This is a genomic window from Mycobacteroides chelonae (assembly GCF_016767715.1).
GTDB classification, from domain to species: Bacteria; Actinomycetota; Actinomycetes; order Mycobacteriales; family Mycobacteriaceae; genus Mycobacterium; species Mycobacterium gwanakae.
In genome coordinates this window covers 3202595-3260265 of the sequence record NZ_CP050145.1, presented here as the reverse complement: position 1 = coordinate 3260265, position 57671 = coordinate 3202595, and the positions used below count along the sequence as shown (strand labels likewise).

General features: G+C 64.4%; 51 protein-coding genes (1 of these 51 cut by a window edge). 39 read left to right on the top strand and 12 right to left on the bottom strand.

The features are described from left to right. The 6 genes from HBA99_RS16025 to HBA99_RS16000 all read left to right on the top strand — a co-directional run. On the top strand, positions 1–231 hold the final stretch of the coding sequence (locus tag HBA99_RS16025) for a DUF4097 family beta strand repeat-containing protein (RefSeq protein ID WP_057969605.1). The gene continues 522 nt to the left of window position 1, outside the view; the window shows 231 of its 753 coding nt (coding positions 523–753); its start codon lies off the left edge, out of view; the stop codon is at positions 229–231. A gap of 21 nt (positions 232–252) precedes the next feature. Beyond that, positions 253–1428, top strand: a complete 1176-nt coding sequence (gene dxr, locus HBA99_RS16020) for a 1-deoxy-D-xylulose-5-phosphate reductoisomerase (RefSeq protein ID WP_057966791.1) — start codon at positions 253–255, stop codon at positions 1426–1428. Beyond that, positions 1428–2663 (top strand): M50 family metallopeptidase, encoded by a 1236-nt coding sequence (locus HBA99_RS16015; RefSeq protein WP_070923652.1) that lies wholly within the window; start codon positions 1428–1430, stop codon positions 2661–2663. Before dxr ends, HBA99_RS16015 begins: the two co-directional genes overlap by 1 nt. A 20-nt stretch (positions 2664–2683) precedes the next feature. Beyond that, positions 2684–3847: a flavodoxin-dependent (E)-4-hydroxy-3-methylbut-2-enyl-diphosphate synthase gene (gene ispG, locus HBA99_RS16010; RefSeq protein ID WP_057966789.1), complete on the top strand. Its 1164-nt coding sequence runs from the start codon at positions 2684–2686 to the stop codon at positions 3845–3847. 40 nt (positions 3848–3887) lie between these two features. Beyond that, a complete protein-coding gene (locus tag HBA99_RS16005; RefSeq protein ID WP_057966788.1) occupies positions 3888–4760 on the top strand; it encodes a GNAT family N-acetyltransferase in 873 nt (290 codons plus the stop codon). Between the two features lie 74 nt (positions 4761–4834). Next, entirely contained in the window at positions 4835–6652 is a 1818-nt protein-coding gene (locus HBA99_RS16000; protein WP_044103989.1) for a penicillin-binding transpeptidase domain-containing protein, read from the top strand. Here HBA99_RS16000 and HBA99_RS15995 read toward each other — a convergent pair. Beyond that, complete coding sequence (locus HBA99_RS15995; protein ID WP_070923653.1) at positions 6649–7014, bottom strand: VOC family protein; 366 nt, start codon at positions 7012–7014, stop codon at positions 6649–6651. The genes HBA99_RS16000 and HBA99_RS15995 overlap by 4 nt on opposite strands. Positions 7015–7130: 116 nt before the next feature. Between HBA99_RS15995 and HBA99_RS15990 the strand changes: the two genes are divergently transcribed. The 5 genes from HBA99_RS15990 to HBA99_RS15970 all read left to right on the top strand — a co-directional run bounded on the left by HBA99_RS15990 (position 7131) and on the right by HBA99_RS15970 (position 11720). Further along, positions 7131–7871 (top strand): L,D-transpeptidase, encoded by a 741-nt coding sequence (locus HBA99_RS15990; protein WP_044104075.1) that lies wholly within the window; start codon positions 7131–7133, stop codon positions 7869–7871. Positions 7872–7902: 31 nt separating this feature from the next. Continuing rightward, on the top strand, positions 7903–8763 hold the full coding sequence (gene map / locus HBA99_RS15985) for a type I methionyl aminopeptidase (RefSeq protein ID WP_044103988.1): 861 nt from the start codon (positions 7903–7905) through the stop codon (positions 8761–8763). Beyond that, complete coding sequence (locus HBA99_RS15980) at positions 8760–10280, top strand: cobyric acid synthase (RefSeq protein ID WP_070923654.1); 1521 nt, start codon at positions 8760–8762, stop codon at positions 10278–10280. Before map ends, HBA99_RS15980 begins: the two co-directional genes overlap by 4 nt. 83 nt (positions 10281–10363) lie before the next feature. Next, complete coding sequence (locus HBA99_RS15975) at positions 10364–10984, top strand: hypothetical protein (RefSeq protein ID WP_057966784.1); 621 nt, start codon at positions 10364–10366, stop codon at positions 10982–10984. Positions 10985–11093: 109 nt separating this feature from the next. After that, complete coding sequence (locus tag HBA99_RS15970; protein ID WP_078285373.1) at positions 11094–11720, top strand: alpha/beta fold hydrolase; 627 nt, start codon at positions 11094–11096, stop codon at positions 11718–11720. 1 nt (position 11721) lies between these two features. On the opposite strand, the gene HBA99_RS15965 is transcribed toward HBA99_RS15970, so the two are convergent. Continuing rightward, positions 11722–12699, bottom strand: coding sequence for an alpha/beta hydrolase (locus HBA99_RS15965; protein ID WP_057966783.1), 978 nt, complete (start codon positions 12697–12699; stop codon positions 11722–11724). A gap of 107 nt (positions 12700–12806) precedes the next feature. On the opposite strand from HBA99_RS15965, the gene mqo reads away from it, so the two are divergent. The 10 genes from mqo to HBA99_RS15915 all read left to right on the top strand — a co-directional run bounded on the left by mqo (position 12807) and on the right by HBA99_RS15915 (position 23434). Next, a complete protein-coding gene (gene mqo / locus HBA99_RS15960; protein WP_044104074.1) occupies positions 12807–14291 on the top strand; it encodes a malate dehydrogenase (quinone) in 1485 nt (494 codons plus the stop codon). After that, on the top strand, positions 14288–14734 hold the full coding sequence (locus tag HBA99_RS15955) for a GNAT family N-acetyltransferase (RefSeq protein ID WP_081347764.1): 447 nt from the start codon (positions 14288–14290) through the stop codon (positions 14732–14734). The genes mqo and HBA99_RS15955 overlap by 4 nt, the downstream gene beginning before the upstream one ends. Next, entirely contained in the window at positions 14727–16607 is a 1881-nt protein-coding gene (locus HBA99_RS15950) for a VWA domain-containing protein (protein ID WP_070952663.1), read from the top strand. Before HBA99_RS15955 ends, HBA99_RS15950 begins: the two co-directional genes overlap by 8 nt. 17 nt (positions 16608–16624) lie before the next feature. Beyond that, positions 16625–17239 (top strand): cob(I)yrinic acid a,c-diamide adenosyltransferase, encoded by a 615-nt coding sequence (gene cobO / locus HBA99_RS15945; protein WP_030093973.1) that lies wholly within the window; start codon positions 16625–16627, stop codon positions 17237–17239. A 3-nt stretch (positions 17240–17242) separates the two neighbouring features. Further along, positions 17243–18598, top strand: a complete 1356-nt coding sequence (locus HBA99_RS15940) for a cobyrinic acid a,c-diamide synthase CobB (protein WP_109494469.1) — start codon at positions 17243–17245, stop codon at positions 18596–18598. Positions 18599–19438: 840 nt separating this feature from the next. Then, positions 19439–20077 (top strand): MspA family porin, encoded by a 639-nt coding sequence (locus tag HBA99_RS15935; RefSeq protein ID WP_030093970.1) that lies wholly within the window; start codon positions 19439–19441, stop codon positions 20075–20077. Between the two features lie 3 nt (positions 20078–20080). Beyond that, positions 20081–20386: a hypothetical protein gene (locus tag HBA99_RS15930; RefSeq protein WP_081342866.1), complete on the top strand. Its 306-nt coding sequence runs from the start codon at positions 20081–20083 to the stop codon at positions 20384–20386. Beyond that, positions 20383–20676, top strand: coding sequence for a hypothetical protein (locus tag HBA99_RS15925; protein ID WP_081346085.1), 294 nt, complete (start codon positions 20383–20385; stop codon positions 20674–20676). Before HBA99_RS15930 ends, HBA99_RS15925 begins: the two co-directional genes overlap by 4 nt. Positions 20677–20943: 267 nt before the next feature. Next, positions 20944–21228 carry a DUF1490 family protein gene (locus tag HBA99_RS15920; RefSeq protein WP_030093967.1) on the top strand — a complete coding sequence of 95 codons (285 nt, stop codon included), beginning with the start codon at positions 20944–20946 and terminating at the stop codon, positions 21226–21228. Positions 21229–21235: 7 nt separating this feature from the next. Continuing rightward, a complete protein-coding gene (locus HBA99_RS15915; protein WP_081347766.1) occupies positions 21236–23434 on the top strand; it encodes a heavy metal translocating P-type ATPase in 2199 nt (732 codons plus the stop codon). Positions 23435–23475: 41 nt separating this feature from the next. Here the strand turns inward: HBA99_RS15915 and HBA99_RS15910 are convergent, their stop codons facing one another. Genes HBA99_RS15910 through HBA99_RS15900 form a run of 3 tightly spaced genes read right to left on the bottom strand, consistent with a single transcriptional unit; the run spans position 23476 to position 27361 of the window. After that, positions 23476–24108 (bottom strand): TetR/AcrR family transcriptional regulator, encoded by a 633-nt coding sequence (locus tag HBA99_RS15910; protein ID WP_070923657.1) that lies wholly within the window; start codon positions 24106–24108, stop codon positions 23476–23478. Next, complete coding sequence (locus HBA99_RS15905; protein ID WP_109491697.1) at positions 24105–26933, bottom strand: MMPL/RND family transporter; 2829 nt, start codon at positions 26931–26933, stop codon at positions 24105–24107. Before HBA99_RS15905 ends, HBA99_RS15910 begins: the two co-directional genes overlap by 4 nt. Further along, the gene (locus HBA99_RS15900) at positions 26930–27361 is read right to left on the bottom strand and encodes an MmpS family transport accessory protein (protein ID WP_057966777.1); all 432 of its coding nucleotides are present in this window, start codon (positions 27359–27361) and stop codon (positions 26930–26932) included. Before HBA99_RS15900 ends, HBA99_RS15905 begins: the two co-directional genes overlap by 4 nt. Positions 27362–28140: 779 nt before the next feature. Between HBA99_RS15900 and pks2 the strand changes: the two genes are divergently transcribed. The 3 genes from pks2 to HBA99_RS15885 are packed head-to-tail and all read left to right on the top strand — an operon-like array spanning position 28141 to position 36528. Then, positions 28141–34413 (top strand): sulfolipid-1 biosynthesis phthioceranic/hydroxyphthioceranic acid synthase, encoded by a 6273-nt coding sequence (pks2, locus tag HBA99_RS15895; protein WP_070952664.1) that lies wholly within the window; start codon positions 28141–28143, stop codon positions 34411–34413. A 10-nt stretch (positions 34414–34423) separates the two neighbouring features. After that, positions 34424–35839, top strand: a complete 1416-nt coding sequence (locus tag HBA99_RS15890) for a condensation domain-containing protein (RefSeq protein WP_070952665.1) — start codon at positions 34424–34426, stop codon at positions 35837–35839. Positions 35840–35841: 2 nt separating this feature from the next. Then, positions 35842–36528, top strand: a complete 687-nt coding sequence (locus HBA99_RS15885; RefSeq protein WP_030093960.1) for a GAP family protein — start codon at positions 35842–35844, stop codon at positions 36526–36528. Here HBA99_RS15885 and HBA99_RS15880 read toward each other — a convergent pair. The 3 genes from HBA99_RS15880 to HBA99_RS15870 all read right to left on the bottom strand — a co-directional run bounded on the left by HBA99_RS15880 (position 36494) and on the right by HBA99_RS15870 (position 40632). Next, on the bottom strand, positions 36494–37804 hold the full coding sequence (locus tag HBA99_RS15880) for an HNH endonuclease signature motif containing protein (protein ID WP_070952666.1): 1311 nt from the start codon (positions 37802–37804) through the stop codon (positions 36494–36496). The genes HBA99_RS15885 and HBA99_RS15880 overlap by 35 nt on opposite strands. An 87-nt stretch (positions 37805–37891) precedes the next feature. Next, a complete protein-coding gene (locus HBA99_RS15875) occupies positions 37892–38668 on the bottom strand; it encodes an energy-coupling factor transporter transmembrane component T family protein (protein ID WP_070931274.1) in 777 nt (258 codons plus the stop codon). Then, complete coding sequence (locus HBA99_RS15870; RefSeq protein ID WP_070952667.1) at positions 38665–40632, bottom strand: DUF2232 domain-containing protein; 1968 nt, start codon at positions 40630–40632, stop codon at positions 38665–38667. Before HBA99_RS15870 ends, HBA99_RS15875 begins: the two co-directional genes overlap by 4 nt. 76 nt (positions 40633–40708) lie before the next feature. Here HBA99_RS15870 and cobA point away from each other — a divergent pair, with 76 nt between their 5' ends. After that, positions 40709–41908 (top strand): uroporphyrinogen-III C-methyltransferase, encoded by a 1200-nt coding sequence (cobA, locus tag HBA99_RS15865; protein ID WP_030093956.1) that lies wholly within the window; start codon positions 40709–40711, stop codon positions 41906–41908. 37 nt (positions 41909–41945) lie between these two features. Further along, on the top strand, positions 41946–43463 hold the full coding sequence (locus HBA99_RS15860) for an MFS transporter (protein ID WP_030093955.1): 1518 nt from the start codon (positions 41946–41948) through the stop codon (positions 43461–43463). On the opposite strand, the gene HBA99_RS15855 is transcribed toward HBA99_RS15860, so the two are convergent. Continuing rightward, positions 43460–43819, bottom strand: a complete 360-nt coding sequence (locus tag HBA99_RS15855) for a hypothetical protein (RefSeq protein ID WP_057968901.1) — start codon at positions 43817–43819, stop codon at positions 43460–43462. The genes HBA99_RS15860 and HBA99_RS15855 overlap by 4 nt on opposite strands. 117 nt (positions 43820–43936) lie before the next feature. Between HBA99_RS15855 and HBA99_RS15850 the strand changes: the two genes are divergently transcribed. Further along, entirely contained in the window at positions 43937–45679 is a 1743-nt protein-coding gene (locus tag HBA99_RS15850; RefSeq protein ID WP_057968900.1) for a proline--tRNA ligase, read from the top strand. A gap of 11 nt (positions 45680–45690) precedes the next feature. After that, positions 45691–46179, top strand: coding sequence for an SRPBCC family protein (locus HBA99_RS15845; RefSeq protein WP_057968905.1), 489 nt, complete (start codon positions 45691–45693; stop codon positions 46177–46179). On the opposite strand, the gene HBA99_RS15840 is transcribed toward HBA99_RS15845, so the two are convergent. Both HBA99_RS15840 and HBA99_RS15835 read right to left on the bottom strand, forming a co-directional pair. Continuing rightward, complete coding sequence (locus HBA99_RS15840; RefSeq protein ID WP_030093951.1) at positions 46176–46646, bottom strand: ferritin-like domain-containing protein; 471 nt, start codon at positions 46644–46646, stop codon at positions 46176–46178. The two genes, HBA99_RS15845 and HBA99_RS15840, sit on opposite strands and share 4 nt — an antisense overlap. Continuing rightward, positions 46643–47110 carry a hypothetical protein gene (locus HBA99_RS15835; protein WP_057968899.1) on the bottom strand — a complete coding sequence of 156 codons (468 nt, stop codon included), beginning with the start codon at positions 47108–47110 and terminating at the stop codon, positions 46643–46645. Before HBA99_RS15835 ends, HBA99_RS15840 begins: the two co-directional genes overlap by 4 nt. Before the next feature lie 140 nt (positions 47111–47250). Here HBA99_RS15835 and rimP point away from each other — a divergent pair, with 140 nt between their 5' ends. The 10 genes from rimP (at position 47251) to HBA99_RS15785 (ending at position 56906) form a co-directional block, all read left to right on the top strand. Then, entirely contained in the window at positions 47251–47778 is a 528-nt protein-coding gene (gene rimP, locus HBA99_RS15830) for a ribosome maturation factor RimP (RefSeq protein WP_030093949.1), read from the top strand. After that, positions 47775–48770, top strand: coding sequence for a transcription termination factor NusA (nusA, locus tag HBA99_RS15825; RefSeq protein ID WP_030093948.1), 996 nt, complete (start codon positions 47775–47777; stop codon positions 48768–48770). The genes rimP and nusA overlap by 4 nt, the downstream gene beginning before the upstream one ends. Before the next feature lie 79 nt (positions 48771–48849). Beyond that, positions 48850–49263: an RrF2 family transcriptional regulator gene (locus tag HBA99_RS15820; RefSeq protein ID WP_030093947.1), complete on the top strand. Its 414-nt coding sequence runs from the start codon at positions 48850–48852 to the stop codon at positions 49261–49263. Between the two features lie 4 nt (positions 49264–49267). After that, entirely contained in the window at positions 49268–50458 is a 1191-nt protein-coding gene (locus tag HBA99_RS15815) for a globin domain-containing protein (RefSeq protein WP_070952668.1), read from the top strand. Then, positions 50455–50889 carry a hypothetical protein gene (locus HBA99_RS15810; RefSeq protein ID WP_070952669.1) on the top strand — a complete coding sequence of 145 codons (435 nt, stop codon included), beginning with the start codon at positions 50455–50457 and terminating at the stop codon, positions 50887–50889. Before HBA99_RS15815 ends, HBA99_RS15810 begins: the two co-directional genes overlap by 4 nt. A 104-nt stretch (positions 50890–50993) precedes the next feature. Continuing rightward, positions 50994–51173 carry a hypothetical protein gene (locus tag HBA99_RS25130; protein ID WP_420901995.1) on the top strand — a complete coding sequence of 60 codons (180 nt, stop codon included), beginning with the start codon at positions 50994–50996 and terminating at the stop codon, positions 51171–51173. A 195-nt stretch (positions 51174–51368) separates the two neighbouring features. Beyond that, complete coding sequence (gene infB, locus HBA99_RS15800) at positions 51369–54125, top strand: translation initiation factor IF-2 (RefSeq protein WP_030093944.1); 2757 nt, start codon at positions 51369–51371, stop codon at positions 54123–54125. A gap of 1 nt (position 54126) precedes the next feature. Next, entirely contained in the window at positions 54127–54603 is a 477-nt protein-coding gene (gene rbfA / locus HBA99_RS15795; RefSeq protein ID WP_030093943.1) for a 30S ribosome-binding factor RbfA, read from the top strand. Next, on the top strand, positions 54584–55579 hold the full coding sequence (locus HBA99_RS15790) for a DHH family phosphoesterase (protein WP_070917391.1): 996 nt from the start codon (positions 54584–54586) through the stop codon (positions 55577–55579). The genes rbfA and HBA99_RS15790 overlap by 20 nt, the downstream gene beginning before the upstream one ends. Further along, entirely contained in the window at positions 55572–56906 is a 1335-nt protein-coding gene (locus HBA99_RS15785) for an MATE family efflux transporter (RefSeq protein ID WP_070952671.1), read from the top strand. Before HBA99_RS15790 ends, HBA99_RS15785 begins: the two co-directional genes overlap by 8 nt. Here the strand turns inward: HBA99_RS15785 and HBA99_RS15780 are convergent, their stop codons facing one another. Beyond that, a complete protein-coding gene (locus HBA99_RS15780; protein WP_057966153.1) occupies positions 56907–57260 on the bottom strand; it encodes a hypothetical protein in 354 nt (117 codons plus the stop codon). A 121-nt stretch (positions 57261–57381) separates the two neighbouring features. On the opposite strand from HBA99_RS15780, the gene HBA99_RS15775 reads away from it, so the two are divergent. Further along, positions 57382–57603 carry a membrane protein gene (locus tag HBA99_RS15775; RefSeq protein ID WP_030093939.1) on the top strand — a complete coding sequence of 74 codons (222 nt, stop codon included), beginning with the start codon at positions 57382–57384 and terminating at the stop codon, positions 57601–57603. Positions 57604–57671 lie beyond the last annotated feature (68 nt).

Genomic DNA, 57671 nt, shown 5'->3' with positions numbered 1-57671 from the left:
GGATCGGCGGTCGTCGGCGGACTGATCTTCGACACCGCCAGCGGCGATACCTCCATCGGTATCGCGATGGGCACCGCCGCCCGGCTGCAGATCGGCACCGCCAGCGGCGTCGTCACCAATTCGCTGGACTCGGTGGACGGACCGTTGGCGGGGGACGAGGAATTCCTCGTGACGGTGCGTTCGGCCTCCGGTGATGTCGAACTGCACCGTCCGGTGGGAGTCGCGGGCTAGCCCAGGCCGCACAATATGTAGGTGACACGTAGTTCAGAGGTCTGCCGGGTGTTGCTGCTCGGCAGCACCGGATCCATCGGCACCCAGGCACTCGAGGTCATCGCCGCCAACCCCGAGCGCTTCGAGGTCGTCGGCCTGGCTGCGGGCGGCGGCAACGTCGATCTGCTGCGACAGCAGATCGACGACACCGGCGTCACCAACGTCGCGGTAGCCGATAAGCATGCCGCCGAACGCCTTGACCTACCCGTGCTGAGTGGGCCTGGTGCCGTCACCGAGCTGGTGGAGAACACCGAGGCCGACGTGGTGCTCAATGCGCTGGTCGGAGCGCTGGGTCTACGTCCGACGCTGGCCGCGCTAAAGACAGGGGCACGGCTGGCGCTGGCCAACAAGGAGTCTCTGGTGGCCGGTGGGCCGCTGGTCACCAAGGCAGCGGCTCCCGGCCAGATCGTTCCCGTCGACTCCGAGCACTCCGCGCTGGCGCAATGCCTGCGCGGTGGTAGCCGTGGTGAGGTGGCACAGCTGATCTTGACCGCATCCGGCGGCCCGTTCCGGGGCTGGAGCACTCAGCAGCTTGAAGACGTCACGCCGGAGCAGGCCGGAGCGCACCCCACCTGGTCAATGGGGCCGATGAACACCCTCAACTCGGCCTCGCTGGTCAACAAGGGACTGGAACTCATCGAGACCCATCTACTGTTCGACGTGCCGTACCAGCAGATCGGTGTCGTCGTTCACCCGCAGTCGATCGTGCACTCAATGGTGACGTTCACCGACGGGTCGACCCTGGCGCAGGCCAGTCCGCCCGACATGAAACTGCCCATCGCCCTGGCGCTGGGGTGGCCGGACCGGGTACCCGCCGCGGCCATGGCCTGCGATTTCAGCACCGCGTCCACCTGGGAGTTCGAGCCACTGGATGCGAAGGTGTTTCCCGCCGTCGACCTGGCCCGGAGCGCCGGAGAGGCGGGTGGATGCATGACCGCCGTCTACAACGCCGCCAACGAAACCGCGGCCGCTGCCTTCCTGGCCGGACGTATCGGATTCAGGTCGATCGTGCGAACAATTGCCGATGTGCTTGATGCCGCAGGCCAATGGGAGGGAACCTCGGGAGAACCCGCTACCGTTGACGATGTACTCGACGCGCAGCACTGGGCTGACCAGCGGGCTGCGCAATTGATCCTGGCGGAGGAAAATCGAACCTGATGGCTGCGTACGCGATCGGAATTGCGTTGTTCGCGCTGGCGATCTTGGTATCGGTGGCGCTGCACGAGTGTGGGCACATGTGGGTGGCGCAGGCCACCGGCATGAAGGTGCGTCGCTACTTCGTCGGGTTCGGGCCGACATTGTGGTCCACCAAGCGCAAGAGCAACCGCGGTGCCAACGACGTCATTGAGTACGGCTTCAAGGCCGTCCCGCTCGGTGGCTTCTGTGATATCGCGGGTATGACCTCGGTGGAACAGCTCACTCCCGAGGAAGCCGACCGTGCGATGTACAAGCAGAAGGTCTGGAAGCGGGTGGCGGTGCTGTTCGCCGGACCGGCCATGAACTTCCTCATCGGCATCGTGGTCTTCTACGGTGTGGTCCTGTTCTGGGGCCTGCCGGACAACAATGCCCCCACACACCCGGAGATCAAGCAGACGAGCTGCGTGGCGGCGCAAAAGAGTGCCGACCCCACGGACATGGCGACGTGCACCGGGGAAGGGCCGGCGGCGCTCGGGGGCCTGCGCGAGGGTGATCAGGTGCTCGCCGTCGCAGGCAAGCAGCTCAGCACATCCAGCGACATGGTCACCGCGATCCGGGAGCTGCGCGGTCCGCAGGTCTTCGAGATCATCCGCGACGGCAAGCAGCAATCGCTCCTCGTCAACGTCGCCGAGACACAGCGCTGGGATGAGAAGGCAGGCAAGCTCATCTCGGTGGGTGCCGTGGGTGCCTCGCTGGGCACCTACGTGCCGCAGAAGCACTACAACCCATTGACGGCGGTTCCCGCCACCGGAAACCTCATCGGGACCGTTGCCGTCGAAACCGTAAAGGCCATCGGAAAGATCCCCACCAAGGTCGGTGCCCTCTGGGACTCCATCACCGGTAGTGAGCGGGCGATGGACACTCCGATGAGCATCGTTGGTGCGAGCCGCATGGGCGGCGAGACGGTCGAGCACGACATGTGGATCATGTTCTGGATCCTGTTGGCGCAGCTCAACTTTGCGCTCGGTGCCATCAACCTGCTGCCGTTGCTGCCGTTCGACGGAGGACACATCGCGGTGGCCACCTACGAGAAGCTCCGCAATATGGTCCGGTCGGCGCGCGGGCTCGCGGCAGGAGCTCCCGTCAACTACATGAAGTTGATGCCGGCGACATATCTCGTTTTGGTGGTGGTGGTCGGCTACATGCTGCTGACGATCACCGCCGACATCGTCAACCCGATTAGACTTTTTCAGTAGCGATCCAAACGGAGGATCACATGACCAGCCTGGGCATTCCGAGTGCACCGCCGCCGACACTGTCGCCACGGCGCAAGACACGTCAGCTGATGGTCGGAAGCGTGGGAGTGGGAAGCGACTCGCCGGTGTCGGTCCAGTCGATGTGCACCACCAAGACCCACGACGTGAACTCGACCCTGCAGCAGATCGCCGAGCTGACCGCCTCCGGCTGCGACATCGTGCGCGTCGCCTGCCCGCGGCAGGAGGACGCCGATGCGCTCGCCGAGATCGCCCGTAAGAGCAAGATCCCGGTCATCGCCGATATCCACTTCCAGCCCAAGTACATCTTCGCGGCGATCGACGCGGGCTGCGCCGCGGTGCGCGTGAATCCGGGGAACATCAAAGAGTTCGACGGCCGCGTCAAGGAGGTCGCCAAGGCCGCCGGTGACGCCGGGATCCCGATCCGCATCGGCGTGAACGCCGGCTCGCTCGATCCGCGCATTCTGGGCAAGTACGGCAAGGCGACACCGGAGGCACTCGTCGAGTCGGCGCTATGGGAGGCCGGCCTGTTCGAAGAGCACGGCTTCGGAGACATCAAGATCAGCGTGAAGCACAACGACCCGGTGATCATGGTCGCTGCCTACGAACTGCTCGCCTCGCAATGCGATTACCCGCTCCACCTCGGTGTCACCGAGGCCGGCCCGGCATTCCAGGGCACCATCAAGTCGGCCGTCGCCTTCGGTGCGCTGTTGTCCAAGGGCATCGGCGACACCATCCGGGTGTCCCTCTCGGCGCCACCCGCCGAGGAAATCAAGGTGGGCAACCAGATCCTGGAATCGCTCAATCTGCGTCCGCGGAAGCTGGAGATCGTGTCCTGCCCGTCCTGTGGCCGCGCGCAGGTGGACGTCTACACCCTGGCCAACGCAGTTTCCGCCGGGCTTGAGGGTATGGAGGTGCCACTGCGCGTCGCGGTCATGGGATGCGTCGTGAACGGACCGGGTGAGGCTCGCGAGGCCGATCTGGGCGTGGCGTCCGGAAACGGCAAGGGGCAGATTTTCGTGAAGGGCGAGGTCATCAAGACCGTGCCGGAGGCGCTGATCGTCGAGACACTCATCGATGAGGCCATGCGCTTGGCCGAGGAGATGGGCACCGAGATCGGAACCGACGGAACTCCTCCTGGCCAGCCGGTCGTGACCGTAAGCTGAACAAAGCTCGGCGTAACGGGACACACGGGAGCGATTGCCGATGACGACAACACTGCCGGCGCACGGTGCGCCCGGAGCGTCGTCGTCCGATGCCGTTCGCGTCCTCGGACTATCGGATACTGAGGCGGTGCGTGCGGTCCTGGACGCCGACCCGGTGGCCTCCTGCATGCTCGCCGCACGCGTCGAGGCTCGCGGTGCCGATCCCACGGCCATCGGTGGCGAGATCTGGTCCACGGGAGTGTTGACCGATTCCCTGTGCTTCGTCGGGACCACGATCATTCCTCTGGCCGGCGGTCCCGAGGCCACCCGGTTGTTTGCCGAACGCGCCATTGAGCAGCACCGTATCTGCCCCTCCCTGGTCGGCCCGGCCGATGTGGTGCTCGACATGTGGGGCCATCTCGATCCGGTCTGGGGCCCCGCGCGCGAAGTCCGCGCCTGCCAGCCCCTGCTGGCGATGCTCGACGCGCCGACATGTGCCGTCGACTCCGCGGTACGGCAGGTGCGCGCCGAGGAACTCGACCCGTATTTGAACGCTTCGATCCAGATGTTCATCGGCGAGATGGGTGTCGATCCGCGCAACGGTGATGGCGGCCGTGGGTACCGGCGGCGGGTGGCCGGCCTCATCGAGGCGGGCAGGGCGTGGGCACGTTTCGAGGATGGGCGGGTCATTTTCAAAGCGGAGGTCGGATCGCAATCGCGGTGCGTGAGCCAGATCCAGGGCGTATGGGTTGACCCGGAGTTCCGTGGCCGCGGGCTCGGCACTGCTGGGGTGGCCGCCGTGGCGGCAGCGGTCCATCGCAGCAGCCGCATCCCCAGCCTGTACGTGAACAGCTTCAATGAAGTGGCCCGTGCGTCCTATGCCCGGGCAGGATTTACGCGCATCGGCACATTCGCGACGGTTCTCGTTAGCTGATTCTGGCGAGCTAGTGCTCGCTACGCCCGTGCGCCTGCGGGGTTTTGGAGGCTCACGGCCATAACATCGACCCGATGTTCAGACGTGTGTGGTCCCTGCCGTTGTTCGGCACCGCCCTGTTGGTGGCCGGCGCGGTCGCGTGCACCCCGCGCCCCGACGGGCCCGGCCCGGTCGCAGAGAAGTTCTTCGAGGCGCTGGCCAACGGTGACACCGCCTCGGCGGCGAAGATGACCGATGACCCCGATGGCGCGAAAGTGGGTTTGGATCAAGCTTTCTCGGGCTTACAGGCAACCTCATTCAAGGCCGCCGTGAACGGATCGCAATACACTCAGGACACCGGTAGCGCCGACGCGACGTACGTCTGGCAATTGCCCAGAAAGCGCACCTGGACCTATAGCGGACGCTTAGAGATGCTGCGTACCGCGGGCAGTTGGCAGGTCCGCTGGGCACCGAGCGACCTGCATCCCAAACTCGGTGAGCGCCAATCGCTCTCGCTGCGAACCGATCCCGCCAAGCGGGCAACGGTCAACGAGTCGGGCGGTACCACCGTGCTGGCGCCGGCCAACCTGTACAAGATCTCCTTCGACGCGTCGCAGGCCGGTAAATCGCTGATGAGCACCGCCACCGCGCTGGCCGATGCCATCCGGCCCTACGACGACCAGATCAACGCTGCCTCGCTGGCTGAGCAGGCGAGCGCCCAGACCTCGCCGATGAATCTCATCACGCTGCGCAAGGACGATTGGGACAAGGTCTCCATTGCGCTGGAGACGCGGCCAGGGGCATTGCGACCCGGCGTGGTGATGACGCAGATCGCCGATCTGCTGCCCACCGATGATCGCTTCGCACCCGATATCGTCGCGCAGGTCAAGAAGGCAGTGCTCGATGAGCTGGATGGCGAGGCCGGCTGGCGGGTGGTCAGTGTCAACCAGAACGGTGTTGACACCGCGGTGCTCAACGAGGTGAAACCCAATCCGGCTCCGTCGAAGACGATCAGCCTGGATCGTGCCGTGCAGAACGCGGCGCAGAACGCTGTCAACACTCGCGGTCAAAAGGCCATGATGGTGGTGATCAAGCCGTCGACGGGGGACATCCTGGCGGTCGCGCAGAACGCCGCTGCCAACGCCGACGGTCCACTGGCCACCACGGGTCTGTTCCCGCCCGGATCGACATTCAAGATCATCACCGCGGGTGCGGCGCTCGAGCGCGGCATGGCCACTCCGGACACCATGGTGGGCTGCCCGAAGCGAGTCACCATCGGAGACCGCAGCATCCCCAACTACAACGAGTTCGATCTCGGCACGGTGCCCATGTGGCGGGCCTTCGCGAATTCGTGCAACACGACCTTCGCCAAACTGGCCAGTGAGATGCCGTTGGACGGTTTGACCGTCGCCGCTTCGCAATTCGGCATCGGTCCGGATTACGACGTCGCGGGGATCCCCACCATCTCCGGAAACGTGCCGCCCACGGTCAACCTGACTGAACGCACCGAGGACGGTTTCGGGCAGGGCAAGGTGCTGGTCACGCCGTTCGGCATGGCGCTGGCCGCGGCAACCGTCGCCAACGGAAAAACGCCTGTACCGCAGCTGATCTCGGGCCAGACCACCGGAATCACCGGTGAGCGTCCGCCGGTGACGTCCACAATGATCGACGGCCTGCGTGGAATGATGCGCGAGACCGTGCTCAGCGGCACCGCGATGGACCTCAAGGGCGAGGGTTCTGTCTACGGGAAGACCGGTGAGGCCGAGTTCCCGGGCGGTTCACACGCCTGGTTCGCGGGGTATCGCGGCGACATGGCCTTCGCCACGCTGATCGTCGGGGGCGGCGGCTCGGAAGCCGCTGTGCGGGCCACCCGCGTCATGTTCCAGTCGCTGCCGCCGGACTACCTGGCTTAGTCGGCGCTTGGCGCCAGTACGCAGAATTCGTTGCCCTCGGGATCGCCGAGCACGATCCAGCTCGATTCGCCCTGGCCGACGTCAATTCTGGTAGCGCCATGTTCTAGAAATCGATCCACCGCAGCCTGCTGGTCGGCACCGCGAAAGTCCAGGTGCAACCGGTTCTTGGCCACCTTCGGGTCGGGGGTCCCCAGGAAGAACAAGGACGGTGGATGTCGGTCGGGCTGGAACACCTCGACGGCCCCGTCATCGTCGATCGCGTACGGCCACTCCAGCGCGTCGGCCCACCAACGGCCGAGTGTGGCCGCATCATGGCAGTCGATCACAATCGCTTCTAATGTGAGTCCGGCGGACAGCCCCATGAAGCCGATTGTGCTCGCTGTCGCTAACGTTCCGCCGGGCGATTACGAACTACCATGTAGTAAAACAGCATCCAGGGAGGATCGAGAGCTTGCGCAGAGCATTTCGGAGTGTGCTTGTGGTGACCGGGCTCGCCAGCCTCCTGATGAACGTGGCCATCACCACACCAGCGACCCTCGGCCAGGCAACGGCCGCATCCCCTCGCGGGGTGGCATCCGTCTCACCCACGCCGGGTCAGACGGTCGGGGTGGCCATGCCGGTGACGGTTCATTTCGCGGCCCCTGTCGCCGATCGGCCCGCCGCGGAGCGTTCCATCAATTTCTCCGCGTCGAAGGTTCCGTCCGGGACATTCAGCTGGGTGGACGATGCGACGGTTCGTTTCACTCCTCGTGAGTATTGGCCCGCGCATTCGTCGATCACGGTGTCCGTGAACGGCGTGAGCGGTATGAAGTACAAGTTCCAGACCGGCTCGGAGGTGCTGGGCATCGCCAGCATCAGCGCGCACACCTTCACGGTCAAGATCGACGGCACGGTCATGCGTGAGATGCCCGCGTCGATGGGAAAGCCCAAGCACCCCACACCGGTCGGCTCGTTCACCGCCCTGGAAAAGCAGAGTCCGGTGGTCATGGATTCGCGGACCATCGGTATTCCGCTGAATGATCCGGAGGGCTACAAGCTGACCGTGTACTACGCGGTGCGGGTCACCTGGGGTGGCGTCTACGTGCACAGTGCCCCGTGGTCTACGGGAGCGCAGGGCAATTCGAACGTCAGCCACGGCTGCATCAACCTGAGTCCCGACAACGCGGCCTGGTACTACAACACCGTCGGTATCGGCGACCCCATCGTCATCAACGCGTAGCGATCTCGGCAGGCCCCGCTACGCTGCCTTCATGACTGTTCGTGCCGCATTGCGTCCGGGAACGCTGTCTCCCGAGCGCCAGGTTCCCGTGTCGATCGACCGCCCCGAATACGTGGGCAAGTCCGAGGTCGCGGAGGCCATCGGGGAGCCGTACGTTCAGACACCCGAGGTCGTCGAGAAGATGCGCGTCGCCGGCAGGATCGCGGCGCAGGCGCTGGCGCTTGCCGGTGAGGCCGTGGCCCCCGGGGTCACCACCGACGAGCTGGACCGGATCGCCCACGACTACATGGTTTCCCAGGGTGCTTACCCGTCAACGCTGGGGTACAAGGGATTTCCCAAGTCGTGCTGCACGTCGCTCAACGAGATCATCTGCCACGGGATACCGGACTCGACCGTGATCGAGGACGGCGACATCGTCAACATCGACGTCACCGCCTACATCGACGGCGTGCACGGAGACACCAACGCCACATTCCTGGCGGGGAATGTCTCCGAGGAACACCGCCTGCTGGTAGACCGCACCCGGGAGGCAACCATGCGGGCCATCAATGCCGTCAAGCCGGGCCGGGCACTCAGCGTCGTCGGACGGGTGATCGAGGCCTATGCAAAGCGTTTCGGTTACAACGTGGTTCGCTCCTTCACCGGGCACGGTGTGGGCCCCACGTTCCACAACGGGCTCATCGTGCCGCACTACGATGACCCCAATCTGGACATCGTCATCGAGCCGGGCATGACGTTCACCATCGAACCGATGATCAACCTCGGATCGCTGGACTATGAGATCTGGGACGACACCTGGACAGTGGCGACCACCGATAAACAATGGACCGCGCAGTTCGAGCACACCATGGTGGTCACCGACGACGGAGTAGAGATTCTGACACTGCCATGACGGGCGCCGTGTCCGGCGCGCTGCTGGTAGGGGGCGTCAGCTCCGACGCCGGTAAGAGTCTGGTGGTGACCGGCCTGTGTCGGCTACTGGCCCGCAAGGGGATTCGTGTCGCGCCGTTCAAGGCACAAAACATGTCCAACAACTCCGTGGTGACGATGGACGGGGGAGAGATCGGACGCGCGCAGGCATTGCAGGCACGCGCCTGCGGCCTGGAACCTTCGGTCCGATTCAATCCGGTACTGCTCAAGCCCGGTAGTGACCGGACCTCGCAGCTGGTGGTACGCGGGCAGGCGACAGGGAACGTTAGCGCGCGTTCCTATATCGAGCATCGCGAGGAACTGCGGCAGGTGGTGGCCACGGAATTATGTTCGCTGCGTGCGGAATTCGATGTGGTTATCTGTGAGGGTGCCGGCTCGGTCGCCGAAATCAACCTGCGAGCGACCGATATCGCCAACATGGGGCTGGCACAGGCAGCGGGCCTGCCGGTGGTGCTGGTCGGTGATATCGACCGGGGCGGTGTGCTGGCCCACCTGTTCGGATCGGTGGGCGTGCTCGAGCCCGCGGATCAACGACTCGTCGCCGGATACATCGTCAACAAGTTTCGTGGTGACCGCACACTGCTGGATCCGGGACTCGAGCAGCTTGCCGCGCTGACCGGCCGAACCACCTACGGTGTGCTGCCCTACGACGACCAATTATGGCTTGATGCAGAGGATTCGGTCTCTGTGGTGGCATCGGCTCAGGTGGGCCGCCCCGCCACACCCATCGGGAGGGAATGGCTCCGGGTGGCCGCGGTGCGCCTGCCCCGAATCTCCAACTCGACCGATATCGAGGCCATCGCGTGTGAGCCCGGGGTGATCGTGCGGTGGGTTGCTCATCCCGCCGACATCGCCGATGCCGATGTGGTGGTCCTTCCCGGCACCAAGGCCACCGTCGCCGATCTGGCCTGGATGCGGGGCAACGGGATCGCCGACGCGGTTGTCGCACATGCCCGTTCGGGCGGCCCGGTGCTGGGCATTTGTGGCGGGTTCCAGATGCTTGCCACCACGATCGATGATCGCGTCGAGTCGGGTGCCGGCACGGTCAGTGGCTTGGGTCTGCTCGATATCGACATCGCCTTCCAACCGGTTAAGACGCTGCGGCACTGGCAGTCTCCGGGGCTGAGCGGCTATGAGATCCACCACGGAACGGTCACCCGCTCGGCGGTGCTGCCGTGGCTGACCGATCATCACGAGGGCGCTGCCCACGGTGCGGTCCGGGGCACCCATTGGCATGGACTGCTGGACAACGACGATTTCCGGCGCAGATGGCTCACCGAGGCGGCGTCCGCGGCCGGACGCTCGGGATTCACCGTCGCGGCGGACACCAACGTCGCGGACCGCCGTGCGGCTCAGCTGGACAGATTGGCCGATCTCATCGACACCCACATCGACGTCGATGCGCTGGCAGCCGTGTGGCAAGACGCCGGTCGTCCGGGATCGGAGCCGTCATATCCGGTAATCGAGCACAGTCGGTGATTGGGGCGCGGGTCGAATAGCCTGTGCGGGTGCACCGGGGCTTCAGGAACATCACAGCTATCGCAGCATTCACACTGGCGCTAGTGGGCTGCACCCAGACGGTGTCGGGTACCGCCACCTGGCCGGGGGCGCGCATCGCGCAGTCGCTCCTGACGGCCGATGAGCTGCCGCAGGGCGCCAAGTACGACAGGGTTGTCGCCGATCTGGGGCCCGTGACGGTCAACAACCAGCAGGTAATCGGTGCGATGCCCTCGAATCCGCAAGGATGCGCGGACGGCTTGTCGCCCCGTTTGGCCAATGCGGGTAGAGCGGGCCCCGAGAACACCGCGCGATACATCGCGCGGTTCAACGGCGCGAACATCATCGTCAGCCTGTTGCGCGACACCATCGACCTGGCCAACGTGCAAGCGGTGGCGACCCGGTGCGCCAAGTACGAGGTGTTCTTCGACAAGAACTCGCCCGGGACGCCGATGATCACCGATCCGGTGCAAGGCGGACCTGTCGGCGTCCTCGTCTACAAGCAAACAATGATCATGCCCAAGGGCACGACTTCCCGGTACATGGCTTTCGCGAATATCCGGGGCGTGGCGATGGTGGCGACATCCTTCGACCTGCGCGATCCGTCGGTCAAGGCAGTCGCGACCATGCCCCATACCTTCCTGGACATCGTGGCGAAACAGGTCGACAAGATCGAACGCACCTGACGGCTCTGGGTGAAAGTTTCCTGAAAGGGCTGGTTAAAAGCCCAACCGGAACGGTCGCACTCAGGTAGCGTGCGCCCATGCCCAAGGTCTTCGCGCAAGCGGCTCATCTATGAGTCCGCCGCCCGAGCTTCGCCCCCCGCGCCCAGGGCCTCCACCTGCGCGTGACGGTGAATTGCACCAGGTCGTCACGATTGACGGCCGTACGGTGCAGGTCAACGTTTCGGGGCCGGATAAGGGAACCACCGTCGTCATGCTGGCCGCTGCCGGGCATTTCGCGCTCAGTTATCGCTCGGTATGCGAGCGGCTGCACACCGCGGGGCTGCGCACCGCGGTGATCGGCCACGACCCACATCTTCACGCCAAAGCCATCACCGGAGTGCTCGACGACATCGGCGTCAAGGTTGCGCTCCTGGTGGGAGATCGTGCGGGCGGTGAGCTGGCCTGGGATCTGGCTGCCAGCAAACTCGACAGGTTTATTGGTCTCGTGGCGATCGACCGTGGACACCCGCGGGTCGCCGACCGCGCCGGGCTGATCCGGGACAAGCACTGCCCGCCGGTGGAGATCAATACCACCGTCTTGGTCACCTCGGACGCGACCCGTGCCATCGCCCGCGCCAGCCAGCGCTTCGTCTACGGCGACTATCGGATTGTCGAACTGATGGGCCGCCGATCGGCGACTCGTGACCTCACGCCGGAACTGGCGGCCGAGGTGGTCCTGCGCAGCAGCTCCTGGTGAGCTAGCTGCCCGCCTCGTACCAGTCCAGCCAGGAGTTCAACTCCCCGTAGGCCCGTGTGCGTGGTTCCGCGACCGACAAGAACACATCGTGTTTGGCATCGGGGATCGGGATGACCCGTTGATGGTTGCCGATGCATCCCGCCCAGCGCGCGATTTGCTGAACATCCAGCACCGCATCACCGTGCAGTGCCGCCGCCGCGCTGACGTCGCCCGGGAGGCTGCGGTCCGAGCGCAGGATCAGGTTGGGCACCCCGACGTCCAGGCCGCGATGTAGTTCGGCGTGCCCACGCCGGATCGCACTGATCCACCCGAACCGCACCGGAAATCCGCCGACCGGCTTCCATTCCAGGTTGTAGTCGAACTCTCCGTGGAAATCCTTGTGCAGGCTCGCTCCGTATGCGCCTTCGTGCGGAAGCGGAATCGCTTGTTTGGCGCGGAACCTCGAAATCGCCTTGACGGCCGCAGTGGTGCCGCCGCTGCGGAGGAGAGGACGGCCCTGAAGATCCAGCCAGGGGCTGTTGAGGATGAGACCCGAGACATCGCCCAGGCCGGTGGACACCCGTAGACGGTTGAGCCACAGCGAGACGATCAGACCGCCGGCGGAGTGCCCGTACACGAGCAGCGGTGCACCTGCGCTGTGTCCGGTGATGATGTTCACCGCGGCGTTGAGCTCGGCGTCGTAGAGCGATAGGTCGCTGATGTAGTGCGGGGTTTGGTGAGCGCGCCGGGAACGCCCGCATTTACGCAAGTCGAGCGCGAAGAAGCGATAGCCGCGAGCCGAGAAATGTTCGGCAAGCTCGGTGTGGAAGAAGTAGTCGGTATATCCGTGCACCATCAGCACCGCGCGCCCGGTATCCGGCTGAATTTCCGGCCGCACCAGTGTGGCGGTAATTACACCTTCGCCGTCAGGGTCAATGCCCAGTTCAATGGTTTTTCGAAGGTAGCCATCGAGGACATCGGATTCCCATGTCACGGGCATAGCCTAGTTGAAGGAATGACTGAATTACCCGCGCGATAACCTGTGTGTACTCCCCGGTAGTGGCGAAGCGTTGCCACTCCATCAGATTCGAAAAGGACAGTGAACCGGTGTCAAAAGCGCAGGTGGAGCAGACAGACGTTGCCCTGATTGGGTCAGGGATCATGAGCGCGACGCTCAGCGCCTTGCTGCGATTGGTCGAACCGGACCTGTCGATCACCTTGATCGAGCGCCTTGATGCGGCCGCCAGCGAAAGCAGCGACCCGTGGAACAACGCGGGTACCGGGCACTCGGCGCTCTGCGAGCTCAACTACACGCCGCAGAAGGCAGATGGCTCGATCGACATCACCAAGGCCATCACCGTCAACGAGCAGTTCCAGGTGTCGCGCCAGTTCTGGGCCTACGCCGTTGAGAACGGTGTGCTGCCCGACGTCCGCGGATTCCTCAACCCCATCCCGCATGTGAGCTACGTGCACGGAGCCGACAAGGTCGAGTTCCTTCGTAAGCGCCACGATGCGTTGGTCGGCAACCCGCTGTTCGCGAAGATGGAGTTCATCAACGACGACGACGAGTTCGCGCGCCGACTGCCGCTCATGGCCGCCGGACGCGATTTCTCCGATCCGGTGGGATTGAACTGGAGCCAGGACGGCACCGATGTCGACTTCGGTGAGCTGTCAAAGCAGCTGGTGGGCTTCGGAGTCCGTACCGGTACCAACGCGATTTTCGGTGTCGAGGTCCGCAACATCAGCCGTGAGAGCGACGGTGGATGGCTTCTCAAGCTGGTCAACGGTCGTACGGGCGAGAAGCGCAAGCTCAAGGCCAAGTTCGTATTCGTCGGCGCCGGTGGTGGAGCTCTGGGTCTGCTGCAGAAGGCCGGAATCCCCGAAGCCAAGGGCTTCGGCGGGTTCCCGGTGAGTGGTGCCTTCTTGCGCACCAACAACACAGATCTCACCGAGGGACACAAGGCCAAGGTGTACGGCTTCCCGCCGCTCGGTGCCCCGCCGATGTCCGCGCCGCACCTGGACACTCGCGTGATCAACGGCAAGGAATGGCTGCTTTTCGGACCGTTCGCCGGGTGGTCGCCCAAGTTCCTGAAGATGGGCAAGATCACCGATCTGCCCTCGACGGTGAAGCCCAACAACCTGGCGTCGATGATCGGTGTGGGTCTGACGGAGTTCGGTCTGGTGAACTTCCTGCTGAGCCAGTTGCGTCTGACACCGGACGACCGAATCGACATGCTGCGTGAATTCGCGCCCAAGGCACAGCGTTCCGATTGGGAGCTGATCACCGCCGGGCAGCGCGTACAGGTTATTCGGCCGGCCAAGGGCAAGGGTGGTGCGCTCGAATTCGGGACCATGGTGCTCAATTCGGCCGACGGCAGCATCGCCGGCCTGCTCGGAGCGTCGCCGGGTGCCTCCACCGCGGTGCCCGCCATGCTCGACGTCATGCAGCGTTGCTTCCCCGACCGGTTCGCGAACTGGATGCCCAAGCTCAAGGAAATGATTCCGTCGCTCGGCATCAGCCTGTCGGACGAGCCGTCACTGTTCGGTGAGGTATGGGACTGGGGGACACAGGTTCTCGGCCTGGAGCAGTGAGTACGGGGTGGTCCTGGTCCGCTGACCTGGACGCCGCGACACTCTACGGACTGCTGCGGTTGCGTGCCGAAGCATTCATTGTCGGCCAGAACTGCGCCTATCAGGATCTCGATGGTCGTGATCTCGAACCAGAGACCCGGCACTTCTGGATCAAGAACGAGAACGGCGATGTCGTCAGCGGCCTGCGCGTGCTCGCGGATCCTGGCGGATCGGGTTTCTGGATCGGGCGGGTGTGTACGGCGGCGCACGAGCGTGGCCGCGGGCATGCGGCGCACCTGGTGCGTGCGGTACTGACAGAGATCGACGGCGCACGCTGTCGTTTGAATGCGCAGGCACACCTGAAGGACATGTATGGCAAGCTGGGATTCGTGGTCTCCGGTGATGAATTCCTCGAGGACGAGATTGCGCACGTGCCCATGACCTGGATGGCCGGAAATGGCTAGCACCACAGACGTTCCGGGGTATCCACTCAGTGCGATAGTCGGGCACGACCAGTTGCGGCTGGCACTCGTGCTTTCTGCGGTGCGCCCCGATATCGGTGGAGTGCTCATTCGTGGAGAGAAGGGCACTGCCAAGTCGACGGCGGTTCGTGCGTTGACGTCAGTGCTGCGGACGGTCGATGGTGCGCGACTGGTCGAGCTACCGATCGGCGCGACCGAGGATCGGGTGGTCGGATCCCTCGACCTGCAAAAGGTCTTGCGCGATGGCGAACACGCTTTCTCCCCAGGGCTTCTGGCGCGTGCCGACGGCGGCGTGCTCTACGTGGACGAGGTCAACCTGCTGCATGACCATCTCGTTGACGTGATCCTCGATGCGGCGGCGATGGGCCGGGTGCATGTCGAGCGTGATGGCGTATCTCATTCCTACGATGCGCGATTCGTACTGATCGGCACCATGAATCCCGAAGAGGGGGAGCTGCGCCCGCAGCTGCTCGACCGTTTCGGATTCGCGGTCGATGTACATGCCTCACGCGATGTGGCGGTGCGCGCCGAGGTCATCCGCAGGCGCCTTGCGTACGAGGCTGACCCGGCGGGGTTCGTGACGCGCTACGCATCCGAGGAGGCCGAGCTGGCGGCGCGGATTGCCGACGCCCGGCGCCTGCTGCCGCGAGTCGTCCTGCCTGACGCTGAGCTACAGCGTGTCGCGGCGTTGTGCGCGGCCTTCGATGTGGATGGGATGCGTGCCGATCTGGTGGTGGCGCGTGCCGCCGTCGCGCATGCGGCATGGCGTGGTGCCGAGGTGGTCGGCGAGCCCGATATCCGGGTGGCCGCCGAGTTGGCACTGCCTCACAGGCGGCGCCGGGACCCGTTCGACGAACCCGGCCTGGATCCCGAACAGCTCGACCAGGCGATGCGCGATAGCGCGCCGCCGCAGGATCACGGCCCCGGCAACGACGATCCGGATCCCGATCCGGACGGCCCCGGTGGCGGCACGCCGGAACCTTCCGCGAACCCGCCCAAAAACGATGATTCACAGCAGGATTCGTCAGCGGCGCCGGCGCCGCCGCGGCAGAGCCCGGCGCCTTCTGCGACCTTTCGTGCGAAGACATTTCGGGTGCCCGGCGTCGGTATGGGGGCCCCGGGACGACGCTCGGCCGCACGCAACCGCACCGGCAAGGTCATCGCCCCGAGCTCCGATGAGGGATTCGGGGTACACGTAATCGGCACGCTGATGTCCGCGGCTGGCCGGGTGACCGAACCCGGCAGGCTGCCCAAACCGGTGCTGTCCGATCTACAGTGGGCCATCAGGGAAGGCCGCGAAGGCAATCTGGTGATTTTCGTAGTCGATGCGTCCGGGTCGATGGCGGCACGTCAGAAGATGTCGGCGGTCAGTGGTGCCACCTTGTCGCTGCTGCGTGATGCGTATCAGCGACGCGACAAGGTTGCGGTCATCACCTTCCGCGGTCAGCAGGCGGCCACGCTGCTGGCGCCGACGAGCTCGACGCATATCGCGGGGCGCAAGCTGCAGCAGTTCGATACTGGCGGCAAAACACCGCTGGCACAAGGACTTTTGGCGGCTCGGGATTTAGTGGCCCGTGAGCGAGGCCGCGATCCGCATCGCCGCGCGCTCGTGGTGGTGCTCACCGATGGCCGGGCTACCGGCGGGCCGGATCCGTTGGGCCGGACGCGTCGAGCCGCAGGGATGTTGCGCGCCGAGCAGGTTGCGTGTGTGGTGATCGATTGCGAGACCTCTTTCGTGAGAATGGATCTGGCAGTCACACTGGCCCAGCAGCTTGATGCGCCGGTGATGCAGTTGGATCATCTGAACGCCGACCGGCTTGCCGGCGTGGTGCGCGGCGCCACTGCCGCCGCGTGAGATAGCGGAGGGGTTCAATGCCACAGGGACAACCGTTGGTGGTGCCAGAGGACGGGCTCACCACCAAGGCGCGGAGGAACGCACCGATACTGGCTGTGCACACGGGTGCCGGAAAAGGTAAGTCCACAGCCGCTTTTGGTATGGCGTTGCGGGCCTGGCATCACGGTGCCGACGTCGCTGTGTTCCAGTTCGTCAAGAGTGCGAAGTGGCGCGTCGGTGAGGAGTCGGTCTTCGGCGAGCTCGGCAAGCTGCACGACGAGCACGGGATCGGCGGCTCGGTGCAATGGCACAAGATGGGTTCAGGGTGGTCCTGGTCGCGTAAGTCGGGTACCGAGACCGACCACGCCGCCGATGCGGCCGCCGGATGGGCCGAGATCGCGCGGCGGCTGGCCGCGGAGGAACACGGCTTTTACGTGCTCGACGAGTTCACCTACCCGCTCAAGTGGGGGTGGGTGGATGTGGATGAAGTTGTCGAAGTACTTCGTTCCCGCCCCGGCACACAGCATGTGGTCATCACCGGACGCGACGCGCCACAACAGCTTCTGGATGCGGCCGACCTGGTGACCGAGATGACGAAGATCAAGCATCCGATGGACCAGGGCCGTAAGGGCCAACGCGGTATCGAATGGTAGAGCGTGGGGTCCGCTAGCGTTCCCGCGGTCGTGATTGCCGCTCCCGCCTCGGGAAGCGGGAAGACCACGGTGGCCACGGGTTTGATGGGCGCGTTGCGACGGGCCGGGCACGCGGTGGCCCCGTTCAAGGTGGGGCCGGATTACATCGATCCCGGATATCACAGCCTGGCGACCGGTAAGCCGGGCCGCAACCTCGACAGCGTGCTGGTGGGTTCGGAGTTGATCGGCCCGTTGTTCCGCCACGGCGCGCACGGCGCGGATATCGCTGTGGTGGAAGGGGTCATGGGTCTCTTCGATGGGCGTATCACCGATGAAAAGGGCTCTACGGCCGAGGTCGCGGGCCTCCTGAACGCGCCGGTGGTGTTGGTCGTGGATGTGAAGGGGCACAGCCAGAGCCTGGCGGCACTGTTGCACGGATTCGTGGTGTACGCCGCGGAGGCGGGCATCAGGATCGCTGGCGTGATCCTCAACCGGGTTGGTTCGGCACGGCATCGGGCGATCCTCACGGCGGCGGCCGATCGTGCCGGACTATCGGTACTGGGTGCGCTGCCGCGTACCGAGAAGTTGTCGGTTCCTTCGCGCCACCTGGGGCTGGTGACGGCTATCGAACATGGCCAGGCTGCCCTCGACGCGGTGGACGCGATGACCCACTTGGTCGCCGAACATGTGGACCTGCCCGCGATCGTCGCTGCCGCGCGTAGCGACGTGGCGACGGTTGCGTGGGATCCGGTGGACGTTGTCGGCGCCCCGGTGGCCGGCGAGCCGGTGGTCGCGTTGGCGGCGGGTCATGCGTTCACGTTCGGATATGCCGAGCATCGTGAGCTGTTGGCCGCGGCGGGTGCGGTGGTAGCCGAGTTCGACCCGCGCCGTGATGCCCTGCCCGACGAGACCTCAGCTCTGGTGCTCCCGGGAGGATTCCCGGAACAGTTCGCCACCGATCTGTCGTCCAATGAGCCACTGCGTCAACAGGTCCGTGACATGTCCGGACCGATACACGCCGAATGCGCGGGCCTCACCTACCTGTGCAACGACCTCGACGGGGCTCCGATGTGTGGCGTGATCGACGCGCAAGCCCGCTTCACCGACTCACTTACCCTCGGATACCGCGAGGCGGTCTCGATCACCGGCTCCACCCTCTTTGATGAGGGAGAACGGTTGAGCGGGCATGAGTTTCATCGCACCACGGTCGACTACCGCGACGACACCCGACAGCCCGCCTGGGCCTGGGGCGCTGTCGGCGGCATCCGCCGCGAGGGCGTGGTGGCGGGGGAGGGGCGCATTCACGCCTCGTATCTACACACGCATCCGGCGGCGAACGCCAGCGCGGTGGCCCGGTTCGTGTCACGCGCCGCCACCTAGCGGCATAGACCGCAGGCTCTGAGCAGAGGGCGATAGTGGCAAATCCGAATAGTATGCGTGATTCGTGAAGACGTCAGCTGATATGTAGGCCCCGCCACTGGCATCAGTCTCAGGCTTTGAAAGCCCAGATGCGTGCCGATCGAACTCATGTATGCGAAGTAATACGCCCAATCACGAAATCGCTGACACTGTAGAACGAAAACAGCTGTGACAGAGAATATTTAGGGGCTACAAGGCTTAGTACTAGAGCAGCGAAATTTGCCTGGTACCATCGTTGACATGCCGGGCCGCGGGGTATCTAAGTACCAGCTGCGCTCTGCGGTCGTACTGGCAATTTTGTGCTTGTTCTTCGGAAGCGCTTGCCTGTTGCCCAGTGAGAGTTCGCTTTTAGCAAATGCGGCGACCTCGGCCTCGTTGTATGACACTGCCGAGGTTCATCATTGGGAACCCGTGCAGCACGGCATGGCCGTCACCCGTATCCGGCTTGGGTTGATTGTGCAGCCGGTCGGTCTGCCGCTCGCCGTGTGGGTCTTTTCGCTTGGTGCCGCGGCACTGTTGGTTCTGTTGACGTCACGTCGCAGTGCGGTACTTTCACATGCCCCGGATAATGCTGGGTGGCAACGACTTCTGTATCTAGGGATCAGTCGGCGCTGAGTGCTGCCGAGGCGGTGATGACTACCCGTCTTGTGCGAACCGAACCTTCACCAGCCGTGCAACGCGTCTTTTCCGTACGCCTGGGCGGCTCCATTTCCGATGATTGGACTGTTTTCTCGTGGCGACTTCTGCCTCTTTCTATGGAGTTTCGTTGATTGTGAGCTTGCGCGTTGAATGGTGGATCTCATGATTGCGCGCCTTATATGCACAGGCTTCTTCCTGGCCGCGGCGGGGCTAACCGAGGTGGCCACGGCCGTCGCGGAGCCAAAAGATATGGCACCGCAGCTATATTCGAAGACCACGCGCGATGGATGGCATCTTGAGATCCGGCTGGACAACGAACGTGTCAATTCGGTGCCCAACCTGGCCGGGGCCGCCAACTCACGCGAGGCCTTCATTACGCTCTCGGGCACCGCGACCGCGACCGGTGGTGCCAACCCGATTACCGATAGCCTCTTCCTCATTGGCTATCAGCTCGGTTGCCAGTCCGACGTGTCATCCGGATTGCAGATCGGCGGATCTGCTGGCGTGGCGCCGTCAGTGAACGTTGGCGTGCTTCCGCTGCAAACAGTGGGCGTTGGTGGCAGTGCCGGAGTGAGCGGCTTTGTGCAAACGGTGTTGCAACCAGGCGTCATTGTCAATCTGCCGCTGGGCAATATGGTGTTGTCGTCGGGCAATACAGGGGCGTTGGATCTGGACAACGTGCACGTGAAGGCCGATGCCTGCGGAGGGGATGTCACTATTCGGTCCTTTGCCTCACTGCGTGTGTCCACCGGATTCGGTCACACCGAGTTCGCCATCTACGGCGACCCGATCAAGATCTGAACAATGCGATTATTTTGCGCGGCAATGCTCTTGGGCCTCCTGATGTGGCAAGCTCCGGCGACCGAGGCGGTGGCCGAACCTCCGCCGATTAACCCGATGCCCGCTGTTCCGGTGACGGTACCGGGCAGTGCGCCGAACAATCATGCGGCGACCCCGTCGCAGCCGGCGTTTGGATTATTACCCCTCCCCGGGCCAGGCACTCAGGTTTCGGCCGGGTTCGAAGCGGGGCACTCGGCTCGCATCAGTGGTGGGATGACGGGCGGGCGGTTGGAAGACCCGTGGGGGATTAGCGAGGGAACTACTCGGTGATTCGATTACTTTGTGTCGCAGTGATTGTCATGTTCTTTACCGTCGGCCTTGCCGCACCTGCGGCGGCGGAACTGTTACCGCCTAATCCGGCTCCTCATGGTCCGGTGATCGCGCCAGGTCAGTTGCCTGCGTTGAACGTGACGCGTGGGACTCGGTTGCCGTCTTCGATGTCCGGGGCGCATCGGCCGCGGATATCCGGTGGGATGGATGGGACCGGAGTATCCGGTGGTGTCAAGGCGAGTGCTGGATTCGGGGGCGGGAGCCCGGGGAGCTCCGCCGCAGTCCCATGACACGGTGATGGGGCCTGGTCCAGAGGCAGAACCTCCTCGTCGACGATGCGGGACCTGTAGGTCTCGTCGATAACAGTCCGCTGGCTTCGGTGATCATCCCGGCGTGCCAGCCGGCCGCGTGTCTGCCATACTTGGCGATAATGAAAACCGTTATCATCATGACGCAACGGGCCACCTCAAGGGCTGATCGAGAGTAGGTTTCGTTAAGAAGCCACGGTGCGTGATGAAGCGTGACTCAAATACTTTGAGCGAAAGGGCGATTGGCTGATGGTATGGCACGCAGTACTAGCGAAGGCCGCATCGACGGTGGTAACCGGTGCGGTGGGAGTCGCCGCTTACGAGGTTGCGCGCAAGGCCGCCGCCAAGGTTCCCGTCCGTGACGCCAGTGTCACCGTTGCCTCCTGGGGGCTGCGCGGTGTGCGTAAGGCCGAGGAAGGCGCCGAACGTGCACGACTGGCGATCGGTGATGTTGTCGCGGAGGCTCGCGAGCGCATCGGGGAAGAGGCCCCGCCGCCCGTGGTAGGAGAATCCGGTCACGACCACGAGCACTGAGCCGCACATGGTCACTGTCGTATCTGACGCGGCCGGACGTCTGCGTGCCATCGCGACTGAGTTGAGCGGTGATGTGCGGCGCGCGGTGCTGATCGAGGACACGCTGCTGCATGTACAGGGAGTTCGTGCCGTACACGCGTATCCGCGCACGGCCGCGGTGGTGGTGTGGTACTCAAAGGCAAGTGGTTCGGCCGAGGACGTCCTCGACGCGCTGGCACGCGCCCTCGAAGCTCCGGTGCCGGAAACGCTGACCCGAGAACCACATTCGTTCGATGTGCGCAATGCCGACGTGGTGCGCATGGGCGTGGGCGGGGCGGCCCTGGTAGTGCTCGGACTTCGTCGATATCCGCTGCGGCGGCCGCCGCTGCTGGGACCGACCAGTCGCCTGTTGGCAACGGCGGTCACGATTTTCAGCGGATATCCGTTCCTGCGGGGGGCGCTTGCCGCATTGCGCAGCGGCCGATCGGCAGGCACGGATCTGCTGGTTTCCGCGGCCACCGTGGCCAGCCTGGTGCTGCGCGAGAACGTGGTCGCACTGACGGTGTTGTGGCTGCTCAACATTGGCGAGTATCTGCAGGATCTGACGCTCCGGCGCACCCGTCGCGCCATCGCGGATCTGCTGTCGGGCAGTCAGGACACCTCGTGGGTCCGTCTCAGGGATGGCACCGAGGTCCAGGTCTCTACCGATTCACTGGCGGTCGGCGACGAGGTGGTGGTGCACGAGCAGGTGGCCATTCCGGTGGACGGGGACGTCGTGGAGGGTGACGCGATCGTCGACCAGTCGGCCATCACCGGCGAAACCCTGCCAGTCAGCGTCGCCGCCGGGGGGCGCGTGCATGCCGGATCGGTTGTCATGCGCGGTCGCATCGTTGTGCGTGCCGCGGCGGTGGGAGGGCAGACGATCATCGGCCGGATCATCACCCGGGTGGAGCAGGCGCAACGCGATCGGGCCCCGATTCAGACTGTCGGCGAAAACTTCTCGCGGCGATTCGTGCCGGCCTCGTTCCTGCTGTCCCTGGGCACCCTGGTGGTGACCAGGGATGTGCGGCGGGCCATGACGATGCTCTTAGTGGCCTGCCCGTGTGCGGTGGGCCTGTCTACCCCAACCGCGATTAGTGCCGCCATCGGCAACGGGGCACGCAGGGGAATCCTGGTCAAGGGCGGGTCACATCTGGAACTGGCCGGCAGAGTAGACGCGTTCGTGTTCGACAAGACCGGAACGCTCACCATCGGACGTCCGGTGGTGACGAACATCGTTGCCTTCGAACACGGCTGGGAACCCGAGCAGGTGCTCGCGTACGCGGCAAGCTCGGAGATCCACGCGCGGCACCCTTTGGGGGAGGCGGTTATTCGCTCGACCGAGGAACGCCACATCGCAATCCCGCCACACGAAGAGTGCGAAGTGCTCGTTGGCCTGGGGATGCGCACCAGAGCCGATGGGCGGACCCTGCTGCTGGGCAGCCCCGCACTGCTGACCAAGGAGAGCGTCCGGGTGACTCCGGAAGCCGATGAGTGGGTGGCCAAGCTCCGTCGCCGCGCCGAGACTCCGCTTCTGCTGGCGGTCGACGGTGTACTCGTCGGTCTGATCAGCCTGCGCGACGAGATCCGTCCCGAGGCCGCCGAGGTGCTGCAGGCGCTACGGTCCTCGGGTGTCAAACGGGTGGTCATGCTGACCGGTGATCACGCTGAAACGGCGCGTGCGGTGGCCGAGGAACTGGGTATCGCGGAGTGGCAGGCCGAGGTGCTGCCCGAGGACAAACTCCAGGCTGTGAGTCGGCTCCGAAGCGACGGGCATTTTGTCGCGATGGTCGGTGACGGGGTCAACGACGCACCGGCGCTGGCGGCGGCTGATATCGGAATCGCGATGGGACTCAACGGAACCGATGTGGCTGTGGAAACCGCTGATGTTGCCCTGTCCAGTGACGATCTGCGCAAGCTGCTCGATGTACGGGGTCTGGGCAGCCGGGCCGTGACCGTCATCCGGCAGAACTACGCCATGTCTATTGCCGTCAACGCGATCGGGCTGGTGATCGGTGCCGGGGGCGCGCTCTCGCCGGTTCTGGCCGCAATTCTGCACAACGCGTCCTCGGTCGCGGTGGTCGCCAATAGCTCGCGTCTTATCGGCTATGAACTCGACAATCGCCCCGCACTCGCGTCGGTGCAACATCGGCCCGCGCCGTCGGCCCTGTCCGCAGTGGAGACGTGACCTTCCAGCAGAAGAGGCTGTGTCAGAAGAAATTCCGGGAATCAGGACCGATCTACGGGAGCTTGCACAAGGGGAAGAATCACGTCGTCAACCATGCGGCGCATGTACGTCTCATCGATGACGGTTCGCTTGAGAGCCGCTGTCAGGCTGAGCCCCAGCGGGATGTCGTAGACGAGTGATAGATCACGATCCCGCGCAATCTCACCGCGCTCCACGGCTCGGGCGAACACGATCTCCATTCGCTTCTGAGTCTGCGATGCCAGCAGATCATCCAATGCCTCCGCCAACGTGGAGTCGTTGACGGCTTCGGCGATGATCCCCGCCAGCAGGTTGCCGGTGAGCATACTGCTTTCTTCCAGGTCGCTGTAATCCCGTGCCTCGTATAGAGCATGCAAATCCCCGTGCAAGCTCCCGGTGTCCGGTACGTCATCGAGTTTCCCCAGTGAAGGCCGTCCGTGCAGGATCGCATCGGCGGTGAGGGCCGCCTTGGAAGACCATCGCCGGTAGATGGCAGCCTTGCCGACCCCGGCGCGCGCAGCGATCTCGTCCATGCTCATCGCGTCGTAACCGTGTTCGGCGAGCACGATGAATGCTGCCTCCAGGATCGCGAGGTCCAAGGACCTGTTCAGGCGTCCGGATGTTCTTTGCCGCTGGATGGCAGTGTTTTTCGTCATCGGGTCCGCGCTGGAGTGTATTCGCGGAGGTTGAGCGGCCACCAAAACCAACGGCCCAGGAGTGCGGCGATGGCCGGGGTCATGAAGGACCGCACGATCAGGGTGTCGAACAACAACCCGAGGCCGATTGTCGTTCCGAGCTGCCCGACGATACGCAGGTCGCTAACAACCATGGCGCACATGGTGAATGCGAACACCAGGCCCGCATTCGTCACCACCTTGCCACTGCCGCCCATGGCCCGGATGAAACCTGTCTTGAGTCCGCCGTGGAGCTCTTCCTTGAATCGTGCGATGAGCAGCAGGTTGTAGTCCGATCCCACGGCCAACAGGATGATGACCGACAACGGGACCACGAACCAGTGCAGATCCATACCCAGCAGGTCCTGCCAAATCAGGACCGAGACCCCGATCGATGCGCCGAGTGAGATTGCTACCGTGCCGACGATGACCAGGGCCGCGACCACACTGCCGGTCACCAACAGCATGATGATGAAGATCAAGCACAGTGATGCGATGCCCGCGAGAATGAGGTCATACTTGGCTCCTTCCTGCAGGTCCTTGTTCGCCGCGGCGGTCCCGCCCAGGTAGACCTTGGCGTTCTCGAGCGGGGTGCCCTTGATCGAATCAGCCACCGCCTCTTTGATATTGCCGACGGTTGCGATCCCTTCCACCGAGGCGGGATTGCCTTGATGGGAGACGGTCATCCGGACGGCCTTCCCGTCGGGGGAGAGGAACATCTTCAGGCCGCGCTTGAAATCTGGATTGTCGAACACCTCGGGCGGCAGGTAGAACGAGTCATCGTTCTTGGCTTCGTCGAAGTACTTGCCCATCAGGGTGGAGTTTTTGGTGCTCTCATCCATCTGGTTCATGATCCCGGACATGGTGCTGTGCATGGTCAGCAATGTGCCGTGCATGGACTTCATGATGGCGATCATGGGTGGGAACTCGGCGAGCATGCGGGGCATCAGGACATCGACTTTGTCCATGTTCACCAGCATGCCGTCCATGTCCTCGACCATCGCATCGACGCCGTCGAGAGCATCGAACACCGTCCGGCTGGCCCAGCAGATCGGAATGTCGGCGCAGTGCTTCTCCCAGTAGAAGTAGTTGCGAATCGGCCTGAAAAAGTCGTCGAAAGTTGCCATCAGGTCCCGCATGTCGTGCATCCGGCCTTGCATCACCTTCATCTGGCCGGTCATGTCGTGCATGATGCCGGTGAGCTCGCGCATCATGTCGTAGACGCGTTCCATGGTGCCGATCAAGGTCCCCATTTGATCGGCCATGGTCAGCATGTCCGCCATGCGGTCCTTCATGTACTTCATGTTCTGGATCTGGCCGGCGCCCTGGAGGCCGATCTGGAACGGTATCGAACTGTGCTCGATGGGTGTGCCCAGCGGCCGGGTGATCGCCTGCACTCGTCCGACGCCACGGGCATGAAACGCCGTCTTGGCAATTCGATCGATGACCAGCATGTCCGAGGGATTTCGCATGTCATGGTCGGCCTCGATCATGAGCATTTCGGGGTTCATCCGGGCTGGCGAGAAATGTCGTTCCGCTGCTGCGTAACCAACTTTCGAAGGCACGTTATCGGGCATGTACTGACGGTCGTCATATCCGGGGGTGTATCCGGGCAGGGTAAGTAGACCGATGAGTGCAATCCCCAGTGTCACAATGAGAATCGGTCCCGGCCAGCGCACCACCGCTGCCCCGATGCGCCGCCAGCCGCGTTCATCGTGTTTGCGTTTGGGCTCGAACAGCCCGAAGCGGCTGCCCAACGCCAGTACCGCGGGAGCCAGGGAGAGGGCTGCGGCGACGATGACGAGAATGACCAGTGCGCAGGGCACACCCATGGAACGAAACAGCGGCAGACGTGTCAGGCTGAGGCACAAGGTAGCGCCGACAATGGTCAGCCCAGATCCCAAGATGACATGTGACACACCGGAATACGCGGTATAGAAGGCGGCCTCTCGATCCTGGCCGGATTGCCGCGCTTCGTGATAACGACCCAGCAGGAAGATTACATAGTCGGTACCCGCGGCGATGCCCAGCATCGTGACCATGCTTACGGCATAGGTCGAGAGGCCAATGACATTGAGATTGCCCAATGTTGCGACAACGCCCTGGCCCGCCATCAGCTCGACGCCGACGATCACCAGCGCCACGAACATGGTGATCACGGATCGGTACACGAAGAGCAGCATCACGACGACGACGCCCACCGCTATCAGAGTTGTCTTCTGCATGCTCTTGTTGCCGGCCGTTCCGGTGTCCGCGCTGGCGGCGGTTCCTCCGGTGACGTAGGCCTGCACACCGTCGGGGCCGGGTGTCTCGGCGATGATCTTGCGAACGGCATCTACGGATTCGTTCGCCAAGGTGGTTCCCTGGTCCCCGGCCAGGTTCACCTGGACATAGGCGGCTTTCCCGTCGGCGCTCTGAGCGCCCGATGCGGTAAGCGGATCTCCCCAGTAGTCGGAGATGTGTTGGACGTGGGTCGGATCGGCCTTGAGTTTCTTGATGATCTCGTCGTAGAAGCGGTGCGCCTCGTCGGCCAGTTCTTGCTTCCCCTCCAACACGATCATGACGGAGCTGTCGGAGTCGAACTCCCCGAAGACTTTTCCGGTGTGCATCATCGCGATCATCGAGGGAGCGTCTTTGGGGGACATCGACACCGAATGTGCCTTGCCCACTTCATCAAGGGAGGGTGTGACGACATTGAGGACGATGGCGATACCCAGCCAGAAGAGGATGATCGGAATCGACAGGACCCGGATGATCCGTGCGATCCGTGGGGGCCGCGCCGCGTGGTCGCCGCTACCGTGCCTCATGCGGACTTCACCAGGCAGTAGATGTAGGCGTTGTGTTCGTTGGAAACTCGCTCCACCTTGACCTCGCCATTGACGATGATCCGGCAACCGATTGTGTCGCCGTTGCCTTGGGCCACGATGTTCCCACTCAACGACGGCAAGATCGAGACGATCTTGAACGACCATGGCAGCTGCACGGCGTCGACGCGCGTCGGCTGCGCATCCTCGTTGAAGTAGTTCACATCTGCCATGGCCCCGGGTTCTCCAAATACTTCATATACGAGTGTCTTTGGGTTGTATGGGACGGCATCTTTGGCGTTGTTGTCGGCAGAGGAGGCGAAGGAATCCGCACCGAAAATCCCGCGTACCCGTAACACTGCGAATCCGCCGATCGCGAGTACCGCGGCGATGAGAAGCGGCATCCACACCCGTCTTATGACGCGAAGCATCCCAAACCCCTTTGTGTTCAATGGAATTAGCAGATGACTGGCGGGCTTATGTTATGGAACTGCCGCAGTTGGTCGAGACGGGCATCTTTGCCCTACACGGAACTGGAGTTCCGCATGATGGTCGGGACGGTACCGCAGTTCCGTTCGGGGCGCGACACGAGTGAGCTAACTATGAGGACCTTTGGGGTGCCGTGATTTGCCGTTGCCCGCCCGGACCTCGCGTCGCGACCGGGTCGCGCCTTGTCACGAGCGTTTCTGCCCGACGCCGGTGGATGCCCGGCCACCTCACCAGTCACAAAACTAATGGCAAGTATGCACCGATTTCTGCCTAAAGCCCGCCTGGATCTTGATTGATAGGGGAAGCGATGAATTTAGGCTCACGGTGAGTAAATTGCATAAATATTTCATAGAGAAGGTCGGGTTAAATGTTCTCGAAATGCTGGCGTATGGCAACACTTGATAGCCTGTATGTTGTGACATTTAAGCAGTTTGATGGGGTGTTCATCGCCTTCAATGGCAAACAATTATGAGCATGAAAATATTTGTGAATTTCTTGTTTCCCGGCTATCAATGCACTGTTAATGGGGAACGGGGTAGGGGTCTAAAAGTAGTCAATGTGCGATGCCTTCTCACAGTTTCAGCCGAGGCGCTGTGATCCTGATCTCCCGAGTCGCGAATTCCTTTCACGCACCCTATCTTTAGCCTTGTCGGGTTCTACTGCTAGTTGTCTCCGGTTCTACCAACAGGCAGATTGTCGTGCGCGAGGAGGACGTAGCAAGATGAAAAACGCGTCTGTGACCCCAGTTGCAGTTATCGGGTTGGGGTGCCGGCTTCCGGGTGGGATCGAGTCGCCCGAACAGTTCTGGGAGGCGCTGCTGCGCGGTGAGGACTTCGTTACTGAGGTGCCCCCTGCGCGCTGGGACTTGAGTGAGTACTACGACCCCGAGTCCGGCGTGCCCGGCAAGTCGCCTTCCAAGTGGGGGGCCTTCCTGGATGACGTTGGCGGCTTCGATGCGGACTTTTTCAGCATCAACGAGCGTGAGGCCGTCTCGATCGATCCTCAGCATCGTGTTTTGCTCGAAACATCTTGGCAGGCAGTGGAACATGCGGGCCTCAATCCGCGGACCCTTGCTGGCTCGCAGACCGGAGTGTTCGTGGGAGTGACCCACAACGACTATCAGTTGGTGGCCGCGGACGCGGCGGATCTCGGAGGTCCCTACGGATTCGCGGGTACAAACTTCTGCATGGCGTCGGGGCGCATCTCTTACGCCCTGGGTGTGCATGGGCCGTCATTGACGGTCGACGCCGGGTGTGCAGCGGGGTTGGCGACTGTGCATATGGGATGTCAGAGCCTGGCGGCAGGCGAAAGTGATCTCGTGCTCGCAGGCGGTGTCAACCTCGTCTTGGAACCCCGCAGGTATGTCGGTGCCTCGCAGCAGCGCATGCTCTCTCCGACCGGGCGCTGCCACACATTCACCGGCGAGGCAGACGGTTTCGTGATGTCTGAGGGCTGCGTCATGATTCTGCTGAAGCGGCTGGACGATGCGGTGCGAGACGGGGACCGGATTCTGGCGATCGTGCGGGGCACGGCGTCGAATCAGGATGGGCGCACAGTGAATCAGTCAACTCCGTCCTCGGACGCGCAGGCGGCCGCATGCCGTACTGCACTGGCGGCTGCCGGTGTGGACGCCAGCACCGTCGGACTCATTGAGGCGCACGGTACGGGCACACCGGTGGGCGATCCCATCGAGTACACGGGTCTGGCGCAGGTCTATGGAGTCGAGGGACCCTGCGCCGTGGGGTCGGTGAAGACCAACTTTGGGCACACCATGTCGGCGGCCGGTGCGCTGGGACTGATGAAGATCATTCTCGCGGTGGAGCATGGCGTGATTCCGCCAAACCTGCATTTCACCGGGATTCCCGACAAGCTTGCCGGCGTCACAACGAACCTTTTTGTGCCGCAATCGGTTATCCCATGGCCCGAGAACATCGAGGGCCCGCGGCGCGCCGGGGTATCGGCATACGGAATGTCAGGTTCCAACGTCCACGCGGTGGTGGAACAGGCTCCGCCCGCCGTGTCTGCGGAAACCAGCGTGGAATCGCCCCTGGGATCGCAGCTGATTTTCCCGGTGTCTTCGACGTCTGCCGACGAGTTGCGCCGGACTGCGGGCAGATTGGCCGACTGGCTCTCTGAAGGTGCCGATGTCCCGGTCGGGGACGTGGGATACACCCTGGCACGTCGCAGGGCGCACCGGCCGGTGCGCACCACCGTGGTGGCCAACGACGTCAACGAACTAGTGGCCGGGCTCCGCGAGGTTGCCGGTGACGAGGCCCCATATCAGGCGGCGGTTGCCGAGGATGACCGCGGCCCGGTCTGGCTCTTCTCCGGTCAAGGTTCGCAATGGGCGGCCATGGGTGCCGAATTGCTTGCTAAGGAACCGGTATTCGCCGCGACCATCGCCCGCCTCGAGCCACTGATCCAGGCGGAGTCCGGATTCTCGGTTAGCGAGGCGATCTCGGCGCCGGAGACGGTCACGGGTATCGACCGGGTTCAGCCGACGTTGTTCGCCATGCAGGTGTCATTGGCTGCCGCCATGGCTTCGTACGGAGTGAAGCCCGGAGCGGTCATCGGGCATTCGATGGGCGAGGCGGCAGCCGCGGTTGTCTCCGAGGCCCTGTCGTTGGAAGACGGCGTCAAGGTGATCTGCCGCCGTTCGAAGTTGATGCTGCGCATCTCGGGAGCTGGCGCCATGGCTTCCGTCGACCTGCCGGCTCAGCAGGTGGTCGCGGAACTGGCCGATCGGGAGATCGACGATGTGGTCCTGGCGGTGGTCGCGTCGCCGCAGTCGACGGTTGTCGGTGGTGCCACCGAGACAGTGCGGCAGCTCATCGCGGAGTGGTCGGACCGCGGATTGATGGCCCGTGAGGTGGCCGTCGACGTTGCGTCGCATTCACCGCAGGTGGACCCGATTCTGGACGATCTTGCCGATGCCCTCGAAGATCTGTCACCGCGGACACCGGTTGTGCCGCTGTACTCTTCGGTCTCGTTCGATCCGCGCGAGAAGCCCGTGATGGATGCCGATTACTGGGTGGACAACCTGCGTCACACGGTACGGTTCGCGGCGGCAGTGCAAGCGGCGCTGGACGACGGGTACCGCGTTTTCGGTGAGCTGGCACCACACCCGTTGCTGGTGTACCCCGCCGAACAGACCGCACGCAGCCTCGACATTCCCATGGTGGCCCTCGCCGGTATGCGCCGCGAGCAGGAGCTGCCGCATGGGCTTCGCGATTTTGTGGGAGACGTCTATACAGCCGGTGGTGCGGTGGACTTCTCGGTGCTCTACCCAGCGGGCGCCCTTGTGGATGTGCCGTTGCCGAGCTGGACCCGCCAGTCGTACCTGTTGGATCTGTCTGCGCAGGCGCAGGGCCAGAGCAGCCATACCGTTGCCGTCCACCCGCTGCTCGGCGCATATGTGCGACTGACCGAGGAGCCTGTGCGCCACATCTGGCAGGCCGATGTCGGCACCGAGGCACAGCCCTGGATCGCGGACCATCAGGTTCGTCATGTGGCGGTGTACCCGGGTGCCGCATACTGTGAGATGGCGCTGTCGGCCTCTGCCGCCGTATTCGGTGAAGGCTCAGTGGTACAGGACATTTCGTTCGAACAGCTGCTGACCTTGGGTGAGACGACGCCGATATCGGCTACGGCCACGGCGAAGTCTGCGGATGTACTCGAGTTCGTGGTGGATACCCACGACGAAGGTGAGACAGTCAAGCGCGCTACAGCGGTCTTGGGTAGTGGTGACGAGGCCGATGTTCCCGTGGCCTACGACCTAGCCGCGCTACGGGCGGAGCACCCGCACAGCGCGACGGGCGACGAGCTACGAGAGTCGTTCGACGAGCGGGGAGTGCAGTACGGCCCGGCCTTCCAGGGCTTGGTCTCCGCGTACCACGGCGACGAGTCTGTCAGGTCGGTGCTTGCGGAAGTGGCACTGCCTCGGGATGTTCGGGCGCAGCAGGGCAGTTACATCGTCCACCCCGCGCTCCTGGACGCTTGCTTCCAGTCCGTCATCGCGCTGCCGGATGTTCAGGCGGCCAGCAAGAACGCGCTACCGCTTCCCAAGGGTGTGCGCAGCCTGCACGCCTACGAATCCGCACGTTCCACGCAGTACTGCTACACCCGGGTGACCAAGGTGATTGGCAACGAGGTGGAAGCTGATATCGATCTGCTGGACGAGAACGGCGCCGTGTTGGTTGCGGTGCGGGGCTTCCGATTCGGTACCGGCGCCTCGGACGACGAGCAGCGCGATCAGCTGCTCAACAACCGCCTGCTTGCCATCGAATGGCAGCAGCAGCGGTTGCCCGAGGAGGTATCGGGCGGGCCGCGCCGGTGGCTGCTGGTCAGCACGGGTGAGACCGTGGACCCGTGGGCATCGGAGCTGATCGATGCGCTGAAACTGCGCAACAGTGAGGTGGCGCTGATTCAGTGGCGGCCAGACACCGATCGTGTTGCGGCACTGAAGCTTCTGTACGACCAGCTGGAGGCCGGCGGATTTGACGGTGTGCTCGTCGTCACCGCCCCCGGGGCCGCCGCAGGTGCGGACAGGGTGGCTCTGCAGGGGGCCGATCAGGTTCGGCATCTGGTGCGGATCACCCGCGAATTGGTGGACCTGCCGGGCGAGCCGCCGCGGCTGTACGTGGTGACTCGCAACGCTCAGACGGTTGTCGACGGCGACATCACCAATCTGGAACAGGCCGGATTGCGGGGCTTGGTGCGCGTCATCGGCGCCGAGTATCCCCACTTGCGTGTCACGCACATCGATGTCGACGGCCACACCGCCGCCCAGAACGTGGCGGGCGAGTTGGCTTCCGGGTCGGAAGAGGACGAGACCGCATGGCGTGACGACCACTGGTACCGGGCACGCCTGAACCTGGGTCCGCTCGGCCCCGACGACTGGCGCAGTACCGTTGCGACACCGGACAATGAGGGAGTTCGGTTCGAGGTCCGCACGCCGGGCGACCTGCAGTCACTCGGGTTCGTCGCGTTTGATCGGGTGGCCCCCGGGCCGGGACAGATCGAAGTCTCGGTCACGGCCACCAGCATCAACTTCGCCGACGTGCTGAACGTGTACGGCCGGTACTCGAGTTTCGAAGGCCGGCAGGAGCTCGGCGTCGACTTCGCGGGCGTGGTGACGGCCGTCGGTGAGGGCGTCACCCAGCATCAGGTGGGTGACCGCGTGGGCGGCATGACGCCGACCGGCGCCTGGAGAAGCTTCGTCGTGGTCGATGCCAACCTTGCCGCGACGCTCCCGGCCGAGGTGCCCGATAGAGAGGCAGCAGCCGTCCCGGGCGCTCATGTCACCGCCTGGTACGGGCTCCATGAACTCGCCAGGATCTCCGCGGAGGACAAGGTGTTGATCCATTCCGGTACCGGTGGTGTGGGACAGGCAGCGATTGCCATCGCCCGTGCCGCGGGGGCCGAGATTTACGCCACCGCGGGCAGCGAAGAGCGGCGAGAATTGTTGCGCAGCTGGGGTATCAAGCACGTATACGACTCGCGCAGCACAGAATTCGCAGACCTGATCCGTCGTGACACCGACGGCTACGGCGTGGACATCGTGCTCAACTCGCTCACCGGTGCCGCGCAACGGGCCGGAGTGGAACTGCTGACCTTCGGTGGCCGCTTCATCGAAATCGGCAAGCGTGACATCTACGGCGACACCCGGCTGGGGCTGTTTCCCTTCCGGCGGAACCTGTCGTTCCACGCCGTCGACCTTGTCCTGGTATCGAAGACACGGCCACAAGCGATCTACCGCACCCTGACAGCGCTGTACGGGCAGATGGCAGAGGGCGTGCTGCCGTTGCCGGAGATCTCGTCCTCTCCATTGCAAGAGGCGGCGGAGTCGATCCGTGTGATGGGTGCTGCGGGGCATACCGGAAAGCTCGTTCTGGACCTGCCTAAGGCGGGCGAGGTCGACGCGGTGATCCCGGCGTCGCATGCGCCAGCGTTCCGCCGAGAGGGTGCGTACGTGATCACCGGTGGCCTCGGCGGGCTGGGCTTGTTCCTGGCGAAGAAGCTGGCGGCTGCCGGGGTCGGCCGGATCATCCTCAACGGTCGCAGCGCTCCGAAGCCCGAGGCCGTAGAGGCTATTGAGCAGATCCGGCACGCCGGCATCGAAATCGATGTGGTGCTTGGCGATATCGCCGAACCGGAGACGTCACAACGTCTGGTGGCGGCAGCCACGGAGACCGGGAAGCCTGTGCGCGGCGTGCTGCATGCCGCCGCCCTGGTGCACGATGCCACGCTCGCCAACATCACCGACGAACTGATCGACCGTGGAGACTGGCGGCCCAAGGTACATGGCGCCTGGAATCTGCACGAGGCCACCGCGGAGCAACCGCTGGACTGGTTCTGCTCGTTCTCCTCGATTGCGGCGCTGGTGGGCTCTCCGGGACAGGGTGCCTACGCGGCGGCCAACAGCTGGCTGGACGGATTCACGCACTGGCGACGTGCCCAGGGCTTACCGGCCACTGTCATCGCTTGGGGTGCCTGGTCGGAGATCGGGCAGGGCACGCATCTGGCGAACGCGGACGCGGCAATCCTCCCGGACGAGGGTGCCTACGCCTTCGACACCGTGCTTCGGCACAATCGGGCGTACACCGCCTATGCGCCGATGGCAGGCATATCGTGGCTGGCCGACTTCGTCGAGCGCAGTCCGTTTGCCCAGGCATTCCGTGATGCGGGTCAATCTCAAACGGAGACAAACAAGTTCCTCGATGAGCTCAACGCGCTGCCGCGTGAGGAGTGGCCGACCCGACTCCGGAAACTGGTCGCCGAGCAGGTGGGCCTGGTGCTCCGGCGATCGATCGATCCCGACCGATCCCTCCCGGATTATGGCCTGGACTCATTGGGCAACCTCGAAATTCGTACCCGTATCCAAGCGGACACCGGCGTCCGTATCGGTCCGGCTGATGTATCGACAGTGCGGTCTTTGGCGTCGCATCTGTACGACAAGCTGGCCGATCAGGAATCCGAAGTCGCTTCGTCTTAAGGGGATTGAAATGCGTGGTGGACCAGTAACGGTGTCGTTGACCGACAAGTGGGAGCCGTCTGCGGGATCGGTGATCACCTGGCAGCCTTCACCGGCCTCGTACGCGAAGGCCCTTGAAGCGCCGGTGAGTGAGGTTCCCCCGAGCTTCATGCAGGTGCAGCATCTGCGCACATATCTGCGGCAGGCCGCCAAGGGTCTGGACTTCTCGCGTGTGCTCGTCTTCACCTTGGATATGCCGGGGCGGTGCGACAAGCGGGCCATGGGTCATGTGATCAATGCCCACCTGAGGAGACACGACACGTATCGGAGCTGGTTCTCGCTCGACGATGATCAGAACATCGTTCGGCGCACCATCGCCGACCCAGCCGACGTGGAGTTCGTCCAGGTCAAGTTGGGCGAGATAACCTCCGACGAGGTGCGGGAGATGGTGGTCTCGGAGACCCCGGACCCCTTCCGATGGGACTGCTTCCGATTCGGAATCGTCCAGAGCTCGGGGCATTTCACCTTCTACTTCAGTGTGGACCATCTGCACCTGGATGCGACTTTTGCGCGCTTGCTGATCATGGAGATCCTCATGGGATACAAGGCGCTGGTTCAGGGCGGCGCCCCGATCGAGCTTCCGCCCGCGGGCAGCTACGGCGACTACTGCATCAGGCAGCATGAGTTTCTTTCCGGGCTGACCCCTGATTCCGAACCGGTGCGCGAGTGGACTCAGTTCGCCGAGAACAACCGCGGCAGCCTCCCGGATTTCCCGCTGCCGCTGGGTGATCACGGTGTGCCCTGCGGTACCGCGATCGTCACCGAGCAGCTGCTCGATGAGCAGCAGGCACTGAAGTTCGAGTCGCGCTGCATCGATGCGGGGGCGCGATTCATCGGTGGCGTGATGGCCGCTCTCGGATTCGCCGAACGTGAATTGACCGGTACCGATACCTATTACGGCATCACGCCGAGCGACGCCCGCGACGAGGCGGACATGTTCACGACGGGATGGTTCACCGGGCTGGTGCCGATAACAGCCCCCGTTGACGGGACCTTTGGTGCGGCAGCCGTCGCGGCGCAGGAATCGTTTGACCGTGGCAGGCAGCTGGTGAATGTTCCCTTCTACCGGGTCCTGGAATTGGTGCCGGAGCTGAACTGGCCACGGCCGTACCACCCCATGATCAACTTCTTCGACGGTGGTGCTCCGCCACTTTCGCAGTTGTTCACCAACCCGCTGCTGGTGAGCAATCCCATCGGTCTGTATGCCGAAAGTAAGTCGGTGTACCAGCTGACGATCTTCATCTCGCGATTCCCGACGGAGACGACGCTGATGATCGCGTACCCGGACAACCCCATCGCGCGGGAGTCGATCACCCGCTACGTAGACCTCGTGAAGTCCACGTTCGCACGGGTTTGCGAGCAGAATGACGCTGTGCACGCGCGGTAGTCATGTGGACCATCGTCTTATTGATGGCACTTGGTGTGAGCGTTGAGCCCACCCGACTGGGACTGACAGTCCTGATGTTGAACAGGCCGCGACCGCTGCTGCAGCTGTTCGTGTTCCTGTGCGGTGCATTCGTCATGGGGTTGAGCCTCGGACTGACGCTGTTGTTTGTCCTTCGGGTGTCCCCGATGGGACAGGCCGATGTTTCGGGGCCCTATATCCAAGTCGCGCTTGGCGTTCTGGCCCTGTTGGTAGCGGCGGTGCTGGCCATCACGGCCTCGATCCGTCGACCTGCCGCCGCTCCGCGTGCGCCGCGGGCGGGCTTGGCCGACAAGGTCGCGAGGCGAGTGCGAGGGTTCATGCAGAACAACTCGTTGTGGGTGGCGGGGGTCAGTGGACTGGGAATTGCCTTGCCGTCGGCGGACTTCCTTGCGGTTATCGCCCTCATCCACGCCTCGGGTGCCACACAGCCCATTCAGTCCATGGCACTGCTCTTCTTCAACGCGGTGGCCTTCTCGATGGTGGCGCTGCCGTTGTTGAGTTACGCGGCCATGCCGGCGCGGACATACGAGATGGTGTCGGCCCTGCACACCTGGGTACGGTCCCGCCGGCGGATCGATGTCGCGCTGATCGTTGCAATCCTCGGCCTGATCATTCTCAGTCTGGGAACCATCGGCATTCTGCGGGCGTGATGCCGCTGAACTCCAGTTGTGGTGGGGGTATCCATTCAGTGGTGCCGTCGGGATGTTTGCGGGTGGTCCAACCGTGGCTCAGGAGTCGGTGGTGTGGTGGGCAGGCGAGGGTGAGGTTGTCGATGTCGGTGTCTCCGCCGTCGGCCCATTCGGTGATGTGGTGGACTTCGCAGAGGTATCCGGGCACTGTGCAGTCGGGGTGGGTGCAGCCACGGTCGCGGGCATGCAGCACGAGGCGTTGATCTGACGAAGCGATCCGCTTCGTTCGGCCGAGATACAGGGGTCGGCCGTCGTCATCGAAAATGCTCAGGTAGTGGTGGGCATGCCTGGCCATGCGGATCAGATCGCGCATCGGCAACCGGGTGCCGGCGCCGGTGATCGCGATCCCGGCCCGCTCTTCTAATTCTGCCAGCGTGGTGGTGACCACGACGGTGACGGGGAGGCCGTGATGGGACCCCAGTTCCCCCGAGGCCAAGGTGGCGCGCAGGCAGGTGCGGAGGGCGTCGTGGTTGCGTTGCGCATCGCTGCGAGTGTCACGGTCGGCCGCGTCTGGCGCGGGTTTACCATCGACCACAGGGCTTCGATCGCTCGGGTTGCACATGCCGGGGGCGGCGAGTTTGGCGAGCACCGCATCGAGGTAGGCGCGGGTTTCTGGATCCAGCAGTCCCGTGATTGGGGACATGCCATCAAAACCCTGCTGCCCAATCGTCACCCCGCGACGGCGGGCTCTATCCACATCGGAGAACTCTCCATCTGGATTCAACAGGGCCATCATGCGTTCAGCACCCACGCGCAGTTGTTCGGGCCGAAACCGTGCCGCCATGTCGGCCAGTTGTTGTTCGGCGGCTTCGCGAGTCGGGCCGTCCACCATCACCGGCAACCGGTCAAAAAAGCTGCAGATGATCCGGACGTGCTCCTCACCTATATCGCCGCGCCCCAGGGCGCAAGCCACATTCGGCAACTGAGGTGCCAGCACCTCACCGGTGATTGCCCGGCGCGGGGCTAGCTGCTCGGCATCGGCGATGCGGCGCCGGGCCGCTCCCTTACTGATATGCAGACGCCGCGACACCGCATCGGCATACGAGGTGCCCCCCAACTCGACGGGCGAGGCCTGCGCAGTGACCTTCGGAATCAAGCCCCCACCCCGGGCCGACAATCGGCGCTGCACCACTTCCAGGCGCGCCATGATCGTCAACGCCTCGACGGCGGTCAGCTCATCGATCGACTCAGCACAGAAGGCATCAACCACCGCCTCCAACACTCTAATCGAACTCATGTTCGAATTATAGTTACCCCCACCGACAAAATCTCCCGGTTTGGGAGACAAGAAACCATTGGGGCAAAAGGGATTCCGGGTCCGGTGTCAGCCTAGCGTCAGTGCCAGAACGACGACACTAATGAGCGCCACCACGGCAAGAGCGTCACGCCATCCCGGATAGATGGGGTGCGCCGAGATCCGTCCCGCGCCTCCGCGTGCGGTGATCGCGTCACCCATCTCGGTGGCGCGGCGCAGCGAGACGACCATCGCGGCGGTACACAGATCGACGACTTCCGCACGCCGCGAGGGCTTCTCCGGTTGCGGCGGTTGAAGCCTGCGCGCGGCCGCCAACAACCGGAATTCCTCGGAGAGCATGGGAAACATCCGGAACGCCAGGGAAATGGTGATTGCCCAATCGTCGACGGGCGCCCGCAGGATGCGCAGGGGGCGACACAAAAGTGCTACTGCGGGAGCGATATCGGCGACCTGTGTCGTCCATGAGATCACCGCGCCGAGCCCGATCAGAACCAGCCCCAGCGACGTCACGCGCAGGAAATCCAGGAAGCCGCCGACGCCGATGGTGACCGGTCCGAATGTCAGCTCGGGCGCGCCACCGTTCACGATGGTGAACAAGCTGCCCGCCACCACAAGCAGCCCCACCCACCGCGGCACGGACGGGATACATCTGGGGGAGATGCCGGCAAGACCCGCGGTCACGAGGATCAGCAGGGCGACGAGCCCGATGGCGGTCCACGACGGCATGACGGTCAGCAACACCGATATTGCCAGCGCGGCCAGGAGTTTGGTGCCGGCCCACAGCGCGTGGATGGGTGACGGCCCGGGAACGGGCCGCATCAGCATCAATGGACGTCGTTGACTCATCCGGCGTTCACCAACTCACCCTGTTCCAGACGGATGGTGCGGGGACACAACGGAGCGAGGCTGTCGGTGTCGTGGGAGATCACGACGACGGCTTGACCACCGCCACGGATGCGTACCAGCAGATCGATGAGGTCGGCTTGGGCGTCAACGTCCAGACCCGCCAGCGGCTCATCGAGGATCAGCAGGCGCGGCGAGCGGGCGAGCAGTCCGGCCAGGGCGACTCGCCGCAGCTGCCCGCCACTGAGCCGATCGATAAGCACCCCACCGATACTCGGGTCCAGGCTGACCGAGGTTAGCGCGCGATCAATACTCTCGGTATCGGCGACCGAGTACCCGGCGAGTGCGGCCACCGCGGCACCGGCGTGCCCCCGCAGCAGCTGTAGTCGCGCGGCCTGGAAGCACAACGCAACCGCGCCAACCTGTTCGGCGGTGGGGCGGCCATCGAGAAGGCATTGGCCCGCTGACGGTTCCAGGAGGCCCGCCATGATCCACGCCAGGGTGGATTTGCCGGAACCGTTGCCGCCGCAGAGCAGTATTCCGTCGCTGGAACGAACCTGCAGTGACACATCGCGCAGCACCGGTTGTGACCACGGCGTGCCGACCGCATAGTCGAACGAGACTCCTTGCACGTCGAGAATCGTTTCCCCACCAAGAGATTCGGTAGGGGATGGGCGTTCGGCGCCTTCCCGATCTTCTCGTACCTCAATACCGCCCAACGCCACCACACGATCGGCGGCGTCGGCCTCCTGCGGGTAGTGGGTGATGTGCACCAGCCCTAGACGGTGATGGGTGGTGAGTCCGTCGAGCACGTTGATGAGCGTCTGCCGGCCGTCGTGGTCGACCATGGTGGTCACCTCATCGGCGATGAGCAGCGCGGGTTCGCGCGCGAGCGCCGACGCGACCGCCAGCCGCTGCAGTTCTCCGCCGGACAGACCCGCGGTGTCCCGGTCGCTCATCTCACCCAGACCCACTTCGGCGAGCAGACCGTCGATATCGATCTCGCGGTCGTGCGGCAGCCCCCACACGATGTCGTCGGCCACACGCAAACCCAGCACCTGGCTTTCCGGATGCTGCAAGACCAGCGCGGTCCCACCCACCTGGCCCAGGCCCACGCCGCCGGGGCGCTCGATGGTGCCGGCAGTCGGAGGAACACCCGCGAGAAGACGCATGAGGGTGGACTTGCCGGAGCCGTTGGCGCCGGTCACCGCGATGTGCTCGCCGACATCGACGCGCATGGTTACCGCGGTCAGGGCATCCCGGTCGGCTCCGGCGTACCGGTAACCGGCGCCGGTGAGAACGGTTGGCAGTGGGCCGGGCGGGGTGGTGTCGTGCCCCGCGGGCAGCGTCCCCACCGAGGACAGGTCGGTGACTTCCTCCAGTCTGCGCAGCACTGGCGTCAGCACCCGCCAACCGAAGGAGGTCCCGAAGATGACGATGAGCCACACCGAGACCCCGAAGAACCAGGGCCAGTGCACGATCCAGCCCTGCACGGCGTGATCCAATCCCGCTGCGGCGCTGCCGAGTAGCGGCACGCCACTCAACAGCGTCGCGAACCCGCCGACGTTGGCGGACACCGCGCCCAGGACAACCTCGCGCAGATTCCGCAAGGCCGCGAACACCCCGACGCAGAAGGACGAGACCAGCACGCCCCACAGCGCGGCGACAGCCAACATTGTTGCCGCGCCGCGATTACGGCGCCGCACCTGACCGGCGATCGCACCCATGTACGCACATGTGAGCGCCGAGACCAGCCCCCCGAATCCGGCGATCAGAAAGCTGATGAGGCCGGCGGTGACACAGGCGGCCAACGCCACCCGGATGCGATGCCGGTAACACAGCACTCCCATCGGGACCGCTCCCAACCAGGCGAACACCACTGCGCCGGGCAGCACGATAGAGACCACAGCGATCGCCCCCATGAGGGCAGCAGTCATCGCGGCCTGGGCCAACTCCGCTGGTTGCATACGATTCGGTTGCACTGGCACCGATTAGAGCACGGCTAACCCAGCCGCGTGATTCACGTCCACGTAAACTCGCGCGGTGACTCATGACGCCTACCTCGTCGGCCTCCGCCTCACCGGACGCAAGGTCGTGGTCGTCGGCGCCGGATCCGTCGCGCAGCGGCGTCTCGGGCTGCTGATCGCCAGCGGTGCCGATGTCCACGTGATCGCGCCCAGCGCCACACCGGCCGTTGAAGGCATGGCCTCGATCACCCTCAGTCTGCGGCCGTACCAGGACGGCGACCTCGAAGACGCGTGGTACGCCATCGCCTGCACCGATGACCCAGCCGTCAACGCCGCGGTGGTGTCGGAAGCCGAGCGACGTCACATCTTCTGCGTCCGGGCCGATTCCGCCCGGGAGGGCACCGCGGTCACCCCCGCGTCCTTCAATCACGACGGCATCGCCGTCGGTGTCCTGACCGGTGGACAGCACAAGCGCTCGGCGGCGCTGCGATCGGCCATCCACGAGGCGCTGCAGCGTGGACTCATCACCGAGACCGCGGAGGTGAAGCCCGAAGGCGTCGCGCTTGTCGGCGGGGGACCGGGTGATCCTGATCTCATTACCGTTCGCGGACGCAGGCTCCTCGCGCAGGCCGATGTGGTCGTCGCCGACCGGCTCGCGCCCGCCGAGCTTCTGGCCGATCTGGGCCCACATGTCGAGGTCATCGATGCCGCCAAGATCCCGTATGGCCGCGCGATGGCCCAGCAGGAGATCAACCGGGTGCTCATCGAACGGGCGCAGGAAGGCAAGTTCGTCGTCCGTCTCAAGGGCGGTGACCCCTTCGTCTTCGCCCGTGGCTACGAGGAAGTCCTGGCCTGCGCCGAAGCAGGTGTGCAGGTGACCGTCGTACCAGGTGTGACCAGCGCGATCTCCGTTCCTGCGGCGGCCGGGGTGCCGGTCACGCATCGTGCGGTCAACCATGAGTTCGTGGTCGTCAGCGGACACGTCGCACCCGGGCATCCGGAATCGTTAGTGAATTGGGACGCGCTTGCCGCCTTGAAGGGGACCATCGTCTTGCTGATGGCCGTCGAGCGCATCGAGCAGTTTGCGAAGGTCCTCATCGAGGGTGGCCGACCTGCGGATACTCCAGTGCTGGTGGTGCAACACGGCACCACCGACGAGCAACGCGTGCTGCGCGCCGACCTTGCTACTGCGCCCGAGCGCATTCGCTCGCAGGGCATCAGGCCGCCCGCGATCATCGTGATCGGCCCCGTTGCTGCTTATGGCGCCTCTTCGTGACCTAAGGGCACGTTAAGAGGACGGTAAGGTGTCCTGCATGCCTGCCCTCAGCGTCGAGCAGCTCACTCAAAAGGCGCGAGAACTCCTGCCGTCCCGGCACTATCTATATGCCGTCATCGCGATCGCCGGTATGCAGTTTCTGGCCACCATGGACGGCACCATAGCGGTGGTCACGCTGCCCAAGATCCAGGCCGAGCTGCACCTCAACGATGCCACCCGCAGCTGGGTCATCACCGCGTACATGCTGTCCTTCGGTGGACTGATGTTGCTCGGTGGACGCCTCGGTGACACCTTCGGCCGTAAGCGCGTCTTCATCGGCGGCATCGCGTTGTTCACCCTTGCCTCCATCGGGGTGGGCCTTGCGCAAGAGGACATCGGTCTGGCTGTTTTCCGTCTCATCCAGGGAGTCGGCGCGGCTGTCGCCTCGCCGACAGCGCTGGCGTTGGTGGCCACCACCTTCCCCAAGGGGCCGCTGCGTACCGCAGCCGTCGCGGTATTCGGTGCCATGACCGGGGTGGGCTCCATCGCCGGACTGATTGTCGGCGGTGCCCTGGCCGAGGTGTCCTGGCGTCTGGCCTTCCTTATCAATGTGCCCGCCGGTGCGCTGATGATCTACCTGGCCGTGCGGTCATTGACCGAGACCGAACGCGAACCGATGAAGCTGGACGTCACGGGATCGGTGTTGGCGACCGTCGGCTGTACCGCTGCGGTGTTCGGCTTCACCCAGGGGCCCGACCGCGGATGGGACTCGCCCTACACGATCGTGTCGCTGGTCGTCGCCGCCGTGCTCCTGATCGCCTTCCTGCTCGTGGAACGCACCGCGGAAAACCCGGTGCTGCCGCTCAGCCTGTTCAAGGATCGCAACAGGGTCGCCACCTTCGCGGCGATCTTCCTGGCCGGCGGCGTGCTGTTCACGCTGACCATCACCATCGGCCTGTACATGCAGGATCTGATGAAATACAGCCCGCTGCGAACCGGAATCTCTGCCATTCCATTCGTTGTCGGCATGGGAATCGGCTTGGCTCTGTCGTCCCAACTTGTCACGCGAATGGCGCCCCGGGTGCTGATCCTGTGCGGTGGAGTCGTGGTGTTCGCCGCGATGCTCTACGGCTCAACGATCGACCGGACCATCGCCTACTTCCCGAACTTCTCCATGGCCATCTTCGTTGGCGGACTCGGCATCGGCACCATCGTGGTGCCGGTGATCCTTTCGGCCATCACCGGGGTGGATGCCGACCGCATCGGGCCGCTATCGGCGATCTCCCTCATGCTGCAAAACCTCGGCGGCCCAATCGTTCTGGTGATCATTCAGGCCATCATCACCTCGCGCACGCTGTACCTGGGCGGCGCCAAGGGGCCGGTGCAGAACATGAACCAGGCGCAGCTGCACGCCCTCGATCACGGTTACACCTACGGGCTGCTGTGGATCGCCGGAACCGCTGTGCTGGTCGGGGTGGCGGCGCTGTTCATCAGCTACACCGCCGCCGACGTCGCGCACGCACAGAAGGCGCAGACCGCGCACGACCAGGGTCTGGACGAAGAAGAGCTGGCTTAGCAGTCTTGCGGGGTGTAGTCCCCGGCGCGGAACAGCAGTCCGTTGGTGATGGGGATGCCGTCATTGACGGTGATGTGACACGACATGCGGAAGACGCTCGGAGGTCCGGCCGCGGTCACCCGAAGAACCGGGGGTGCCCCGTTGAGCTGGACTGTGCGTTCCCAGTAGTACCCGGCGAACGTGTGCCCCGACTCTTCCCGGAGCTGATTGCCGTCTTGATAGGAGACGGTGAAATCGGCATTGCCGATTCCGATCGCCGACAACGAGTACTTGACCGTGGCCGGGGCGGCATCGGCCGGTGCCGCGACTCCCAAACCGAACACCGCCACCGCCGGAATGATCGCCCACGCACGCATGCGCTCGATGCTAGCCGGAGGCCGCAACGGCGCGCCGATATGCTGTGCAACCGTAACTGACGGTCTTCGCCCGAGAGGCTCAACGAAAAACATGGTCTTCGCCCGAGAGGCTCATCAATGATCACCCGGCTCTCCGAGCTATTCGTACGCACCCTGCGCGACGACCCGGCGGACGCCGAGGTTCCCAGCCACAAGCTGCTCATCCGCGCGGGCTATGTGCGCCCTATTGCCCCGGGTGTCTATAGCTGGCTGCCGCTCGGTCTTCGGGTCCTTCGCAAGATCGAGAACATCGTCCGTGAAGAGATGAATGCCATTGGTGGTCAGGAGATCCTGCTGCCCGCTTTGCTTCCGCGCGCACCGTACGAGACCACCAACCGGTGGACCGAGTACGGCGACTCGCTGTTCCGGCTCAAGGACCGCCGCGATAACGACATGATGCTCGGCCCTACCCACGAGGAGTTGTTCGCGCTCACCGTGAAGGGGGAGTACAGCTCCTACAAGGATTTTCCGGTCATCCTCTACCAGGTTCAGACCAAGTATCGCGACGAGGCGCGTCCCCGCGCGGGCATTCTGCGCGGTCGCGAATTCGTCATGAAGGACTCGTACTCCTTTGATACCTCCGACGACGGCCTCAAGACGGCCTATCACGCACACCGCGAGGCCTACCAACGGATCTTCGGCAGGCTGGGCCTGGACTACGTGATTGTCGCGGCCACCTCGGGAGCGATGGGTGGTAGCGCGTCCGAGGAGTTTCTGGCTGAAAGCCCCACCGGGGAAGACACTTTCGTGCGGTGCGTGGAATCCGGTTATGCCGCCAACGTAGAGGCCGTCATCACTCCGGCACCGCCTGCGCGGTCTGTGGACGGACTCCCTGCGGCCGTCGTGCACGAGACGGGCGATACCCCGACCATCGCGACGCTGGTGGACTGGGCGAATTCGGCTGATCTCGGCGCGACCGTCACGGCGGCCGACACCCTCAAGAACATTCTGCTGAAGGTGCGCCAGCCCGGCGGCGAGTGGGAGCTGCTGGCTGTCGGAGTGCCCGGGGACCGCGAGGTCGACGACAAGCGACTCGGTGCCGCGCTGGAGCCTGCCGAATACGAGCTGCTCGGTGATGCGGACTTCGCCAAACACCCGTTCCTGGTGCGCGGCTACATCGGGCCGAAGGGGTTGATCGCCAACGGTGTTCGCTACCTCGTCGATCCACGGGTCGTGGAGGGCACCAGCTGGATCACCGGCGCCGACGAACCCGGAAAACATGTGGTCAACCTCGTCGCGGGGCGTGACTTCACCCCCGACGGCACCATCGAGGCCGCCGAGGTTCGCGATGGCGATCCGTCACCCGATGGCGCAGGTCAGCTGGTGTCGGCACGCGGAATCGAAATCGGCCACATCTTCCAGTTGGGCCGCAAGTACACCGACGCGTTCACCGTGGATGTGCTCGGGGAGAACGGCAAGCCCGTGCGGCTCACCCAGGGTTCCTACGGCATCGGTGTCTCGCGGCTGGTGGCCGTCGTCGCCGAGCAGCAGCACGACGAGCTTGGACTGCGGTGGCCGGCCGCGGTATCGCCATTCGACGTGCACGTGGTTATCGCGAACAAGGACGAGGCCGCGCGAGCCGGTGCCGAAGCGCTGGCCGCCGATCTCGACCGGCTGGGTCACGAGGTGCTGCTCGACGATCGGACGGCCTCGCCGGGCGTGAAATTCAAGGACGCCGAGCTGCTCGGTGTGCCCTGGATTGTGGTGATCGGCCGTGGCTGGGCCGACGGCACCATCGAGCTGCGCAACCGATTCACGGGAGAGGCGCAGTCCATTGCGGTGGCCGATGCAGTGACGTCCGTCACGGCGGCGATTCAGTAGGCGATATTGTAATAGTCATGCCGTCCTTCAAGCTCGCCCCGCTGGTTGAAAGTGATTTCGACACAAGCGATTTCGTGTACACGTTCTCCACGCCCCTGCCCAAGGATGCGGCAACGGTGTGGGCCGAACTCAATGGCGAAAGCCCGCTGCATTGGTGCAAGGCGATCAACAAGATCAGCTGGACTTCACCGGAGCCGCGTGGCGTGGGTTCCACCCGCACCGCCAAGCTCGCGCTTCCCGGTGCGGCAGTGCACGAGCGGTTCATTGTGTGGGAGGAGAGCCCCGAGCGATATCGCAACGCGTTCACGGTCGAGACGGCGACCTTTCCGGGCACCAAGCGTTTCGGCGAGCTTTATGAGGTGGTGGGCACCGCGACGGGATCGTTGTTTACCTGGAGCTTCTTCATCGAGCCCTCGCTCGGGTTCACCCGCTACCTCAAGCCGGTGATCCGTCGTGGGTTGTCCGGACTGATCAGCGACACCCAGAAGCACTTCGCTTAGTTTTCGTTCCCTCCCGGGAACGCCACACTGGCAGGCGTGATGTCGGAAGCCACTCGCCACCGCGCCGCGCGAATCGCGCTCTCGGTGAGCATTCGCACCGCGAATCCACGATCGTCACTGTTGTCGGCCTGCTCGGCGACGGCCCGCCAGCGCGCCGCGGTGTCCGCCTCGAGCTGCAGCGCCAGCTTCGTGGCATCGGCGGGGTTTGTCACCGGGAACGGCACCTTGTAACCGGCGGCAGCTACCGGTGCGGCCACCGAACGGGCGCGCAATTTGGCGATGCACTCCTCACGGCACTGTCGATGCTCGATCAGGCACTCGGTGACCAGCCAATTGTTGTCGGGCACCGAGTGCGCGGACACCAGTCCGTACGCGTAGATGGCCGCGTGCTCATTGGCCAGGGCGTCGGCCAGCGCAGTGTCGTCGGAGGAGGAGGCCGGCTGCGGGGTGGGCTCGGTCGTGGTCATGGCAGATCAACCTCGGCTGCCGAGGCGCATGCCGCGCTGATCGAGGCCAGCAGGCCGGCGCGGTATCCGCTGTGTTTGGTGGCCAGGTCCATCGCCGATCGCGATGAGTCCTTGAGTTGGGTCTTGACCTGATCGACCTGCGGAGGTGATACCGGTGCGGTAGTGGTGCTGGAAGTCGGTGCGTTCGTGGTCGCCCCTGGGACGCGCGCGAGCTCCTTGGTCAGCGCGACGCCGTGCGCGCGGCGGATCGTCGCCACAGCCATCAATGCGGCGGCCGCATCTGGATTGGCGGTGGCCGCCGCGGACGCCGATGCCGCATCACGCTGCGCAAGGTCGATCTGGGTGAGCAGGTCGTCCACCTCGGGTTTGGTGTCGGGTGCCTGCTGGCACGCGGCGGCCACGACGGCGACGCCGAGTGCGGCCCCGCCGATCAACAGGTCGCGGCGCGACAGGCTTCTGGGCATTCGCCCATCCTGCCAGTGCGCGCGGTTGGCGCATGACAGCCCTCGCCGGGCGTAAGGTGGAGTGCTGGTCAGGACGAGAGTCCGACTAGTGTGTGCAAGCTGAACCGCCCGACAACTCAAGATGAGGAGCCACAATCGCCATGGGGCTGCCATCCGATGACCAGGTGATCGAGCTGCTGGGTCCCGAGTTCTCCCGGTCAGGGGTCGAGATCGAGAGCGTCGTCGTCAACGAAGCCACGGTTCCCGCCCGCATCACGGTGGTGGTCGACTCGGATTCTCCCGTGGACTTGGACGCGGTCGCCGCACTGAGCCGGACCGCATCGGGATTGTTGGACGAGGCGGACACCGGCTGGGAGGCGTACGACCTGGAGATCACTACGCCCGGCGTCGACCGGCCGCTGACCACTCCCACGCATTTTCGACGCGCACATGGTCGGCTGGCGCAGATTCGCCTCACCGATGGCGAAGACTTACTCGGCCGCATCGGCATCGCGAACGATGACGGGATACAGGTGGTGCTGCGTAAGCCCGTCAAGGGCACCGGCTGGACCGTGCGTGATCTTGCGTTCTCCGACATCGAGAGCGCGGTTGTGCAGGTGGAGTTCACAACACCCAACCCGCAGGAACTCAATCTGGCTGGGGCAGCCGAAACTGGAGGTGGCGCATGAATATCGATCCCGCGGCGGTAAACCTGATGGCTGCCGATAAGGGCATCACGGTTGACGAGGCGATTGACATCATCAAGTCGGCGCTCCTGACGGCCTACCGGCATACCGACGGCCACGAACCCAATGCGCGTATCGAACTCGATCGCAAGACGGGTGTGGTCCGCGTGCTGGCTCGCGAGACCGACGAGGACGGCAATCTCATCACCGAATGGGATGCCACGCCAGAAGGATTCGGCCGCATCGCGGCCACCACCGCGCGGCAGGTGTTCCAGCAGGGTGTGCGCGATGCGGAGAATGAGCACAAGTTCGGCGAGTTCTCCACGCGTGAGGGCGAGATTGTCGGCGGTGTGATCCAGCGCGACGCCCGGGCCAACGCGCGTGGTCTTGTCGTGGTTCGCATGGGCAGTGAGACCAAGGGCTCCGAAGGTGTGATCCCGGCGGCCGAACAAGTGCCGGGCGAGGAGTACCGCCACGGAGATCGGTTGCGCTGCTACGTCGTCGGGGTGTCTCGCGGTGCGCGTGAGCCGTTGATCACCTTGTCCAGGACGCACCCGAATCTGGTACGTAAGCTGTTCTCGCTCGAGGTCCCGGAGATCAGCGACGGTTCCGTGGAGATCGTCGCGGTGGCCCGCGAGGCGGGGCACCGGTCCAAGATCGCGGTGGCTTCGAAGGTATCCGGGCTCAACGCCAAGGGGGCCTGCATCGGCCCCATGGGCCAGCGCGTGCGCAATGTGATGAGCGAGCTTGCCGGCGAGAAGATCGACATCATCGATTACGACCCGGATCCCGCGCGGTTCGTCGCGAATGCACTCTCGCCCGCCAAGGTGGTGTCGGTCTCGGTCATCGATGAGGCGGGTAAGGCTGCGCGCGTCATCGTCCCCGACTTCCAGCTTTCTCTGGCCATCGGTAAAGAAGGGCAGAACGCAAGGCTCGCTGCGCGTCTGACCGGGTGGCGTATCGACATCAGAAGCGACGCAGACGCCGAAAACTAGCGCCCGTAGTACTCAGTAGCCCGTAGGTACTGACCAAAGTCCCTATCGGCACATAACTTGCATCTCATATACAAGTTATGTGCAACTAACGCGGTTCACCGACCTGGGTCTGCGCATCGTGATGCGGCTGGCCAATGCAGGGCCGGGCGTTCAATTGCGCACCGATGATCTTGCCGCCCAACTCTGTGTGTCCTATACGCACGCCACGAAAGTTGTTGCCCGACTTTCGGAAATGGGTGCGATCGAGTCCACGCGTGGCCGCCATGGGGGAGTCTGCATCACGCAGGGCGGGCTCGACCGTCGAGTCGGATCATTGGCCCGGAAGTTGGAGCGCGAGGGCGAGGTCATCGACTGCGAGGGAGGGGTGCCCTGCCCCCTTCGGCACAACTGTCGCCTGCGCGACGCGCTTCGCTCGGCGCAAGAGGCATTCTTCGCCGAGCTCGATCAGTGGACTGTGGCCGAAATCGCCCGTCCAACAATGGAAAGGAAGTAGTCACGTGCTATCAGCAGAGTCGCTGGCAGTCATCCGTCAAACTCTCCCCGCGGTTGCCGGGGCCATTGACGAGATCGCACCGTTGTTCTACTCCAAGATGTTCGCGGCGCACCCCGAACTGCTTCGTGATCTGTTCAACCGCGGCAACCAGGCGGCGGGGGAGCAGCCGAAGGCGCTGGCCGCGTCGATCGCGTCGTTCGCCGGCATGGTGTTGGAAGGCAATGGTGCCCAATATGATTCGGTGCTAGACAGGATCGCGCACAAGCATGCCTCGCTGGGAATTGTCGCCGAGCAGTATCCGATCGTCTACGAGCACCTGTTCGCCGCGATAGCCGAAGTGTTGGGGGACGCGGTGACCGCAGAGGTCGCGGCGGCCTGGAGCGAGTTCTACTGGCTCATGGCCAATGAGTTGATCGCGCGGGAGAAGGCCCTGTACGGCGCTGCCGGGGTCGCGCCGGGCGATGTGTGGCGGCAGGTTGTGGTGGTACGCCGCCAGCTGGAATCGGCGGATGTGGCTGGATTCGAGTTACGCGCGGTATTCGGCGAACTGCCGAGCTTCCTGCCAGGGCAGTACATATCGGTGCAAGTTACCTTGCCGGACGGGGCCAGGCAGATTCGTCAATACAGTTTGTCCCGGGGCGCTCATGAGGGTGGCTGGCGTATTGCCGTCAAGCGAATCAGCGCCGGTGGCACCCCTGCGGGTGAGGTGTCGAACTTCATCTACGACAACATCTTCGAGGGGCAACAGCTGCGGGTCTCGGTGCCCATGGGCGAATTCACCCTGGACGATTCGGCCGATCCGCTGGTCCTGGTATCCGCCGGTATCGGCTGCACGCCCATCATGGGGATGCTGCAGGAGCTCGTGGCCACGCAATCGCCGCGAGAGGTTGTGGTCCTGCACGCCGATCAGTCGGCGGCCGCCCACGCCTACCGGCACGAGTTGGCGGATCTAGTCGGCCGACTGCCCGCCGGCCAGCTGCACACGTGGTACGAACGGGCACATGTGGAGCACCCCGAGCACGGTGTCGGCCGCATGAGCCTGCACCGACTGCCACTTAATCGACTGTCCACGGTGTTCGTCTGCGGCCCGCGGCCGTTCATGTCGGCCATCAACGAAGACCTGGTGTCTTTGGGGATTCCGCAGGAGCAGATCAACCACGAATTGTTTGGGCCCTTGGCGTCGGCCATGGCATGACACGCATCGACGTCGCGGTGGCCACATTGGCCGCATTCTGGTTGGGCTTGGTGGTGGCGATCTCGTTCATCGAGGCGCCACTGAAATTCCGGGCCCCAGGCGTCACCGTTCAGATAGGGCTCGGGATAGGCCGCCTGGTGTTCGGTGCGCTGAACGCGGTGGAGGGTGTGGTGGCCTTGGCCCTGGTGTTACTGATGGTGGCGGGCGACCTCTCCTCGGCCGCGGTCGCCGCGGTCCTCGCGACATGCGGCTGTCTTGCGGTTCAGCTGGTGGTTGTGCGGCCAGCCATGATGAGGCGAACCAACGCGATTCGCGACGGGGGCGAATATGCCGGGCGCAGTCGCCTGCACCTGGCATACGTCGCGGTCGAGTGCATCAAGACGGTGGCGTTAATCGGTGTCGTGATGCTCATCGTGGCAGGGGTTCGGTGACCGGAATACACCCGTGTCATTCGAGGCTGTGGCCCGATTCATAAATAAGCTGTCGCGGACGGTAGACTAAGCCGTGATCCAGCGCGAGACTTCGGCGTTCGCACATGCCCCGACCGGTGAACCGGTACGGACATGCATCGGATGCCGGGGGCGAGAGTTGGCTGCAGATCTGCTTCGTGTGGTTGCTGCGGATGATCGGCATGTTGTTGTCGATACCCGCCGCAGACTGCCCGGCCGAGGTGCGTGGTTGCACAGGTCGGCGCAGTGTTACCACCTGGCGGTGAAGCGGCGGGCTTTCGCTCGAGCGCTCCGGATCGGCGGAACCCCGGATACCTCCGTGGTCTTCGAACATGTTGAGCAATACCAAGAGATTGGCAACGACAAACAATGAGCACACCGTGAAGCGTCGATGATGATCGTCCATCACAGCTAACACGAGGCACGGCGCCTGAAGCCGCTGCCTCGCAGACAGGAGAGCAGTGGCAGGCAAGGCCCGGGTACACGAGTTAGCTAAAGAGCTCGGTGTGACCAGTAAAGAAGTTCTCGCCCGACTGAGTGATCAGGGCGAATTTGTGAAGTCCGCGTCCTCGACGGTGGAGGCCCCCGTCGCGCGGCGTCTTCGCGAGGCATTCGGCGGTGGCGATAAGCCCGCCGCGTCCAATGGCGCACCCGCTGAGGCGGCGGCTCCACCCAAGAAGGCCGGTCCTAAGCCGGGAGCTCCCAAGCCAGCGCCGAAGAAGGTTGCTGAGCCAGTTGTCGAGGCCCCCCCTGCGCCGCAGCCTGCGGCCGCACCGGTGCCCGCACCCACACCCGCTGCGCCCGCGGCTCCCAAGCCGAACGCTGCGCCGGCGCCCGCTGCGGAAGCAGCCGCACCCGCGCCTGCCGCGCCGGCACCCCGTCCGGGCGCCACGCCCGGCCCCAAGCCCGGTGCTCCCCGAGTACCGCGCGTGGGTAACAACCCGTTCTCGTCGGCACAGCCGGTCGAACGTCCCGCCGTGCCGCGGCCGCAAGCGCCGCGTCCCGGAGCTCCTCGCCCCGGGGGAGCTTCCCCGAGCAATATGCCTCCGCGACCGTCGCCCGGATCCATGGGCCCGCGTCCGCCGCGTCCCGGCGGTGGCCCGCGTCCCGGTGGCGGACGTCCCGGTGGTCCCGGTGGCGGACGTCCGGGCGGTCCCGGTGGTGGCGGCGGCGGTAACTACCGCGGCGGCGGTGCCGGTGGTGGCGCTCCCGCTGGTGGTCCCCCCGGCGCTGGTGCCGGCGGTTTCCGCGGTCGCCCCGGTGGCGGCGGCGGAGGTGGCCGTCCCGGTCAGCGCGGTGGCGCGGCCGGTGCCTTCGGCCGTCCCGGCGGTGCCCCGAAGCGCGGTCGCAAGTCGAAGCGGGCAAAACGCGCCGAGTACGAGAACATGCAGGCGCCGGTCGTCGGTGGCGTGCGGTTGCCGCATGGCAACGGTGAGGTCATCCGGCTCGCTCGCGGTGCTTCGCTGAGCGACTTCGCGGAGAAGATCGATGCCAACCCGGCCTCGCTGGTGCAGGCGCTGTTCAACCTCGGCGAGATGGTGACCGCCACCCAGTCTGTGGGTGACGAGACCCTCGAGCTGCTGGGCAGCGAGATGAACTACAACGTTCAGGTCGTCAGCCCCGAGGACGAAGACCGCGAACTGCTGCAGTCCTTCGACCTCACTTACGGCGAGGACGAGGGCGGCGAAGACGATCTGGAGGTCCGCCCGCCGGTCGTCACCGTCATGGGTCACGTCGACCACGGCAAGACCCGCCTGCTCGACACCATCCGGCAGGCCAACGTCCGTGAGGGCGAGGCCGGTGGCATCACCCAGCACATCGGTGCCTACCAGGTCCTCACGCAGCTGGACGGCAACGAGCGACTGGTCACCTTCATCGACACCCCGGGTCACGAGGCGTTCACCGCCATGCGTGCGCGTGGTGCCAAGGCCACCGATATCGCGATCCTGGTGGTCGCCGCCGATGACGGCGTCATGCCGCAGACGGTGGAAGCCATCAACCACGCCCAGGCGGCCGACGTGCCGATCGTGGTCGCGGTCAACAAGATCGACAAGGAAGGCGCCGACCCGGCCAAGATCCGGGCGCAGCTCACCGAGTACAACCTGGTGGCCGAGGACTTCGGTGGCGACACCATGTTCGTCGACATCTCCGCCAAGCAGGGCACCAACATCGATGCGCTGCTGGAGGCGGTCCTGCTGACCGCCGACGCAGCGCTGGACCTGCGGGCCAACCCCGATATGGAGGCCCAGGGTGTGGCTATCGAGGCGCACCTGGACCGCGGTCGCGGTCCGGTGGCCACGGTGCTCATCCAGCGCGGCACCCTGCGGGTCGGCGACTCGATCGTCGCCGGAGACGCATACGGCCGTGTGCGCCGCATGGTGGACGAGCATGGCGAAGACGTCGAAGAGGCACTGCCATCACGTCCGGTTCAGGTCATCGGTTTCACCTCGGTGCCCGGGGCCGGCGACAACCTGCTTGTCGTCGACGAAGACCGCATCGCCCGGCAGATCGCCGACCGTCGCAGTGCGCGCAAGCGCAACGCGCTGGCTGCTCGTAGCCGCAAGCGGATCAGCCTGGACGACCTGGATGCCGCGCTGAAGGAAACCAGCCAGCTGAACCTGATCCTGAAGGGCGACAACGCAGGTACGGTCGAAGCCCTGGAAGAGGCGCTGCTCGGTATCGCGATCGACGATGAGGTGCAGCTGCGGGTCATCGACCGCGGTGTCGGTGGTGTCACCGAAACCAACGTCAACCTGGCGTCGGCCTCGGATGCCATCATCATCGGCTTCAATGTGCGGGCCGAGGGCAAGGCGACAGAGCTGGCCAACCGCGAGGGTGTCGACATTCGGTACTACTCGGTGATCTACCAGGCCATCGACGAGATCGAGAGCGCGCTCAAGGGCATGCTCAAGCCGGTCTACGAAGAGGTCGAGCTGGGTCGCGCCGAGATTCGTGCGATGTTCCGGTCTTCCAAGGTCGGCAATATCGCCGGTTGCCTGGTCACCTCGGGCATCATCCGCCGCAACGCCAAGGCACGACTGTTGCGCGACAACATCGTGGTCGCCGAGACGGTCACCATCTCATCGCTGCGGCGCGAGAAGGATGACGTCGTCGAGGTCCGCGACGGTTACGAGTGCGGTCTGACGCTGACCTATAACGACATCAAGGAAGGCGACGTCATCGAGGCGTACGAACTCCGCGAGAAGGAACGGGTCTAACGTGGCCGATCCGGCTCGCGCGCGGCGACTGGCCAAGCGGATCGGAGCCATCGTCGCCTCGGCGATCGAGTACGAAATCAAGGACCCGAGGCTGACGATGGTCACGGTTACCGATACCCGGGTGACCAACGATCTTCACGATGCGACCGTGTATTACACCGTGATGGGGCAGACTCTGTCCGACGAGCCGGATCTCGCCGGCGCGGCGGCTGCGCTAGAAAAGGCAAAGGGTGTGCTTCGAACCAAGGTGGGTGCCGGGACCGGAGTGAGGTTCACGCCCACCCTGACCTTCGTGCTCGACACGATGGCCGATTCCGCCCGGCACATGGAGGAACTGCTGGACCGGACGCGCGCGGCCGATGCCGCGCTCGCCGAGGTCCGCCAGGGAGCCGTCCATGCCGGTGACGCCGATCCCTACAAGGCGTCTCCCGACGAGGAATCTGCACCCGACGAGGACGATGAGCGCCGTCCCGATTGAGACGGGTGCCGTGGGGGCACGCGTAGACGTAGAGGGTGCGGTGGAGCTCCTGGCCAAGGCCAGGAGAGTGGTGATCATCTGCCATGTGCATCCCGACGCCGACACCGTGGGCAGCGGGTTGGCTCTTGGCCAGGTGCTGGTGGCCAAGGGCGTCGATGTTCAGGTGAGTTTCGGGGCACCGGCAACGCCTCCGGAGTCGGTGGGAACGCTGCCGGGCGCGGAGCTACTGGTCCCACCGCATGAGCTGCGTCGTGACCCCGATCTGGTGGTCACGGTCGACAGCCCGAGCGTGCGGCGGCTTGGTCAACTCAGCGAGCTGGTCGAGGGTTCCGCACCGGTGTTGGTGATCGATCACCACGTGTCCAATGAGCTCTTCGGTACGGCGAATTACGTTGACATCGAAGCTGATTCGACCACGATGATGGTGGCACGGCTGCTCGACGCGTGGCGCGTGGACATCACCCCCGAGATGGCCCATTGTCTGTACGCCGGTTTGGTCACCGACAGTGGATCGTTCCGTTGGGCCACCGCGCAGGGGCACCGGTTGGCCGCGCGGTTGTTGGACTTGGGCGCCGACGGTGTGAACATCACCCGTACGTTCATGGATTCACATCCGTTTGTGTGGCTGCCGATCTTGTCGCGTGTGCTGGGCACCGCGGAGCTGATTCCCGATGCGGTCGGGGGCGCCGGATTGGTGTATGCCGTTGTCACCCACGATGTCTGGTCTTGCGCGCGCACCGAGGAAGTCGAGTCGATCGTCGATATCGTCCGCACCACCACCGAGGCCGAGGTTGCGGTGGTGTTCAAGGAGATCGAGCCCGACCATTGGTCGATATCGATGCGGGCCCGCTCTGCGGTGGACCTTTCCGCGGTAGCGGGCACCTTCGGCGGCGGTGGACATCGGCTGGCCGCCGGGTTCTCGGCGACTGGCCCGGTCGACGAGGTGGTGGCGGCGCTGGTCCGCGCCCTTGACTGACGCCACCGGCACGGCCGGCCTGTCCGGGCTGGCCCGCCGGATCATCGCTTTGGCGGTGCCCGCGCTGGGAGTGCTGGCGGCCGAACCGCTGTATCTGCTGTTCGATATCGCCATGGTGGGTCGGCTGGGCGCGGTGCCGCTGGCGGGCTTGGCCGTCGGGGGACTGGTGCTTTCGCTTGTCGGGACACAACTGACTTTCCTGTCGTACGGCACCACCGCCCGTGCCGCACGGCGTTTCGGTTCCGGTGATCGTCCTGGGGCGGTTCATGAGGGAGTGCAGGCGACCTGGCTGGCGCTCATCATCGGGGCCGCCGTGGTGCTTGTGGTTAATGTGGTGGCCTCGCCGGTGGTCCGGGTTATCGCTGCATCGCCCGATGTCGCGGCTCAAGGCCTCACGTGGGTGCGTATCGCGATCTTCGCGGCGCCCGCGATCCTGATCTCACTCGCAGGCAATGGGTGGATGCGGGGAGTGCAGAACACAGTCAGGCCCTTGCGGTATGTGATTGTCGGCTTTGCGGTTTCGGCAGTGCTGTGTCCGGTACTGATCTACGGGTTGCTGAGTGTGCCCCGGATGGGTTTGGCGGGGTCCGCCATCGCCAATCTGGTGGGGCAGTGGCTGGCCGCGATCCTCTTCTTACGGGCCCTGCACGCCGAGCAGGTTCGACTTCGGATGGATCCGCCGGTGTTGCGTGCGCAGCTGGTGCTGGCGCGTGATCTGCTGGTGCGCAGTCTGGCGTTTCAGGCCTGCTTCATCAGTGCCGCGGCGGTGGCCGCGCGGTTCGGGGCGGCAGCGCTGGCGGCGCACCAGGTGGTCCTGCAGATGTGGAGTTTTCTTGCGCTGGTTCTTGATTCGCTTGCCATCGCGGCGCAATCCCTTGTCGGCGCCGCGCTGGGAGCCGGCCGGGTGACGCAGGCCAAGTCTGTGGCGCGAAGGGTGACGGTGTTCTCACTGGGCTTCGCGGTGGTGTTGGCGGCGCTTCTGGCGCTCGGTGCGCCGGTGTTGCCGGGGCTGTTCACCTCCGATGTCGCGGTGCTGCATCAGATGCGGGTGCCGTGGTGGTTCCTGGTGTGCCAGTTGCCGATTTCGGGTGTGGTGTTCGCGCTGGACGGAGTGCTGCTGGGTGCCGCCGACGCCCGGTTCATGCGCAACGCCACCATGATCAGCGCATTGTGTGGATTCCTGCCGCTGGTGTGGTTATCGCGGGCGTACGGATGGGGACTGGCCGGAATCTGGTCCGGCCTTACCCTTTTCCTGGTGCTGCGGCTGATGTTGGTTGGTTGGCGCGCGTTGTCCGGACGCTGGGCGGTGCCGGGGTCCGGCTCGTGATCACTGCGCAGGTGGGTACTGCGGATACGGATATCCGGCCGGTGGCGGTGGGTATCCCGACGGCGGGTAGCTCTGGTAGACCGGTGGCTGTGCGGCCAAATGCCGAATCTGCCTGATCTGCCCCATGTTTCCGAAGATCGCGATCCAGTTCATGACCAGGATGGACAGAAAGCTCCACCACCCGGCTGCCAGATTGTGGGTCTGTGCGTCGCGGTAGGCGGCCTCGCACTGCTCAAGTGTGCCGGTGATCGTGTAGGACCGGGTGCTGAACATGATCAGCATCCCGGTGTGTTTGGTGAGCCGCACCTGGAAGTACCTGGGTGCTGCTGTCGGATAGTGCTGCGGGTACGACATGAACTCTCCCCCTGATCGTGTAGCTCACTTGATGATATCGAGGGTTTGCCAGGGCGCGCCTATGTGATCCAGGTCACTTCCGGAGTATTCTGGGAAACGCTGGATGAGGAGGTGTTTCGAAATGAACCTTGATCGATTTGCCGTGTGGACCGGCTACTTCCTCGGGCTGGTGTCGGTCACGATCACCGCGCTGGGGCTGGCGGCGTTGGCCTCCGGGCATCACGGCTGGGGAATGGTCGCGGCCATTGCGCTACTGGTCACCGCAGGGCTCGGATTCGCGGTAGTCGGCGGCACGGTGCACCACGACCACAAAGTCCACAAGGAAACGCCGCACCTGATGTAGGGGTTGAAAGATCGCCTCGATGGATGCTCCTAGAATATAGGCTTACCTAAGCTAGGGCCATCGATCGA

Excerpts from the sequence above, each read along its gene's own strand:
- HBA99_RS16015 (WP_070923652.1), top strand. The coding sequence starts at position 1,428 with ATGGCTGCGTACGCGATCGGAATTGCGTTGTTCGCGCTGGCGATCTTG.
- ispG (WP_057966789.1), top strand. The coding sequence starts at position 2,684 with ATGACCAGCCTGGGCATTCCGAGTGCACCGCCGCCGACACTGTCGCCA.
- HBA99_RS16005 (WP_057966788.1), top strand. The coding sequence starts at position 3,888 with ATGACGACAACACTGCCGGCGCACGGTGCGCCCGGAGCGTCGTCGTCC.
- HBA99_RS16000 (WP_044103989.1), top strand. The coding sequence starts at position 4,835 with ATGTTCAGACGTGTGTGGTCCCTGCCGTTGTTCGGCACCGCCCTGTTG.
- HBA99_RS15995 (WP_070923653.1), bottom strand. The coding sequence starts at position 7,014 with ATGGGGCTGTCCGCCGGACTCACATTAGAAGCGATTGTGATCGACTGC.
- map (WP_044103988.1), top strand. The coding sequence starts at position 7,903 with ATGACTGTTCGTGCCGCATTGCGTCCGGGAACGCTGTCTCCCGAGCGC.
- HBA99_RS15980 (WP_070923654.1), top strand. The coding sequence starts at position 8,760 with ATGACGGGCGCCGTGTCCGGCGCGCTGCTGGTAGGGGGCGTCAGCTCC.
- HBA99_RS15970 (WP_078285373.1), top strand. The coding sequence starts at position 11,094 with ATGAGTCCGCCGCCCGAGCTTCGCCCCCCGCGCCCAGGGCCTCCACCT.
- HBA99_RS15965 (WP_057966783.1), bottom strand. The coding sequence starts at position 12,699 with ATGCCCGTGACATGGGAATCCGATGTCCTCGATGGCTACCTTCGAAAA.
- HBA99_RS15950 (WP_070952663.1), top strand. The coding sequence starts at position 14,727 with ATGGCTAGCACCACAGACGTTCCGGGGTATCCACTCAGTGCGATAGTC.
- cobO (WP_030093973.1), top strand. The coding sequence starts at position 16,625 with ATGCCACAGGGACAACCGTTGGTGGTGCCAGAGGACGGGCTCACCACC.
- HBA99_RS15935 (WP_030093970.1), top strand. The coding sequence starts at position 19,439 with ATGATTGCGCGCCTTATATGCACAGGCTTCTTCCTGGCCGCGGCGGGG.
- HBA99_RS15930 (WP_081342866.1), top strand. The coding sequence starts at position 20,081 with ATGCGATTATTTTGCGCGGCAATGCTCTTGGGCCTCCTGATGTGGCAA.
- HBA99_RS15920 (WP_030093967.1), top strand. The coding sequence starts at position 20,944 with ATGGTATGGCACGCAGTACTAGCGAAGGCCGCATCGACGGTGGTAACC.
- HBA99_RS15915 (WP_081347766.1), top strand. The coding sequence starts at position 21,236 with ATGGTCACTGTCGTATCTGACGCGGCCGGACGTCTGCGTGCCATCGCG.
- HBA99_RS15910 (WP_070923657.1), bottom strand. The coding sequence starts at position 24,108 with ATGACGAAAAACACTGCCATCCAGCGGCAAAGAACATCCGGACGCCTG.
- HBA99_RS15905 (WP_109491697.1), bottom strand. The coding sequence starts at position 26,933 with ATGAGGCACGGTAGCGGCGACCACGCGGCGCGGCCCCCACGGATCGCA.
- HBA99_RS15900 (WP_057966777.1), bottom strand. The coding sequence starts at position 27,361 with ATGCTTCGCGTCATAAGACGGGTGTGGATGCCGCTTCTCATCGCCGCG.
- pks2 (WP_070952664.1), top strand. The coding sequence starts at position 28,141 with ATGAAAAACGCGTCTGTGACCCCAGTTGCAGTTATCGGGTTGGGGTGC.
- HBA99_RS15890 (WP_070952665.1), top strand. The coding sequence starts at position 34,424 with ATGCGTGGTGGACCAGTAACGGTGTCGTTGACCGACAAGTGGGAGCCG.
- HBA99_RS15885 (WP_030093960.1), top strand. The coding sequence starts at position 35,842 with ATGTGGACCATCGTCTTATTGATGGCACTTGGTGTGAGCGTTGAGCCC.
- HBA99_RS15880 (WP_070952666.1), bottom strand. The coding sequence starts at position 37,804 with ATGAGTTCGATTAGAGTGTTGGAGGCGGTGGTTGATGCCTTCTGTGCT.
- HBA99_RS15875 (WP_070931274.1), bottom strand. The coding sequence starts at position 38,668 with ATGAGTCAACGACGTCCATTGATGCTGATGCGGCCCGTTCCCGGGCCG.
- HBA99_RS15870 (WP_070952667.1), bottom strand. The coding sequence starts at position 40,632 with ATGCAACCAGCGGAGTTGGCCCAGGCCGCGATGACTGCTGCCCTCATG.
- HBA99_RS15860 (WP_030093955.1), top strand. The coding sequence starts at position 41,946 with ATGCCTGCCCTCAGCGTCGAGCAGCTCACTCAAAAGGCGCGAGAACTC.
- HBA99_RS15855 (WP_057968901.1), bottom strand. The coding sequence starts at position 43,819 with ATGCGTGCGTGGGCGATCATTCCGGCGGTGGCGGTGTTCGGTTTGGGA.
- HBA99_RS15850 (WP_057968900.1), top strand. The coding sequence starts at position 43,937 with ATGATCACCCGGCTCTCCGAGCTATTCGTACGCACCCTGCGCGACGAC.
- HBA99_RS15840 (WP_030093951.1), bottom strand. The coding sequence starts at position 46,646 with ATGACCACGACCGAGCCCACCCCGCAGCCGGCCTCCTCCTCCGACGAC.
- HBA99_RS15835 (WP_057968899.1), bottom strand. The coding sequence starts at position 47,110 with ATGCCCAGAAGCCTGTCGCGCCGCGACCTGTTGATCGGCGGGGCCGCA.
- rimP (WP_030093949.1), top strand. The coding sequence starts at position 47,251 with ATGGGGCTGCCATCCGATGACCAGGTGATCGAGCTGCTGGGTCCCGAG.
- nusA (WP_030093948.1), top strand. The coding sequence starts at position 47,775 with ATGAATATCGATCCCGCGGCGGTAAACCTGATGGCTGCCGATAAGGGC.
- HBA99_RS15810 (WP_070952669.1), top strand. The coding sequence starts at position 50,455 with ATGACACGCATCGACGTCGCGGTGGCCACATTGGCCGCATTCTGGTTG.
- HBA99_RS25130 (WP_420901995.1), top strand. The coding sequence starts at position 50,994 with ATGCCCCGACCGGTGAACCGGTACGGACATGCATCGGATGCCGGGGGC.
- HBA99_RS15790 (WP_070917391.1), top strand. The coding sequence starts at position 54,584 with ATGAGCGCCGTCCCGATTGAGACGGGTGCCGTGGGGGCACGCGTAGAC.
- HBA99_RS15780 (WP_057966153.1), bottom strand. The coding sequence starts at position 57,260 with ATGTCGTACCCGCAGCACTATCCGACAGCAGCACCCAGGTACTTCCAG.
- HBA99_RS15775 (WP_030093939.1), top strand. The coding sequence starts at position 57,382 with ATGAACCTTGATCGATTTGCCGTGTGGACCGGCTACTTCCTCGGGCTG.